Genomic DNA, 57533 nt, shown 5'->3' on the forward strand with positions numbered 1-57533 from the left:
GACATTAATACGATGTTATTATTTTAAGACAAAAATTTACTGCTATGGAAAAAGAAAATGCTAAAAAATTCGAAAATACAGCGTCAGAAATCAACACTGATAATGATACTGCAAAAGACTTGAAAAGTAATGATCACATCAAACCTGCCAATTTAAAAGGCGAAGATAATGATGATTACCAAAACGACGATACTGACAAATATCTGGCGCTAGAACAGCCCGGAGTCCAATACACAAAAGACAGTGATTTCAGTTTGGAATCTGATAAAGGCGGAAGAAGCAATTCAAATCAATGGTCAGAAGACGGCGGAAACAGCAAAAATTCTGATGCTTTCAACCAAGATGATTATCTTCTCGAAGACAATATTGATCTAGATGAAGACCAAAATCAATCGGTTTCTTCTGATGATGAGGATTTTGAAGAACTCAATGAAAATTATTAGTTTTACTAAATATGAAGCCCAGTTTTTACTTGGCTTTTTTATTTATAAAGATTTTCTTTTGAAAACTAACGCAGCAATCAATGAAAGAATAATTCCGATTGGTAGGATTTCCATATAAGTCATTCCGATAACCAAAAGCGGATTTTTGTACATTTCTTTATAACCGTCTAATTCGGCGGTTTTGGCTTGAATTTCTGCAGCCGTGTGGTTTCCTTCAGCAAATTGCTTCATCATTTCGGCCGTATATTTTTCCATAAAATCTGGGATGAAGAAATAATATTCTATCAGCCAAACGAAAACATAGATTGACGAAGAAATCGAGGCAATCAAGAATCCAATTTTAAAGGCTTTCGCGAAAGAAATGACTCCAGAATTATAATTGTCTCTAAAACTTTTTACGCCCACAAAAACGAACGAGAATGCGAGAAGCATCCCCAAATAAGTGAGCGCCATACTGGCTTCATAATTCGATTTTCCGTAGCTTAAAAAGGTGGAAGCAATCATCAATACTGCGACAATCGAACCACCAATAAGACCGTTTACCCAAATAGTTTTTTTCATTTTGAATGTTTTTTAGTTTGTTTTTGATAATGCAAAATTGGTTTTTCCAACCGATTTTTAAATCATACTTTAGAATGATTTTTCAGCAATTTCAATGGTTTGCAACTTAAGTATGAATTTTTAAGGAATGATTCGAAGGCGTTTTGCTTTTTCAACGGCTTGTGTTCTTCGGCTGACTTCTAGTTTTTCAAAAAGCTTTGAAGAATGTGTTTTTATCGTGGGAATTGAGACAAAAAGTGCGTCGGCAATTTCTTGGTTGCTCATTCCTTTTGACATCAAATCTAAGACTTCAAGTTCGCGTTTTGAAATGTTTAAATTTTCGATTGTTTTTTTATCTTGGATAAATTCGGTGGTGTCGATGACAATTTCCTTGACGATTTCTTTTTCGATGATGACGGTTTTTAGTTTTGTCAATTTTTTGGAAAGCCAAATTCCGAGTGCTGTGAAAATTAAGGCAATGATTGCAATATAAATTTCTAACGAGTGATTGACGATTACGAATCTAAATTCGAGCCACTTGACAAGCAGCAACAAAAAGGCAAGTACAAAGCCGTATAAAATTGTTGATTTGTATTTTTTTAATTCGGGAAACATGGGTTGGTTTTGATTCAAAGATAGAAAATGTTTTGAAACGGATAGTTGCGGTTAAGATTGCGCAATGGTTCAGGTGATTTTAAAAATGCCTAAAGTTTCTCAAATAGCCCCGATGGTGGCTTTGTTTGAGCTCTTTCACGGCTGGCCAAGACGTGAAAAGCGAGTGCCACCAGCGGGAAAATGGATTGCTGAAAAATCAATGTCGATTCGCTGCAAAATCTTGAATTAAAAAGTTGCTTATTTTTGGATGCAATTGTGTTATTTTTGCCGTTCAAATATTTTTATATGATCAAAATTGGAAGTTTATATGCCGGAGTTGGAGGGATTTGTCAAGGTTTTATCAATGCTGGCGCCAAAATCGCGTGGGCAAATGAGATTGACAAAAACGCATGCGTGACGTATCGCGCAAACTTTAAGCACCCAATTTTTGAGGAAGATATTTGGAAATTAAATCCTGAAAATTTAAATAAGGTAGATGTTTTGGCAGCGGGATTTCCGTGTCAGCCGTTTTCTGTTGCGGGTTATCGAAAAGGTTTTAATGACGACAGAGGGAATCATTTTTACCGAATTTTAGATTTTGTGGAAGCTTTGAATAAGCCGAAAGTTGTTTTCTTAGAGAATGTAAAAAATCTAAAAGGCCATGATAAAGGCAGGACTTTTACTTTTATCGAACAAGCGATGAAAGCCAATGGTTACTCATTTTCTGCGGAAGTTTTAAACTCAAAAGAATATGGAAATGTCCCGCAGAATCGCGAGCGAATTTATATTGTTTGTTTTAAAAATGAGGAAGACGGATCGAATAGATATGAAAAACATTTTGAATTTCCGGAAGCTTTGACGCTCAATAAAAAGGTAGAAAATATTGTGGATGAATCGGTTTCTGAAGCAAAATATTTTTATGGAGAAGACAAATATATGTTTGCCGAACTTCAAAAATCAATTACCAGAAAAGACACGGTTTATCAATGGCGACGCCAATATGTTCGCGAAAACAAGAGCGATGTTTGCCCAACTTTAACGGCAAATATGGGAACTGGCGGACATAATGTGCCGTTGGTTTTGACCAATAAAGGAATTCGAAAATTGACTCCCAAGGAATGTTTTATGTTTCAAGGTTTTCCTGAAGATTTTATCTTGCCAGAAACAATGAGCAATTCGCATTTATATAAACAAGCTGGGAATTCTGTGAGCGTTCCTGTGATTGAACGAATTGCGAAATCCATTTTTAAGGCAATTGAATTGGGCGATAAATCTTAGAGTTTCAAATCTTTTATATCGGCTAAATCTTTCGCGAAAATATAATAATTGTCAACAATCAATGGTGTTCCGACGATTGTTCCTTTGTTAATAAATTGTTTTTCGGCGATGACTTGCAAGAATTTTTCGTGAGAAAGAAAACCCGTGACTTCCACTTCAATATTGTTTGAATTTAAATATGTTTTTGAATCAGGATTTTTTACGCCGGCTACTCGAACTAAAAAAGTAAAATCATAAGCACGAGGTTTTAAATCTTCTGTTTCTAAAAATTCGCCTTTTTCATTGTACTTATCTTTTTCTAGAAGCAATAGATTTCCGAAGAATTTGGTTGATTTTACAGAACATCTAACGGTTTCATTACTTAAAGTGAAATCGCAATCTTCCCATTTTCCTTTTCCCCAAACGTCAAATTCTGGCCGTTTATCAGGATGCAAGCTTAAATTGGAAAGCTGATTATAAACGGCTAATTCTGCTAATTTTCCTTGAAAAGTATTGATAAAAATTTCTGAAGGCTTTCTGTTGTGGGATTTTCCACCGAAAGATTGAGATTTGTGGTGGCCGTTTCCATAAGCCATTTCCTGGGCGAAATCAAGACACTTTAGGATGCTCTCTGGTTTTAGTTTCGTGTCAGGAACAAACGTTTTTTTGTCTGATTTTAAATTGCTGAAACTGTTTTGGCTTAAATTAATTTTAATCATCTGTTTGGCTTTTAGAGAAGTAAATGTAAGATTAAAATTTTAATTAACATTCTTTGCGAGAATTTTTTGCATAAAAAAAACCGCCTTGTAAAGACGGTTTTAAAGTTGTGATGTAGTTTAGTTATGACAAATTATTCTCTAAAGCAGAAAGGATTTCGTTTTTTAAAAGACCGCTTCCGCCACCATAATGCTGGACGATTTTACATTCGGGATTTGTTTCTTGAAAGAATTTACGAAGTTTTTGTTCGCTTGCTTCCTCAATTCCGCAACCCAGAAGCACGAGATGAAAATGGATTGTTGAAAATATATTCATGGCAGTTTCATCAGTTTCGGCGCCGGCTCCAAACCAATCTTCATTGGCATTGATAAGCCTAACCACGGTTTCTAAAATTTCTTGATGCCTTCCGATGTAGAGAATGTTAATCATTTTTTTAAAGTTGCTGAGGTTCTGAGTTGCTAAGATTCTAAGGCAAAACTTAGCGCCTCAGAAACTTAGAACCTCAGTTTCTCAATTTATTGTTGGATAAACTGCAATTCGATATTTAATTTCACTTCTTCGCCAACCAAAACACCGCCTGTTTCAAGAGCTGAATTCCAGTTTAAACCCCAATCTTTTCGATTGATTTTTCCAGTTGCTGAAAGTCCGGTTTTTGTGTTTCCCCAAGGGTCTTTTGCCAATCCACCAAATTCAACGTCTAGTTTTACTGATTTTGTCACTCCGTGAAGCGTCAAATCTCCTGTTAATTTGTAGTCACTTTCGCTTTCTTTTTCGAAAGAAGTTGATTTGAAAGTCAATGTTGGAAATTGTTCTGCATCGAAGAAATCTCCGCTTCTCAAGTGGTTGTCACGGTCTGCGTTTCCAGTATTTATTGAAGCAATTTCTCCTGAAAAATCAAATTTTGCTGACGTGAAATCATCGCCTTCTGTTTCGATTGAAGCGTCAAATTTTTCGAAGTTTCCAGAAACATTTGTAAACATCATGTGTTTTACTTTAAATCCGATTTCTGAGTGTGCTGTGTCAATTGACCATTTTGTTGTAGACATAATTTATTTTAGTTATTAAGTTATTAAGGTGCAAAGTTGCTGAGTCTTTCTCGCTTTGCGGTAATTTTCTGATTATCTAATTTATAGAGACATTGGAACTTCCATCAAAAGAATTTCTGCGTCTTCAGACAAAGCTTGGATTCGGATGTTTTGCGTGTCCCAAATTCCCAAACCATCTCTTTCATTTACATCGATGTTTCCAATTTTGAAATCTCCTTTTAAAATAAAGGCGTAAATTCCGTTTCCTGATTTTTTCAAGTCGTATGAAGTTACGAAATCTTTATCGAATTTTCCCAAATGAAACCAAGCATCTTGGTGAATCCAAACTCCGGCATCATCAGGATTTGGAGAAATAATTTGCTGTAAATTATTATGACGTTCGGCTTCGTTTAAAGTGATTTGGTCGTATCTCGGCGTTACATTTTTCTTGTTTGGATACACCCAAATCTGAAGAAATTTGGTCAGCTTCTCTTTGTTTTTATTGTATTCGCTGTGGAAAATCCCGGTTCCGGCGCTCATCACTTGAATATCGCCTTTTGAAATTACCGCGGTATTTCCCATACTGTCTTGGTGTTCCAAATCGCCTTCTAACGGAATCGAAATGATTTCCATATTATCGTGCGGATGTTTCCCAAAACCCATTCCGCCATCAACTCTATCATCGTTTAAAACTCTCAAAACACCAAAATGCATTCGGTCTGGATTATGGTAATTCGCAAAACTAAATGTGTGATGTGAATCTAGCCAACCGTGATTTGCGTGACCACGAGTATTGGCTTTGTGCAAAATTGTATTTTCCATAATTAGTGAATTTGTGTTAGGTAAATGATTGTATCCGATGGGTTCCAATGGCGTGATTTCGTCGATGTCGTTATTCATCACGTCGCCGATGGTTGCTGAAGTGATAAACATTCCAGTTCCCATTAATCCTTTTTTTATAAAATCTTTGCGTTCCATTTTTGTTCTTATTTGATAGGACAAATTTCGGACAGAAAAAAAGGATGGGCATTGAACTAGGACAAGAAATGCAGATTTCAGTTTGAAGTGTTCAGATTTTAGTTAGCAGTCATAGCAAGGCACGAAGCAATCACATAATCTGAATGGATAATTGTTGAGGATAATCGTGATGTGATTGCCTCATCGTCGCAATGAAGTTGCGTTACTGCTTCGCCAACTTCGTACGAACTTTGCTCAAAAACTCCGCAGAAATTCCTAAATAAGAGGCAATGTAATGTTGGGCGACTCTTTGTGGAATCGTTGGATATAATTCTAAAAACTCCAAATATTTTTCAGTGGCAGTTTGGGAAATATTATGGAAAAGGCGGTTTTGAGTAACGGCCAGATTTCGTTGCATCAAGATTCGGTAAGCTCTTTCAAAACGTGGTGCCTTTTCAAAAAGTGCTTCCTTTGATTCAGGCGAAAAGGTGAAAAACTCGCAATCTTCTAAGGTTTCGATGAAAACTTGCGATGGTTTTTCTTCATAAATACTGAACGAAATATCGCTGACCCAAGCGTCTTCAATGGCAAATTGCAGAATTACTTCAAAACCATTGGTATCGATATAATATTTTCTGACGCAACCTTTGATGACAAAAGCTTCAAAATTGCACATTTCGCCTTCGTGAAGCATAATCGTTTTCTTCGGTACTTTTTTGTATTCCATTAAAGAGTTGAAAATATCGAGTTCCTCTTTAGAAAAAGAAACGTATCGGCTGATGCTTTTGTTGATTTGGTCGTACAATTTGTGAGGTTTTGGGTTTAGACAAATATAAGAAATGTGTTTTTAAATTAATTAAAATTAATAACTCGGAATAAGCATATAAGACAGATAAGGAATTATAGGCGAGACGTTACAACTTTCAATGAAACTTATATGAACTTAAATGCCTTACATGGTAAAAATAAATTACAATCCAATCTATGAAGCTTTCGACGATTTATAATAATTCGTGAAAATTCGAGTAATTCGTGGCAAGACAAATTTCATTTCGTATTTTTGAACTTCAAATTTTATACAATGAAAATCGTAATTTCTCCTGCAAAGTCACTTGATTTCGAAACTGAACTTCCTACCAAAAAACATACAGAATCTATATTTCTAAAAGAATCAAACACGGTTCACAATGTTTTGAAAAAACTAAAGCCTAAAAAACTATCAGATTTGATGTCGATTTCAGAGAAATTAGCCGATTTAAACTGGGAACGAAACCAAGAATGGAAATTGCCTTTCACGGATGAAAATGCGCGTCCGGCGATTTATGCTTTTAACGGAGATGTTTATACCGGACTAGATGCTTACACATTGCCAATTGCAAAAATCGACGAATTGCAAGGAAAACTTAGAATTTTATCAGGATTGTATGGTTTGCTGAAACCGCTTGATTTAATGCAACCCTATCGCTTGGAAATGGGCACAAAACTTCCGATTGGAAAGAATAAAAACCTTTATGAATTTTGGAAAACTAAAGTCACGAAGTCGTTAAATGCTGAATTGAAAAAAGACGAACTTTTCATCAATTTGGCAAGCAATGAATATTTTGAAGCCGTTGATGTAAAAGCGTTGAAAGTTCCGGTGATTACTCCAGAATTTAAGGATTACAAAGACGGAAAATTAAAAATCATCAGTTTTTTTGCCAAGAAGGCGAGGGGAATGATGGTGCGTTATATTATCGATACGAATGCTGAAACGATTGATGATTTGAAAGGCTTTGATTATGACGGATACAAATTTGACGCCAATTTATCGAAGGGAAATAGTTTGGTTTTTACGAGATAGTTTCCATCGCTGTCATTGCGAGGAACGAAGCAATCTCATCCAATTTATCGACTCAGATTATGTGATTGCTTCGTTCCTCGCAATGACTGAAGCCGTTTAAGATTCAATAAACTCGCTAAATTCTCTGCTGGCTTCTCTTGCTGATTTCCTTTGGTTTCGGGCTAACTCGGTTAAAGCTAAAATTCCTTTTTTGGCACATTTTTTTACTTTCACGATTTTATCTGAAAACTCTTGAAGCTTTTGTGCTTCTTCTTCTGAAAGTTTTGATGAAATGGAGGTTGCAAATTCCTGAAATTCTGCAACCGAAGGCTTGTTTGTTTCATAATGTTCTTGAAGCTCATCAAGCATTTCCTCTAAATCTTTCCCGATTTCAGTTAAAAATTCGATATTTTTTTGGCTGAATTCACGAATTGCCTTTTTTTCTTTTTTTCCGAAGAGTCCCATAATTTTGCGTTTTGATTGCAAGGGCTAATTTATTTTGAAAATTACCTTTTGAGATTACGGAAGGATTAAGATATGATTAAGATTGAAGGATTTAAAAATTGAAGGATTTAAAGATTCTGAAATAAAAAAAGTTCGACATTTCTGCCGAACTCTTTTTTTCTCAAACTTGTCATTCCGACGAAGGAGGAATCTCAACAACGGGATTATTCGCGAAGATTCCTCCTTCGTCGGAATGACAAAATTTATATTAATTTCCTTCTTTAACTGAAGCTTTTAGTTTCTTCATAAAACTTCCGAAGGCGGGCATTAATTCTTCAAACAATTCATTGTCTCGGTTTTTAATCATCACTTCGCTGAATAATTTTAGGCCAAGAGCAAATTCCACAGCTTGGTTTTCATTGTCAAACGGATTGTTTTCTCTGATTCTGTCAATGATTGAAAAAATTTCGTCGTGGTTTTCAAATTCGAAATCGATTGTTTCGTTTAGGCCTAAATCCTTTGGAGAATGCAAATGCTCTAAGGTAATTCTGTATTTGTTGTGTTTTTTTTCCATTGTGCTTAATTTTTGTTTGGACAATGTTTGTTTCGATTCAGACAATTCGTGACTCTATTTAGCCATTTTGTATTGTGAATCAGACGATACTTGTTTTGATTTTGATAATGCCTAATTCAGTTTAGCCAAAGCTTATTTCGATTGTGACAGGCAATGTTTCGAAATTATTTTTTAGTGCATCGCATCGGCCGGATTAATTTTGTTTTTTCCTCGTTTGATAAAGAAAATAATCGGAATACAGCACAAGAACATTATTCCCAAATACATAAAAATGTCCATGTAAGATAAAACGGTGGCTTGTTTCATGACCGAAATATCCAAAACTTGGTAGGCTTTTCCGAGAGCTTCGCTTGCGCTGAATCCTTTAGACATAAATCCTTGTTGCAATTGTTGTACTCTATTTTGAACTTCTAATTTGTCCATGCTTAAATTGGAAACCAAATTCACACGGTGCTCTTGAGAAAAACGCGTGATGAAAGTTGTGATGATGGCGATTCCAAAAGAACCCCCCAATTGACGCATCATTCCGGTAAAAGCGGCACCTTCGCCGATATTTTTTCCTTTTAAAGTTGACAGCGCCAAAGTGGTTATTGGAACGAATAATAATCCCAAACCAATTCCTCTTAAAATCAGTGGCCAAAACATGTGTTCTGTTCCTGTGTCTGGCGTGATGACGTTGTGCATCCAAAAAGTAAATATGAAAAAGGTAAAAAATCCTAGTCCGACTAAATAACCCTGCGGTACTCCTTTTTGCAATAAATTTCCAATAATTGGCATCATGAAAGCGGTTGTGATTGAACCCGGAATCAATAATAATCCGGCGTCAAGTGCTGTCCATCCTAAAACAGATTGCGTGTAAATTGGCAAGATTAGGGTAGAACCATACAATCCGAAACCTAAAATGAAACACATTACGGTTCCGATTCTAAGATTTCCGTCTTTTAAAACGCTTAGATTTACGATTGGATGTTTGTAAGTCAATTCCCTCCAAATAAATAATACCAACCCAAAAAGGCTGACGATTGAAAGTGTTACAATTAAGCCGTCATCAAACCAGTCGTCTTGCTGGCCGTGTTCTAAAACGAATTGCAATGAGCCGATGAACGCCGCAAGCAACAAAATTCCCCACCAATCGACTTGATTGGCTTTCAGTTTTTCTCCGTATTTTGGACTTTTTACATACGTAATTGTCAAAAATGTTGCGATAATTCCCAATGGAATATTGATGTAAAAAATATAAGGCCAAGAATAATTTTCGACCAAATAACCTCCCAAAGGCGGTCCTAATGTTGGTCCCACAATTACTCCCAATCCGTAAATGGCTTGTGCCATTCCACGTTTTGCAACCGGATAACTTTCGGTAATAATGGTTTGTGCGGTTACTAAAAGCGCGCCTCCACCCAATCCTTGGACAAAACGGAAAGCGACTAATTCCCAGATATTTGTGGCGTTTCCGCATAAAAAAGACGAAACGGTAAATATGACAATGGATACGGCAAAATAATTTCTTCTACCGAATTGTTGCGACAGCCAGCTCGTCATCGGAATCACGATTACGTTGGCAATAGCATAAGCGGTGATTACCCAAGCGACATCGGTTAATGTGGCGCCAAGACTTCCTCGCATGTCAGTCAAAGCGACGTTCACGATGGTGGTATCCACGATTTCCAGCAAGGCACAAAGTACCGCCGTAATCGTGATAATCACCCTTCTGAAGCCGTATTCAACTAAACTGTCTTCTCCTGAAGTTGCCTGCATTTAATTTTTGATTTTAGATTTATGATTTTGGAAGAAATAAAATGTGAATTATCAGAGACAAGTTTATCTCGACCAATTATGATGAATTATTTCAAATGCACGTCAACGTCAACGTTCATTCCCGGGCGAAGATTTTCCATCTTTTTAGCATCATTTTCTTTGTCCAAGCTAATTTTTACAGGAAGTCTTTGAATCGTTTTTACGAAGTTGCCCGTTGCATTGTCAGGAGGAAGCAATGAAAATCGAGCTCCGGTTGCAGGAGAAAATGACGTGATTGTTCCTTGAAATTCATAATCAGGATAAGCATCCACGTGGATTCCTACTTTTTGCCCGATGACCATTTTGCTCAATTGCGTTTCTTTAAAGTTAGCGATTACCCAAGCTTCAGCATTGTTGATAATGTAGAACAAAGATTGTCCCGGCGCTACCAATTGTCCTGGCTGGATGTTGATTTTTGAAACTTGTCCGTCAATCGAAGCGGTAACAACTGTGTAACCTAAATTCAATTTTGCAGCGTCTAAAACTGCTTGTGCTCTTTTAATATTTGCAGCGGCAACGTCAGTTTGTTTGCTAGAAACATTGGAACGAGAAGCGGCAATGCTTTTTTGGTAATTGCTTGCTTTTTGTTGCTGTTGCAAAATTTTCACTTCGTTATCAGCTTCTAATTTGGCAGCTTCGGCTTGTTCAAATTGTTGTTTGGTAATCGATTTATTTTTGTATAAATTTTGGTAACGAACAAAATCATTATTAGCTCTGTTCGCTCTGATTTTTGCGCTTTCAATATTTCCTCCGGCAGAAGAAAAATTTGCTTCAGAAACAGAAACATTTGCTTGTGCGCCACTGATATCGGCTCTTGAAACTTCAAGGCTTCCTTGTGCTGAAATTAAAGCAGCGTTTGCTTCTTCGACTTTCACTTGGTAATCTTTGTCTTCGATTGTGAAAAGCGTGTCGCCTTTTTTAACGAAATCATTGTCTTTCACAAAAACTTTGGTCACATAACCCGTTACTCGTGGAATAATCGGATTCATATTTTTTTCTACTTGCGCGTCATCTGTAGTTTCGTGCGCCAACGAGTGAACATATTTGTAAACTCCATAAATAATCCCAATGATTACAAGGGCTCCAAGAATGTACTTGAATTTATTATTTGTTGCTTTTTTTTCTGTATTTTCCATCGTGAAATGAATTAGTTTTTAGGTGTAAGATTGAATGAGTCAGTTAATTTTCCGGATGCGTTCAGCAATTGATAGTAGCTTTGCGTGATATCAGCTTTTGAAAAAGCCTCGTTTAATTTGGCTTGCAAGTCTTGAACATCGGCTTCCAATAAATCATTGGTGTCTGAAAGGCCGTTGTCATATTTGTCTTTTACGATTCTATAATTTTCGTCGGCTTGCGTCACGGCTTCCTGATAAACGCGGTATTGTTTCAATGACAAATTGTAGTTTTCTTGCGCTTCTTGAACTTCCACTTTAATTTGGTCTGTCAAGATATCCGCAGACTGTTTGGTTTCTGAAGCAATGCTTTTGGCTAATTTCACGTCTTTTCCGTTTTTAAAAATTGACGATAAATCGTAAGAAACGCCAACGCCAACATTCATCGCATTGTTTACTTCCAAAACATTTTTCAGGTTGAAAGCAACATAACCGCCACTTAAACTAACCGTTGGGTAATAATTTCCTTCAGCAACCTTGATATTCGATTCAGACGCTTTTTGAAGCCATCTTAACGACTCTAAATCGCTTCTGCTGGCAAGAGCATCATTTTGGCTAAAAGAAGCTTTCTCAGAAGAAGAATTTGTGAAAACAGCTTCTTCCGGAACAATTTGTGTTCCTTCTTGCAATTTCAGCAAATTGACCAATTGATAATTAATCGTCGCCACATTTTTCTTCGCATCTTCTAGCGAAAGTTCGATGTTTGAAGATTGCAATTGTGATTTAAGCAAATCATTTCTGGCGATTAATCCGTTTTCTTCCATTGCCGTAAAATCTTTCACACGCTGTTGCGACGCTTTCAGATTATCTTGAATTAACGAAACCGACTGTTGCGCTTTGTAAAGATTTACATAAAGAATCACGGTGTTCATCGCCAAATTTTCCTTGGTGCTTTTTGCATTGAAAACTTCAGCTTGGTATTTGCTTTCAGAAGCTTTTACCGAATTCTTCAATTTGAATCCAGAAAAAATCGGCACGGCCAAACTCGCTTGTCCCAACATCAATTGGTTCACTTTTGGTGATGAAGTTGGTTCAGCGCCTTCTTCTGGTTCTGATGCCGTTCCAAAGTTTGATTTTACGTGCGCATCAGCCAAGCGTTGGTATTGACCAGAAATTTTCAGGCTAGGGTAGCGGTTGTTTTTCACGGTCGCCAGTTCAAATCTTGAAGTTTCAATTTTTGTATCGGCCAAAGCTGCTTGATTGCTTTGTGTTGTGGCCAGCGAAATGGCCTCGGTTAATGTCAGTTGCTTTTTTTCTTGAGCGCGACTTTCGGCGAAGCCCAAAATCAAAAGCATTCCTAACAATAGAGAATTAGTTTTCATAAACTAAAAGGGCTTTAATTGTTTTCTTAATGTGAATTGTTAAATCTGTTTTTATGTAACGGTCAAAATCGTCTTCTGACTTGAAACCAAAAATTTCTTCGTAGTAAGGTCGGTTCATTTGAAAATGGAAAAAGGTTCCCATAATCGTTGGAGGTAAAAGTTCAATATTGATGTCTTTTGCAAAAACTCCTTTCTCTTGACCTTCGTTAATTATCTTTTTTAAGGAAAGCAAATTTTGCTTTTTCATGTCGGTAAAAACTTTGAAATCCATCAGTCTTTTATTAGACGAAAATTCGAAGTGGAGAATCTGATACATGCATCGATTTTGATAAATTCTTTTGATGTATAAATCGACCAGTTTTTCGACCTTATCCATTGGAGATAAATCCTCGCTAAAAAGGTTTTCTAATTGCATTCTCAAATCAGAAGTTCTGAAGATGATTAATGACTCTAACAATTTTTCTTTAGAACCAAAATAGTAGGAGACCATCGCGATATTGATATTCGCTTTTTTGGCAATTTCTCTGATGGAAGTTCCGTCGAATCCTTTCGCTGCAAAAAGCTCTTCAGCTACCTGAAGAATCTGTGTTTGCTTTTCATTAAATTCGGCCATCGTATTTTTTTATTTTAAAATCGAATGCAAAGTTAAACACTTGTTTAAATTAAACGATTGTTTAAAATTATTTTAACGAAATATTAACGAAAAACGTTGTAGAAAGTGGTGATAGAAAAAATCTATATTATGTAATCATAATTTTGATTTCCAATTTATTATGATTTATTAATTAAACTTAATTATTAATTTAAAGTATTACTTTAAGTTATATTTAAGATAGTTTTTTAGGAATTAAAATAATGCATTTTTCTACACCTTTTATGAAAATAAAGTGCTTTTGAAAGTTTAAATCTACGTATAAAAATTAAATACAAAAAGCAAAAACGAACTTATTTTTAGCTTAAAATTCAGCCCTATTATATCTTTAAATTCTCAAAAAAATATTTTTTTGGATCAAATTACATCAGTATGAAATGTAAAATTATTTAAATTTCTCATAGAAATTTTTGATTTTCAGATTAAAATTCGATGGTTTTAGCGAGCGAAAAATCTCTTGTAAATCACACCGTTTTGGTCTTAAAAACCAGTGCTTTTTTTGCAACTTATAGGAGCCAAATCTAGATTTTTGAGTGTGAAAAAGCCATTTAATTAGCATCTAAATTTGGTTTTTTAAGTCGTTTTTTACACGTGTTATTTGCTTCGTTTTGGGTAAATATATGAACCGATTTTGTGTTGAATTTTAAGCTTAAATCAATTAAAAAAAATCTTAAAAGAGAGCTTTATCTGTAGAAATTAGATCAAAAAAAAATCCCTGCTAAAATTAATTAGCAGGGAAATTTCGGGGAAATTAAGTATGTGGAAATTAGAATTTCAAGTCAATCGCAAGTTCGAAATTATCATCAATTGCTTTGTCACCAAGTCCGTCGAAGATACTTCCTGAACCATATTTGATGTCAAATTTAGTTCTGTCGACAGTCAAAGCTGCAGTTGCAGTATCTTTGTTAACTGTGATTTTAAACTTAACAGAGTTAGTGATTCCTTTGATAGTAAGATCAGCAGTTACAGCATAAACGTCGTTTGATTGCTTGCCAATTGTTTTAATAACTAACTTTGCAGTTGGATATTTAGCAGTACCAAAAAAGTCATCAGCTTTCAAGTGACCTTCTAGTTTTTCTTTTCCTTCACCAGCTTTTAAGTCAGTTACAGTGATTGAATTCATGTTAACAGTAAAGTTTCCACCAACTAATTCAGATTTTTTGAAGATCAAAGTTCCGTCTTGAAATTCAATATTTCCTGAATGTTGTCCTGTTACTTTTTTACCAACCCAGCTGATATTACTTTTTTGAACGTTTATTTTTTTCTCTTGAGCGTTTGCTGAGAAAGTTACTGCTACTAAAAGAGCGATTGCAATTGTTTTTAAATTTTTCATTTTTGTGTATTAATTAAGGTTATGATTATTATAAATTGATAAAGAATTCTTTGTCTGATTTTCTAACTTTTTTGTAGTGTTGCGTCGCATCTTCCTCGTGACGGTAGCCAACAGCGGCGATAACAGCAGTTGTTAATCCAAGTTCATTTAATCCAAGGATTTCGTCAAATTGCTGCGGGTTGAAACCTTCCATTGGCGTTGCGTCGATTTTTAAAGAAGCCGCAGTGTTGATCAATGTTGACAAAGCTAAATACGCTTGTTTTTTTGACCAATTGTTTCTTCCTTCTTCGTCTAATCCGGCAATGAAACCGTCGATCATATCGCTAAAACCTTTCAAACTCTCCACCGGAATTCCGCGAGTTTCGCTGATATTTTCCATGTAAGATTCAATTTGTTTCGAGCCAACGTTGTTCTCAACTGCAAAAACAAAAAGCTGTGAAGCTTCTGTAATTCCTGATTGGTTGTAACCCGCAGGTGCTAATTTTGCACGCAATTCTGGGTTTTCAACGATAATTACTTTAAATGGTTGTAATCCCATTGAGGAAACGCTCAATTTTGTCGCTTCCTTTAATATTGCTAAATCAGCTGAAGAAATTTTCTTTGTTGCGTCATATTTTTTGACCGCATATCTCCAGTTCAAGCTTTCTAATAAATTGCTCATTTGTGTTATAAAATTAAATTGATCTAAATTTTTCTAGTAAGTTATTCAGTTGTTCTAACTCTTCAACTGTAAGATTTTGGGCAAAAAGGGCTTCGTGTCGATCGACTTTTGGGTTCACTTCATCCAATAAATCAAGTCCTTTATCAGTTATTGCGATTTCCATTTTTCGGCGATTATCTGGGCAGATTTCTCTTGTAACCAACTCTTTTAGAAGAAGTTTGTCAACCAATCTGGTCGTATTACTGGTTTTTGCAATCATACGTTCTTGAATCACGCACATATTGGTTGCATTTCCGTTTTGACCTTTTAAAATTCGTAAAACATTGAATTGTTCTGGCGATAAATCGTAGCTTTTCAATACTTCATTGAATTTTTCTCCAATAAGATTTTGTGTATACAATATGTTGAGAATCGTTCTTTTACCGATTTTCATAGGAGAGGTCGTCTTTATGATGTCTTCTATTTTCATAATTGTAATTACAAAATTTGTATGTACAAATGTAGTGCTATTTTCAATTGTATATACAAATGTAGATTAAAATTTTGTTAATTTCAGTTTCAAAGCAATAGAAAGCTTAATTTTATTGGCTTTAAAAGAATTTATTTTTTATATTATGAAGAAAATAGCATCGCTTTTGGTTTTAATTTTAGTCGTTTCTTGTAAATCGGAAGATAAAAAAGAAGAAAATTCAGAGCCAAGACCATTAAAAACATATTCTGAAGGAAAAATTTCGGTGAATTCATATACATTTTCTGCGTTGGAACATTTCTTAAAAAAAGATAATGATACTACTTATGTTGTGAATTTTTGGGCAACTTGGTGCGTTCCCTGTGTGGAAGAATTGCCTAATTTTGAAAAACTAAATGCAACTTATAAAGACAAAAAGGTAAAAGTTTTGTTAGTGAGCATTGATTTTCCGAAGATGGCTGAAAGTAAATTATTGCCTTTTATCAAAGAAAAAAACTTGAAATCTGATGTTGTTCTTTTAAATGATCCTGATGCAAATTCTTGGATAAACAAAGTAGATTCCACTTGGTCAGGAGCGATTCCTGCAACGGTAATTTACAAAAAAGACAAGCATCAGTTTTATGAAAAAAGCTTTACTTACGAAGAACTAGAAACTGAAGTAAAGAAATTTTTGTAGAGGTTTCAAAGTTTTCCAGTTATAATCTAAGAAGTCTAATAATCTAAATATCTAATAATCAAATATGAAAACAACAATCAAAATTTTCGCTTTCGTTCTGCTTGCTGGATTGGCAAGCGCTTTTACGTATAACAAAACTATTGCTTCGGGTTACAAAGTTGGTGATATCGCCACAGATTTCAGTCTTAAAAACATTGACAATAAAAAAGTTGCCTTAAAAGATTTTAAGTATGCTAAAGGTTTTATCGTGGTTTTTACTTGCAATCATTGTCCGTATGCGCAGGCGTATGAAGACAGAATCGTGGCTTTGGATAAAAAATATAAAAAATTGGGTTATCCAGTGGTCGCGATAAATCCAAATAATCCTGAAAAACAAAAGGAAGACAGCTTTGAACTGATGAAAGTTAAGGCGAAAGAAAAAGGATTTACGTTCCCGTATTTACTTGACGAAGGACAAAAAGTGTATCCGCAATATGGCGCTACAAAAACGCCTCACGTTTATGTTTTGCAAAAATCTCCTAAAGGAAATGTAGTGAAATACATTGGTGCAATCGACGATAATTATGCCGAAGCAAGCGCGGTGAAACAAAAATATGTTGAAAATGCAGTAGATGCTTTGTTGAAAAACAAGGAAGTTTCGGTAAAAGAAACAAAAGCTATTGGATGTTCGATTAAAGCGTAATATTTTTACAAAAATTTAAAGATGAATTTATCAAAAGAACAATGGTGGTCGCAATTGCAGGAAGACGAAAATGCTGTAATTCTTGACGTTAGAACAGAAGACGAGTTTAACCGAGGCTACATTCCTGGTGCTAAAAATATTGATATTTATAAAGGCCAAGGATTTATTTATGAAGTGGAAGAACTGGACAAAACTAAAAATTATTATGTCTATTGCCAAGCCGGAATGCGAAGTGCGAAGGCGTGCAGCGTAATGAATGAGCTGGGTTTTGCAACAACTTTAAATTTGGTTGGCGGTATGTCTGAATGGGATGGGCCGGTGGAAGGTTAGTCAATTTCAAAATCATAAAAATGTAGATTTCAAGTGTCTAAATGTTTATATTTGGACCTTGATTTCTGCATTTTTTATTACAATTAATTTCAAAACAATGAAAAAAATATATTCGTTATTGCTGTTAGTTTTGGTTTTTGCTTCGTGTCAAGCCCAAGAAAAAAAGCCACAATTGGTTTCTTCGGAAGCTTTTGAATCAAAAATTGAATCGGGAAAAGTGCAGTTAATCGATGTTAGAACTCCAAAGGAATTTAAGCAAGGTCATTTGAAAAACGCCAAAAATATTCATTTGTACGACCAAGATTTTGGGACTCAAATCGATAAATTAGACAAAAAAGAAACGGTTTATGTGTATTGCAAAGCGGGCGGAAGAAGTGCCGAAGCTGTTGAAATCATGCAAAACCACGGATTTGAAAACATTGTAGAACTTGAAGGAGGCACAGATTCTTGGACAGAAAGCGGAAAAACGTTGGAACAATAATTATTTTGGCAGATAAATTGTAAAAATCGCTCCGGTTCCTGGAATTCCGTCTGCTTTTATGAAACCGTTGTGGTTCTCGATGATTTTTTTGCAAATGGCAAGACCAAGACCGGTTCCGGCATAATCCATTTCAGTTTCTAGACGTTTGAAAAGCTGGAAAATTTTCTCTGAAAATTCTTGCTTGAAACCAATTCCGTTATCAGAAACTATGATTTTGTGGTATTTTTTATCGCTTAAAACAATGTCCCTGAACTTTTCTTCGGCTTCAATTTTTCCGGTTGAAATCTTGATTAACGGCGCGACGTCTTCCTTACTATATTTGAGCGAATTTGAAATCAAGTTTACAAAAAGCTGGTGAATCTGAAACTGAATGATGTTTATTTTTGGCAAAGATTCCACTTTAACTTTGGCGTGTTTCTCCTCGATATTTACCGATAATTCTTGGATAACATCAGCTAAAACTTCCTTTAAATTGGTCTTTACAAAAACTTTATTGTCCTTAATTGTTCGGGAATAATTCACCAGATCCATCATCAGGTTCTGCATTCTGTTAGCCGAAATCCTGATTTTTCCGAAGTAATCTTTTCCTTTTTCAGAAATAGTTTCCCATTCTGTGTCTTGAATTCTTGAAATAAACATTTGGATTTTTCGAAGCGGTTCTTGCAAATCGTGACTTACAATTTGGTTAAAAGATTCAAGCTCGGCATTAATTGCAATTAATGATTTGTTCTTTTCTTCCAACGCCAATTTGCTAGTATATTCTTCTGTAATGTCGTTGCTTACCCCGATTTTAACCAATTCCCCTTTGGCATTATTTGTGAAATCTCCGGTAGAATTAATGTATCTAATTTCGCCATTTGGCCTGATAATTCGATAAATAAAAGAAGTGGGAGTGAGGTCTTTCATCGATTCCTCGTGTATTTTCATTATTTCATCAATGTCTTCGGGATGGATATATTTTACAAAATGATCTGGCTCGATATTGTCCGAAATCGGTTCTAATCCAAGTATTCTAAAAAAGTTATCCGAATAAAAATAGCGTCCGGTTTTTAAATTTATTTTCCAATGGCTAATTCCCGCTACTTTTTCGGCATTATCGGCAATTTGAGTTGCAAAATTTAACTCTTTATTCAGTTTCTTCGCTTTCTGATAATCAAGATTGACTTTTGAAAGTGAAAAAAGAAGTACAACCAAAACGATAATGGTTAATGAAAAAGCGGTAATTGTGGAAGTTTCAATATCATAACGATGATTGATATTGTGAATCTTTAGTTTGTTAACTTCTTTATTTATAAGGCTATAAATGATTTCCCGAAGTACTTTTGTCTTGGCAGAACCTTCGACAAGTTTATTGTTCAAGATTTTTGCATTCACGTCTTCTGTTTCGGCAAGTTTTAAAGTTTCATCAAAGTTAGCAAAGCGCTTTTGGATCAAATCTGTCAAAGTTTCGATAGCATCAACTTCATTTGAATTTTCAGAAATCTGTTCTTTTATCGAACTTAACGACTTAAAAATATTACGTTTTATTTCGAGATCATTTTCAAGAAATGTGCTGTCTTTTGTGATGATAAAACTGCGCAGACTGTTTTCTCGTTGAATGATTTCTGAAGAGATTTTTTCAAGTTCAAACTGTCTTTTATTAGATTCTGAAATTAAATCAACAGACGTGTTCAAACTGCTCATTTGCAAATGAAAAACGATGGCAACGCCAATTACCAGTACAAAAGAAACTCCCAAAGCCATTCTATAAACCAGAGTTGGAGTGAAAAATTCTTTTAATTTCATAAGTTCTCGAGCTTAATTAAATGCTGAAGAAAAAAGTATCTTTGTTCAATTTTGAAGTGTGAAATTGCCAATTTAAATTAACAACTTCTTGAAGCACTTTTTTCAGCTTTGAAAAATCATTTGGTTTCTTTATGTAGATGTTCGCACCGCCCACAAAAGTTTCTTCAATATCTTTTTCAGAAGATGAAGTCGAATAAATGGCGATAGAAATATCTTTAAATTTTGGGTTTGATCGAATGTCTTTCAAACACTCGTTACCAGTTTTGCAAGGCATATTTAGATCTAAGAAAAGAATGTCTGGCAAGTTAGTATCTGGATGTTCCAGATAATCCATCAAATCTTTTCCATTCTTAAAAATAGTAAGTTTGTTGCTGATTTTTAAATCGTTAATCGCGTCGTTGAAGAAGTTTCTGTCGTCTTCGTCATCGTCGGCAAGCATAATATGAATGGGTGTATGATCGTCTTTAATCATTGAGGGGGAATTTTAACGTCAAATATACAAAAAATCGCTATTCTTTGGCAATACCACGTCGTTTGTCAACGATTCTTTTAAACATTGAAGGCGTCAATCCGGTGGTTTTTTTGAACTGTCCAGATAAATGGGCAACACTACTGTAATTTAATTTATATGAAACTTCTGTCAGCGTTAAACCGTCTTCAATAATCAATTTTTTGGCACGCTCAATTTTCTGCATAATGATATAATTCTCGATGGAAGTATAAGTATGTTCTGAGAAAATATTTGAAATATAACCGTAGCTCAAGTTTAATTTATCTGATAAATACGAAGAAATTGTGGATGTTGGAAGTTTGTCTTTTTCATAAACCATTTCCACAATTGTATCTTTAATACGCTGAATCAATTGACTTTTTTGGTTGTCAAGCAATTCAATTCCATAACGATTTAAGGCATCGCGAAGTTCTGCATAGGTCTCATTTGAAATGGAATCTTTAAACTCAATTTCTCCTAAATCTAAAAGTTGGTATTTTATGTTGAATTTTTCAAGCTGTTCTTGAATGATTACTCGACAGGCTTGATTAATATCATATTTAATATAAAGTTTCATAAACAAATGCTAGGTTAGGAGGTATAAATTTATTAAAAAATGTTTAAGTATCGCAATTTTTTAAGGGTAATTATTCTTGAGCTATTATTTATAATTATTCTGTTTAATTAAGTTTTTTATTTTCAATAGTTTAAACAAAACAAAAAAATGGAGTACCTATTATTCAAAATAGTACTCCAAATTATTTCTGTTGACGTAATCAAATTTTTATTCTGGATTCATAGCAGTTTCTCCCGATTGTGTTTTGGTTTTGTCAGAGTTGATTAAATAAGAATTGCCAATTGATTCCTCATCAGCAATCTTAAATTCATAAGACAAATTTATGATCATTAATAAGGATTTAATTACAGCATTAACAGTTTAGTTTATATAATTCTCATTTTTGGTTTTTTGCCGTCAATTTTATAAACAAAATGATCCCGTGAAGCGTTCCTGCTAAGCCGTTTGCAAGCATCACCGGAATATCATTTCTGTAAATTCCGTAAATTACCCAAGTAATACTTCCCAAAAAAAGCATTGCAAAACTTATTGCCGAAAGGCTTTTTGTAGATCGTGTTTTAATTACTTTATACGCTTGTGGCAAATTGGCTCCGGTGGTTAAAACTGCTGCTAACAATCCCAAAATTTGAATATAATCCATAATTTGTAAATGGTTTAGGAATAAAAAAAACGGCTTACCGTAAAATCAATAAGCCGTTTTTTGAATTAAAATTAAAAAAATTACAAAGCGTTTTTCAACTTTGAAGAATCATAATATTGCTCTTTCACGTTCTTTGATTCGCCTTTTGGCAAATTGCTTAACGAATCGCTTTCTCTTTTTTTGTTTCCTTTGTGAAGCCATTTGTCTTCTAAATCGGCTGCTTTATCACAAACAGAATCCCAGTGGCCTGTTTTTTTCAAGATTAATCTGGTGATAGCTGCAGCTGCGACTCCAGCAGCAATTCCGATTACAATTTTTTTTGCGCTCATTTTATTGGTTTTTATTGGTTATTTCTTTGGATTATTTTGCGCGTTCGAATAATTCATTTTCGAATTTACCGCATCTGCGTTAGAATTTTGATTAGAATTTTGAACCTGAGGATTCGCGGATCTTGTCGAATTTTGATGCTCGTCTAAAGTATCTCTTTGGCGATTATCAGTTTTCACATGGTGATCATATTGATCTTGGCTTCCGGTTTCTACTTCTTGCCTGTTTTTGTTTTTATTATTCGTATTTTCCATAACATCAAGTTTTATAGTTAATAAATGATATACTTTTTTTCTTAAATAATATACGTTGAGCAGGTTGCTAATCATCTTAAAGTTACGAATTTAAAAACCGAGAATTATTAATTTTTCTATAAATTTTAATTATCCGCCCACAATTTCTCCACCATTTATGTGGATAATTTGTCCGGTGATATAAGTTGCGTCGTCGCTGGCCAAAAAAACATAGGCTGGAGCCACTTCACTCGGCTGTCCGGCACGTTTCATTGGAGTATCTTGCCCAAATTCTGTCAAATCTTTACCGCTGAAAGTAGCCGGAATTAATGGTGTCCAAATTGGTCCTGGAGCCACGCCATTTACCCGAATTCCTTTTTCAGCAAGCATATTTGAAGCCGATCTCGTGAACGAAACAATCGCTCCTTTTGTGCTAGAATAATCGAGTAGGTGAAGGCTTCCGCGGTAAGCGGTTACTGACGTAGTGTTAATTACGCAATCTCCTTTTTTCATATATTTCAAAGCGTGAGTAACTGCATAAAAAAGCGGATAAATATTGGTTTCAAAAGTGGTATGAACTTGTTCGCTTTCAATCTCCTCAATTTTTTTCTTCGGAAATTGCATCGCGGCGTTGTTGACCAAAATATTTAAGGAACCAAATTTATCAACTGTTTCTGCAATCATATTTTTGCAAAAAGCCTCACTTTTCAGATCTCCTTTTAAAATAATACATTCAGCTCCTTCTGATTCCACCATTTTTTTGGTTTCTTCGGCGTCTTTAGTTTCAGACAAGTAAGCGATTGAAACATTGGCGCCTTCTCTGGCAAAATGAACGGCGACACTTCGGCCAATACCGCTGTCTCCGCCAGTTATCAAAGCCGTTTTTCCTTTTAATTTATTACTTCCAAGATAATTTTTCCGAATAATTTCTGGTTCTGGATGCATTTTATATTCGTCGCCCGGCTGGGATTGTGTTTTGTTTGGAAAAGAAGTTGGTTTCTTCATCGTATAAATTTTGGTTGAAAAAAAAATCCCTGCTCAATAAATTTATAAAGCAGGGATTTCTGAAATAAATAATCCCTAAAATCATAATTGAGAAACCTCAACTATTTTTTTGAGATGCAAGAAATTTAAAATTCATCATCTATTGGATATCCGTCAATTACATTTTCGTTTATATCTGGGAAAGTACAAATTGAAGGGTTTCTAAATAATTCCTGGAGCCATTCTGGCATCGAAATTCTCATCAAGTCAATTTGATTTCCAGAGCCGAAATTGAAATTTGGGTTATCTGTGTTTTGATTGTTTTCCATTTTCTTGCGTCTTTAAAGATTATGAAGGCTTATCTATTTTTCTTTTCTTATGGTGTAACTGTTGTTGTGTCATTTGACATTCCAGCTGTGTCGGCCGGCATTCCAGTTGTTGGAGCAGGAGTTACCGGATCAACAACCACAGTTGTCGTGTCCATATCTCCGTCAGGATTGTTTGCATCCTTGTCTTTACAAGAAATCATCGAACTCATCATCACTACCGCCGCTCCGAAGAACAATTTGCTAACTAAATTTTTCATAACATATTCGTTTTAAAAGGTTTCTGTATTCAAAGTTCGCCTTTTTAACTCCAAAATGTCTTACAGAATTTATTGTAAAAGTTACATAATGCCCAAAAAACAATGAGGCCACTTTTGCGAAGAAGTGACCTCATTGAACCCTAATCTAAAAAAAAACCTATTTTTCGACCACAATAAAATCAGAGCGACGGTTTGCAAAATGTTCTTCTTCTGTACATTTCACGCCGTTTGAGCATTTATTCGTTAATCGCTTCTCACCATATCCAATGGCGCTTTCAATTCTTGACGTATCAATTCCTTTTGAAATTAAATACGTTTGCGTAGATTTTGCTCTCGCATCAGAAAGCGTCAAGTTGTATTCATCTTTTCCTCTTGAATCTGTGTGCGACTCAATTTTTATTTTCAATTTTGGAAAGTTATTCATAGCAAAAGCCACTTTATCAAGCTCAATTAAAGCTTGTGGTGTAATATCTGATTTGTCATAATCAAAGAAAATTGGATTGATATCGACCTTCTCATCATTTCCTTGTTTTACAACCAAATCTTCGTAAGTACTCAATTCAAAATTGATGTTTTTCAACTCGTCGCCGTTGACTTTATTGGTTTGAACTTCTTCTTCATCGTTGCTGTGATTTGCTTTTGAAGCCATCATTTTTACTTTAATATTGCAAGGAACCGTCAAGCGATACGTTCCATCAGCATTGGTTTTTGCTTCAGTAAGTTCGTCCCCAAAGGCGTTGAAAGCTTTGACAATCGCATCAGCAATTGGCGCTTTTGATTTTGAATTGGTAACTCTTCCCGAAATTAATTGGTCGCAAGGTGCTTTTGCTTTGGTGAAATAATAAATATCATCGCCACCTTTTCCGCCAGAACGATTGGAAGAAAAATAGCCGAATTCATCAGAAGAATCAATGATGTAAGCAAAATCATCTTTGTTACTATTTATTGGAGATCCCAGATTTCGAGGTTCAGAAAATTTCATATTTCCATAGAATTTACTTTCATAAATGTCTAAGCCACCCCAACCAAAATGCCCGTCGGAAGCAAAATACAACATGCCATTTGTGAACGAAGGAAACATATCATTGGCCGCAGTGTTGATTTCTGGACCAAGATTTTTTGGAGGACCAATCGTTCCGTCTTCGGCAACTTGGCTCACATATAAATCGGCGCCGCCAAAACCTCCAGGCATATCTGAAGCAAAAAACAGCCATTTTCCGTCTTCGCTGAGCGCCGGATGTCCAACAGAATACGTTGGGCTGTTAAAGAAAATATCTTCAGAATGAGTAAGTTTTAAATCTTCTACCGTTCCTCGAACGATTTTAAAATTGTTTGTTCCTTCTTCGTCATTAACCAATTTTTTCTTTTTCAGAATATTTGTCGTGTAATACACTTTTTTCAAATCTTTAGAAAAAGCCACCGTTGATTCGTGGTACTTCGACTGCGCATTCGGAAGAAAAATTTGGTCGTTGAAAAAAGATCCGTTGTCCACATTTCTTTCTGATACATAAAGCGTCAAAAAAGGTTCTTTGTTCCAATTGTATAGTTTCTGGTCAAATTTTGTTGTGTCTTTTGACGAAGAATACACAATTTTATTTCCGAAGAAAGCAGTTCCAAAATCAGCCTTGTCAGAATTCGACGGAAGATTAAAAGTGGTGTACTGCGATTTTGCTTTCGTCAGACTATCCATTTGGCGCTTTTGATTGGCATAATGCGCAATTTGTTTTTGATCGCCTTTTTTAGCCAAATATTCTTTGGTGGCTTTATCAGCGCGATCATAGTCTAAAATTGCCTTTGTAGATTCAATATATCTTAAAAAATGTTCTTCGTCAACACTGGTTCCTTGAACGTCATAAAGGCGTTGGTACCACTTTGATGCGTTTCTCATGTCATCAATAAAATAATAAGAATCGCCCGCATTTTTCAGCGCCTGCGTGGACGGAGATTTTTCTTTTTCAAGATATTCTGAGTAGGCTTTTGACGCTTCAACATACGAATATTCTTTAAAAAGCTTGTTAGCATGGTTCAATTTGCTTTGTGCAAAACCGGTGGCAATGCTGAAGCAAAAACAGAGTATAAATAATTTTTTCATAGATGCAGGTTTTAGAAAAATCGAGGGGATTTGATTTGGTTTGATTTTTTGTTTAGCTGAAAACGCAAGACAATTTCGTGCGAGCCGTCGTTGTATTTGTTCAAATCTGTGGTGGTATAATCATAAGAATAACCAATGAATAAGTCTCTGGAGATTTGAAATCCGGCCAAAGCACTCACCGAGTCATCCCAACGATAGCCCGCGCCAAGCGTAAATTTTTCTTGGATCAAGAAGTTGGCAGAAACATCCACAGAAATTGGCGCTCCGTTCACTCCTCTGGCCAAAAACGCTGGCTTGAACTTGAAATTATCAGAAAAATTAAAAACATAACCCGCCATCACATAATAATGAAGGCGCTCAATGTTCACCGATTGCTGTACATCGTCATAATAATCGCCTCTGATAAAACTTGGAACAGACGCTCCAACATACCATTTATCCGAGTAAAGGTAAGCTCCGGCTCCCACAGAAGGCGTGATTTTATTATTAATATTGGTGTTTAGCAAAACATCGGTTCCGTCATAATATCTTCCTTTTGACCAATCTACGTTCAAAACTCTTGCTCCGGCTTTTACACCAAGTGCCAGTTTCACGTCATAACTTAAAGGCAAGGTGTAAGAGAAATTTCCGTCTAAATAAATTTCATTGGAAGGTCCCAAATTATCATTTACGGCAGAAAAACCTAACCCAACACGCTCATTTGCCAACGGTGTATGAATGGCAAAAGCCTGCGTTGAAGGCGCTCCGTCAATCCCAACCCACTGCGAACGGTGGATTAGGACTGCTTCTAGAACTCCTGTTGAACCTGCATACGCAGAGTTTACGGTCATCGGATTGTACATATATTGCGTATATCCAGGATCTTGTTGTGCATTACTTTTAATCGAAATGAATAGAAAAAGGAATGCTATGCTTGTATTATATATCGTGATTTTCATACTCTTAAAGTTTTAAATTGAAATTTCCTCTTAACTATCGGATTAAGTAAATCCATCCCGTTTTCGTTCCAGAACCATCGCCCATATCAAGAATGTAATAGTAAGTTCCAGTTGGAAGCTTATTGTCTTGATTAATTGGAGAATTTACGTTTGCTGTTCCATCCCAAGTATTTTGGTAGGCACGAGTTCGGTACACTTCTACACCATATCTGTTGTGAACTTGAAGTGTGTTATTTGGATAATTTTCAATACAGTCAATTCTGAAAAAGTCATTATCACCATCATTATTCGGACTAAATTCGTTATAAACGACCAGACAGGTTGGTTCAACCCAAGCAGAAGCTATGTTGTTTTCACCATCTGAATCAGGCGGATTTGAAGTGGCAATTGTGGCCATATTCATATAATCTCCAGTCGCCAAAACTTTTACAACAATTTGCAATGTGGCAGTTTGTCCAGTTGTTAATGTTGGGATTGTCCAAGTTCCAAGAATTGGAGAATAATTTCCAACCGAAGCATTTGAACTCACATATTGATATCCAGAAGGTAAAGCTTCGTTCACGATAATATCTGTGAAATTGCTCTGTCCGGCATTGGTAACTGTGATGGTAAATGTCACGTTGTCATCAATATTCGGATTGAAATTATCAACTGTTTTGGTAATCGTGATATCTGAACAAACCGTCACATTGATGTCTCTTGTTGCAAAATTGTCGCTAGAACAACCTGTGGTATTTGTAAAAGTGACGCTGATGTTTCCAGTTGCAACAGTTGTCCAAGTTACCGTGGCAAAATTATCAGTCAATTGACCGCCAGCTGTAATATTTCCGCCAGTAACGTCCCAAACATAATCTGTCATTCCTGCAACGGTAGTGTAAGTTACCGCTTGAGAGAAACAAGCTTCTGTTCCACCGCCAGTGATTTCGGCCAAACCATCGGCAAGGAAAGTAACTGTGATTGCCAAACGCGTACCGCTTTCGCAAGTTCCGTCGGTTAAAGCAACATAATAAGTTCCTGCAGTTAATGGCGTTGTAGATGCAATTGGAGTGCCGCCAGTCGCAACATTATAGAAAACAACATTGGTTTCATTCACTTGCAAATCAGCAACCGTTGGGCCATCGGCTTGACAGAAATCTTGCGTATTATCTGCCGTTGTTGGCGTTGCAAGATTTGTAATTGTAACCGTAATCGCCAATCGTGAGGCGCTTTCACAAGTTCCGTCAAGGATTGAAGCATAATAAACTCCGTTTGTCAAAGGCGTTGTTGGTGGTAAAGCCGTTCCGCCTGTTGCAGTTGTATAGAAAACTACGTTAGCTTCATTGACTTGTAAGTTAGCAACCGTTGGATTTGAATTTTGACAGAAATCCTGAGTCGTATCTAAAGTCGTTGGTGCCGAAGGATTTGAAATTGTAACCGTAATTGCCAATCTCGCTTCGCTTTCGCAAACACCATTTTGAATTGCAACGTAATAAATTTCAGGAACCAAAGGCGTTGTTGAAGGAATAATCGTTCCGCCAGTTGGAGTGCTGTAAAACACAACTCCCGTTTCATTCACTTGAATATTCGCAACTGTTGGGTTGTTTCCTTGACAGAAATTTTGCGTCGTAGACGTGGTAGTCGGCGTTCCGACAACCGTGATTGTAACTGTAATTGCTAATCTCGTATCACTTTCACAACCAGTTCCGTCTAAAAACGCTACGTAATAAACTCCGTTTGTAAGTGCATCTGTCGAAGCAAGAGGCGTTCCTCCAGTCGGCACGTTATAGAAAACAACTGAAGTTTCGTTTACTTGTAAATCAGCAACTGTTGGATTTTCTGCCTGACAGAAATCTTGCGTTGTATCTAAAGTTGTCGGCGCCACAGGGTCGTTTACAATAACTGTAATTGCCAATCTGTTGATGCTTTCGCAAATTCCGTCTAAGAGCGCTACGTAATAAGTTCCTGAAACCAAAGTATCCGTTGGAAGCAATGCGGTTCCGCCCGTAATTTGGGTATAAATTGCGATTGTAGTTTCATTTACGTCCAAATCAGCCACAGTCGGATTTGAATTTTGACAGAAATCCTGAGTCGTATCTAAAGTCGTTGGTGCCGAAGGATTTGAAATTGTAACCGTAATCGCCAATCTAGCTTCGCTTTCGCAGACACCATTTTGAATTGCAACGTAATAAATTCCAGGAACCAAAGGCGTTGTCGAAGGAATTATCGTTCCGCCAGTTGGAGTGCTGTAAAACACAACTCCCGTTTCATTCACTTGAATATTCGCAACTGTTGGGTTGTTTCCTTGACAGAAATTTTGCGTCGTAGACGTGGTAGTCGGCGTTCCGACAACCGTGATTGTAACTGTAATTGCTAATCTCGTATCACTTTCACAACCAGTTCCGTCTAAAAACGCTACGTAATAAACTCCGTTTGTAAGTGCATCTGTCGAAGCAAGAGGCGTTCCTCCAGTCGGCACGTTATAGAAAACAACTGAAGTTTCGTTTACTTGCAAATCAGCAACTGTTGGATTTTCTGCCTGACAGAAATCTTGCGTTGTATCTAAAGTTGTCGGCGCCGCAGGATCATTTACAATAACTGTAATTTGAAGTCGGATGATGCTTTCGCAAATTCCGTCTAAAAGCGCTACGTAATAAGTTCCTGAAACCAAAGCATCCGTTGGAAGCAATGCGGTTCCGCCTGTAATTTGGGTATAAATTGCAATTGTAGTTTCATTTACGTCCAAATCAGCCACAGTCGGATTATCGATTTGACAGAAAGTTTGCGTCGTTTCAGTCGTCGTTGGTGCCGAAGGATTTGAAATTGTAACCGTAATTGCCAATCTCACTTCGCTTTCGCAAACTCCGTTAACCAAAGCGGCATAGTAAACTCCGGCTGTCAGTGGCGTTGTGGAAGCAATTAAGTTTCCTCCCACCAAAGCATCATAAAAAATGGCTCCGGTTTGATTCACTTGAATGTCAGCAACCGTTGGATTATCAATTTGACAGAAATTTTGAGTTGTATTATCTGTTGTAGGATTTCCAACCACGGTAATTGTAACTGTAATTGCTAATCTTTCGATGCTTTCGCAACCGTCAACATCAACAATTGCGGCGTAATAAATTCCGTTTGTAAGTGCGACCGTCGGCAACAAAGGCGTTCCTCCGGTTAACGTTGTATAGAAAATTACGCCAGTTTCATTTACCAATAAATCAGCAACGGTAGGATTTTCTGCTTGACAGAAATCTTGCGTAGTATCTGAAGTGGTTGGCGCCGCAGGATCGTTTATGATTACGGTAATTGCTAATCGGTTAACGCTTTGGCACAATCCGTCAAGTGCGGCAACATAATAAGTTCCAGAAACCAAAAGGTCTGTTGAAAGCAATGCTGTTCCGCCTGTAATTGAAGTGAAAACTGCAACAGAAGTTTCGTTGATTAACAAGTCAGCAACTGTTGGTGAATCAATTTGACAGAAAGTCTGCGTTTGATTTGGAGTCGTTGGCGTCAACGGATTTGTAATTGTAACCGTAATCGCCAATCTTGCTTCGCTTTCGCAAATTCCGTTTAATAATGATGCATAATAAACGCCCGCAGTTAAAGGCGCGGTTGAAGCAATTAAGTTTCCTCCAACCAATGCATCATAGAAAATTACACCAGTTTGGTTTACTTGAATGTTCGCAACCGTTGGATTGTCTGATTGACAGAAATTTTGGTCTGTTGAAGTCGTAGTCGGTGTTCCAACTACAGTAATTGTAACTGTGATGGCAAGACGAACCGAACTTTGACAACCAATTCCGTCGATTTGACTTATGTAATAAATTCCGTTGGTAAGCGGTGTTGTTGGTGCCAAAGCAGTTCCTCCAGTTGGCACATTAAAATAAACAACATTCGCTTCGTTTACTTCCAAATCAGCAACTGTTGGATTATTGGCAGCACAAAAAACTTGGCTGGTATTATCTGTAGTTGGTGTCAGCGGATTATTGATTATAACCGTAATTGCCAATCTGATTTCGCTTTCGCAAGAACCATCTTGAATCGCAGCATAATAAGTTCCGTTGATCAAAGGAGTTGTTAAAGGAATCAAGTTTCCTGCTAATAAAGCGTCGTAGAAAACCACATTTGCCTCATTAACTTGAATATTTGCAACTGTTGGATTATTAATCGCACAAAAAGTTTGAATAGATTGTAAAGTCGTTGGCGTTGCAGGATTTCCGATAATTACAGAAATTACCAAGCGATCATCGCTCTCGCAATCGCCGTCGATTTGCGCAGCATAATATAGTCCAGGAGTTAACGGCGTTGTTGTTGCCAATGGAACGCCACCTACTGGAAGAGTGTAAAATACCACATTTGGTTCATTTACTTGAAGATCCGCTACGGTCGGATTATTTGCTTGACAGAAAGTTTGAGTCATAGAATCAGTCGTTGGTGCTGGCGGATTACCAACGGTTACAGTAACAGCTTGAAGATTTCCTGCTGTATTTAAACAAGTAGTGTCGCTCGTGACAGCTACATAATAAGTATAAGGACTTGCAATTGGAAGCAATCCTGAAATTGACAAAGTGCCGTCTGCATTTACCGTATAAGTAACCCCCAAAACAGTGCTATTTGTAATCGGCTGTGTTGTATCATTTGTAAAATAATAAGAAAACACAGGATTTGCCAAAGTACTTGTTGGTGCCAAAACCGCAGTGCTGTTCAAACAAGCCGTTTCATCATCAATCAAAATATCTGTTGCAAGAGATGACGATTGAATTGTAAATGTCACTTGAACTCGGTCAGCAACTGCCGTTTGGCAAAATTCTGAAGAACTAACTCCAACAAAATAGGTATAAGTTCCCGGTGCTAAATTGGTTAAATTTAAAGTTGCGCCGGTTTGCCCCGGAACCAAAGTTTGTGTCGTTCCCGTTAAGCTATACCAATAAAATATAGGATTTGTAAGCGTTACCGTAGAATTTAAAACAGCCGTAAGCGAAACTGCACCCGTTGGAGCACAAAACGATGTGTCTGTACCGCCATTTATTTGCACGGAAGCAATTGCATTTTCGGCAGCTGTTTCGGTTACGGTTACGGTTACCGGACCGCGAGCCATCGCTTCGCAACCAAAACGAATTGGTTGTATATAATAGGTATAAACGCCTTCGGCCAAATCACTTGGGATAGTGAATGAGTTTCCGGTAGCAACAACGTTTCCGCCAGTCTCAGCGTCATACCAAACAAATGTTGTACAAGGAACAGATGCCGCTTGAAGCGTAATAGTTTCTCCTTGACAAGCCGTAATTGCATTATTTGGATCAGCATTCGCAACTTGAGTATTCGCAGTTCTTCTAACATCGTGAACTCGCAATTGATCTAAAACATTAGCAACACCTCCAAAACGAATTCTCAATCGGTCAAAAGATTGTGTTGGAACAAAAGTCAAAATTGCTTCTGCACCGCCGCCCAAAAGTTCCAAATTCAATAAACTCGAATTTGTAAAAACTGGCCCAGCATTAGCTTCGTTTAACAGCGGTTGGAAAGAAAGTCCCGCCAAAGCATTTAAGTTCAAAAGATTTGCAGGTTGTGAAATTCTTACTGTCAAAGTATCGCCAACAACCGAAGGTGTTCTGAAAATTACAGTTAATTCTGCAGCGGTTAAAACGCCGACTCCGGTAAACATTGTGGCAAAAGAGGTTTGTGAATTGTCAATTGCGTTTACCGCATTAGTTACGCCAACTGTTGTAGTTAAAGCGCCAACGCCCAAATCGATAGCTCCAAATAAAACATCTTCAGCATCAGGACCGCACGCAATTTGAGCTGCAGGAACTTCATAATAAGCTTCATAAACTTTTGCGCTTTGAGCCAAACTTACTAATGAAGCCACTTGAATTCTGACTCCGTCATAAGCTTGAGGTCCAGTGCCATTAGCAGGAACAAAAGTATATTCGAAATTATTTTGCCCTGGCAATAAATTCAATAAAGAACCTGAAACAGATTGTAAAGTACCAACATCTACTGGAACTCCCGAAGCATTTCGTTTTGTTCCAACTACAGAATAACCTCCAATTAAAGTCACGCCGCTGTATTCAGAACCTAACTTTAGCGTAACTGGCGTACCAGCAGGAATCGTTTCATTCCATTCTAAAATTTGAAAAGTGGTTCCAATGCCAAGCAAGCCAAGACCTGTGGTTATCGTAGAAAACGTTTGAAGATTTCCGTCAACGGCATTTCCTGGATTTGAAACATTTCCGGTGATTATTGATCCCCAACGCTGTGTGTCGGCAAAATTTCTTTCTGTCAAAGGAGGACAAGAAGCAGGATCAACAACAGTAACAGTCACGGTTCCAGAAATAGAACAAGTTCCAAGCGTGGCCACTGCGGTAAATGTAAAAGTTCCGGCAGTTGTGAATGGTCCTGCAACGTTTGAGCCTAAAGCGGTTCCGGTTGAATTAAACCAAACAATTGTTCCGGTTGAGGTTGCATTTAACGTAACAGAATTTCCAATTTGGGTAACCAAAGCTGTATTTGCAATGACCAAAGTTGGTTGCGGATTTACAGTCACCGCCACAGGAACCAAATCTGAAATACAAGTCGAATTCACATTTTGCTGTTGGATGAAGTAATTCCCGCTTGCAGTAATATTCGTAGCCTGCGCTGGAGTTATGGCAACGCTTGCAGAATTATAAAAAACGTAAGTAGCCGTTGGATCGAAATTTAAAATAGCATTTGCCAAATTAACAGAGCCGCAACCCACTAAATTTGGATTTACCGGAACCGAAAGCGTGCTTCCGAAGTTTACGGTTACTTGTTTTAAAGTATTCGCAGCATTTTCGCAAAGACCATTTACGGTCAACGAAATAAAATAGTTGTAAGGCGAATTTACAGCGGTAAGTCCGGTGATGGTTAAAGCGCCCGTTGTTGGGTTTTTAATGTAAGTTACGCCTGGATCTCCAGAAAATCCGCTTACAATCTCAACTGTCTTGTTTTGATCTTTATAATAACGAATCGTTGCTCCCGCAATTGTGGAAGTCGGATTTAGCGTAATCGCTCCTTGGCAAGCAGTCAAAGTTGAAGGAATCGTGATATTATCAGCAGTTGGAACTGTGATAACAGTAATTGGAATTGGAACTCTTCGAGATTCTTCTGAACATCCCACTTTTGCGGCAGCAACATATAGAATTGTGCTTGCTGTAATTGGTGCTGTTTGATAAGGCGCGCCAGAAGCCACAGTAATTAATGGAGTAGTGGCGGTTGCTGATGCGTAATATCTAATTTCGTTTCCGGGAGCTGTTGTCGCAGTGAGCGTTACCGTGCTTCCAGAACAAATAGTCGCGTTTTGAGAAGCTGGTGCTGTTAACACAGGAACTTTAGGAACACGAACAACATCATATAAATCAAGACTCTGCGTGAGTTGTACATTTAACAAGGAATTGTAACGAACTGTAATTCTATCCGCAGGTGCGATCGGGGCAAAAGGGATGGTGGCAATCTGATTTCCTTGCAGTAATGTCAACAAATCTAGATTTAGTAGCGTGCTAATGTTCCTAGTTTCAACAACTGTAGGGCCATTGTAAGCTACAACTTGAATGTTGTTCGCGACGCCTAAAGCTAATAATGAGGGATCGACTTTAAGCCGAATATTAAATTCTTCAGTAGATTGTGATAAACCTTCAAAATAAATGGTTTGTTGAATGGATCCAGCCACAGAAAGGATTCCAAGACTTAATCTTGAAAAGCTATTTGGGTCGGCATCCAAAACATTTTGGGGATTTGTAACTCCGGCGCCTCCAAGACCTAAAAGATCTAAATTAAGTCCGGAACCGCTGAAAGATGTAAACGCTCCATAACCACAAGGATCATTTCCGGAAACATAGAAAGATTCAAAAACTCTAAGAGCTCTTGTATTAAAAAGTCCAAGAACGCTTCCTAATCTGTTTCTTACACGAATCCTATTATAAGGAGCGGCGGGTGTGATGGCGATGTAAAAATCACCAGTTTCATCGGTAATAATTCGTAAACGTTCTGTCGCAAATTCGCCAATATCTTGACTATCACCTTGTAACAAAACATTATTGTTGTTTTTGGCTTGAACAGTAAACTCTTGATTTCCAATTAAAACGCCTCCTAAAACGTCTGACAATAGGCCTCCTAAACTTCCCCCAAGCAAGCTCGGAAGCAAATTGTCATCCGTTTGAATTTTTACATAAGAGGTTGTGTTGGCGGGCAATAATGTTGGATATTGAAGTTCAACATAGCCAGAATAAGCTCCAATACCAAGAGCCAAGCCAGAACTTGCGCTAACCGAGGCACTTGTTGTTAAGTTTCCATCTATCGCATTCGATGAAACATCTGTATTACTCTCTGCCGAAATTTCGCTAGCATAAACTCTCGATACTTGCGCCTCGAGATTTATATGGTAAAAAAGCAGAAGCAATAAAACCGAAACGTACTTATAACCGTACATTCTCGGAAAAGTAAAATTAAATTTCATAAGCAAGCATTTTAGTTATTAATTAGATTAAAGGGTAAAAGGTTTTTTGGATTTTAAATACAATTCCTACATATTTTAGTTAAAATGTTTATTGTGAATAATTTATGAGCTGTTTATATCGTGTATTTTAAAAAAATTATATATTTGTTATCGAAATTTGTTTTTATAACAAATAATGCCATATCAAAGCTTAACCCCAAAAACGAGCTTAACCTGACTCACAATTTGTGAATGCTTTACAGCGGTTTGTCTAAAAACAATCCGTAAGTGATGCTATGTGAATATTTTTTTTAAAATGACACTATTGAAATTGATGTGGTAAGTCAATCTCTGTCAAGGGTTTAAAAACTGATTCCATAAACCAGCTTTATATCTATTTGCTGATATTAAAGTTACATTACATTTTGCGAATATGCAAGAAAAAAATTCACAAAATGCGATTAAGATAATTGAAAGATTAAAAAAGTCGCTAAAAATCAAGACAGATATTGAGTTATCTGAGTTCTTGAGTATCCGTCCAAATACGATTTCCACTTGGAAAAAACGTAATTCAGTAGATTATGATTCAATAATCGCGATATGTGAGCTCTACGAAATAGACTTAAATAAAATTTTTTTAGATAAGACAGATACTGCTAGTTATTCTGCAACAACTGCTTTGGTTTGTCGCGAAATGCAGTTTCAGTATTCTAAGGAAGATGACGTTTCAGCATTGGTTGACATTCTTCCAAAATATAATTTTCCGTTTGTGACCGCCGAGAAATCAAGGGCGTTTCAGGTTACGAGTAATAACATGTTTCCGGTAATTGATGAAAATACATTCGTGATTTGTGAACAAATTGAAATTGATTCCATTGTTGATAATTCTATCGTCGTTTTAATTAGTGCTGAAAAAGGCTTGTTTATAAACAGAATTGTTAAAGACGAACAAAAAAAAGGACAATATTTTCTGAAGAGCGAAAACGACTTCTTCAGGGAAATAACAATCGACAAAAAGGAAATTAAAGAAATATGGAACGTCTGTGGTGTATTGTCTTATGATATTAATAACCAAAACAAGTTTAAGTTTATCAACGATAGCTTAAAAACTATTAATAAATTCATTGAACAAGAAAAGGCAAGATAATATTTAAAAAGAGCATTTCAGAATGCTCTTTTTTTATATCAAATTTGTTTGCGAGTTATTGGAATTCGATTCGGTTTTAGAAATAAATCCGAGAATGATAAAGAATTCCAAAAATGATGTGGATGTAGTATTCTGTGTGTAAAAACCGAAACAACCAAGAAAAAGAAAGTAAAAATATTCCAGCCAAAATATCAAAAGCGAAGTTTACTTTTAAAGGGATTAGTTTTGCAAAGCTCATTTCATAATTGGTAGTCAAATTGATCAAAATTAAAAAATGCGCAACCAAAAATTGGTATAACGGTTTCAATTCCAGCTTTGTAAAACTCAAAAATCCAAGGCGAAATAACGTTCAATATTTTAGTTGGAAACATTAAAATTATCGAAGATTGAACAAAAATGCGTTATTCTATTTTTAATATAATTTACATTTTAATTGTTTTTACTAAGCTAAAATCTGACGAAAAAAATAAGCTTATATGGAAATTATATAACATTTGATAAATCTTATATAAATACATTTGGCTTCGCTTTTCCCTTTAGTTTATGAAGATCGCCTTTCTGTTTTTTTTAATAACCTTGAGTTCAAAGTTGCCGTCGCAGAGTTTTGGCGGGTCTCAAGTTTTGGTTTATCCTACTCCTATAAATTCTTCAGAGATGCAATATTACAATTGGTACGAGCATCCCAAAGAACAAAACATTTACATCGTTAGTTTTGAGCAAAGTCTATTGGGGTTTAAAAGCGCATTTGATCAGCTCAACGCACTTTTAATAGAAAACAACATCGATTTTAACGGTCATTTATCTGATAAATCACATTTTCACGGTACTGTAATTGCAAATTATTCTTATGAGGAACTTCATAATTCGATAATTAACAAGCAATCAAAAATTTTTAGAACTTGGAATGCTGGAGAAGATTTTCTGACATTGCTTTTAAATCACGATGCGTATGTGATGATTTTAGGGAACAAAAATTCTAGAAAAAACGATTAACAACAACGGCATTCATTTGTCGGCAAACATTTGAAATTAGGTGCAAATTCCTTATATTTGTAATAATTGATAATGAAATAACATACAATTAAATATTTATAATTACCTATGAGTCCATCGAGTATGCAGATTTTCCTTGCGGATGATGATCAAGATGATCGTCTTTTATTTGAAGAAGTTCTTAATGAAATTAATATTTCAAAGGAGCTGACAATGTTTAAAAATGCTATCGAACTGATGGATTATTTGAACGCGGAAGATGCTGTTTTACCGCATATCATCTTTTTAGATTTAAATATGCCGTTTATTTCTGGAGCCGAAGCGCTGAAAGAAATTAGAAACAATCCAAAGTTTAGAGATATTTCTGTTGCCATTTATTCCACATCTTCACTTGAAAAAGATATTGAAGAGACGTTTATCAATGGCGCAAATATTTATATTACAAAACCAAACGATTATGGAACGCTCAAGAAAATTATCAAAAACGTTCTAAATATCAATTGGCATTACCACACTTCGGGACTCAATAGAGAAACTTTTTTCTATAACGTATAATAGCAAAAGCGCAAATGTAAAGTTTGCGCTTTTTTTAAGCCTTCCAATAATTTGAATCAATTACAATTGTTCATAAATAACTCTTAATTAGTGCAATTCTGTTACTAAAAAGTGAGAATCTATAAAACTTCCAATTCTCTTTTCTAATATCTTTGTATAACAAAATCGTAGTGATATGAAAGTCTTCTTAACATCCACAGTTTTTTTCGTTTGCACGCTTGCAATGGCTCAAGATGTGTCTTTCATCAATTCTATTTCTAACACAAATAGACAAAGCGCGCGCGTGGCTTCTGATAAAATTGCTTCGTTGACCACCTTAAACTATAGATTTTACAAGGCAATCGAGCAATCTTCTGATTCAACTTATACTATTATTTATGCTCCGGCAGAAGTGACCGATGTTGATTTAGAAGCAAAACAAGATTGGGACGAATGCCTTTTCGTAGGTTTCAAATTAGAAAACGAAGGCGATTCAAAAGAACTCAAATTCAGTTCCATCAGAGGAAAATATTTAGACATTTTTCCGGCTTGGAAGAAGTACTTCAAACAAAAAGCACATTTAGAATATACAATCACAGATCCAGAAAGCCGTGAAATTGCTGACAATCAGCGCGGTTATCATTTTGTACTTCAAGAAGGTGAAAACCAAAATATTCCGCGTTGGAGTATTTTGAATAAATCATAAAAATTTTTCTTCAAAAACTTTAGGTGCTATAATCTTTAGTTGAAATTGTGTAAAACGTTTCTTATCAGAGCTTGTTAATTTTACAAAGTAAGATTTTAAAAAAACAAGTCTATGAAAGCGATAGTAAACTCAGAATTTAATAAAGCACTTTTTTTCTTGGCGATAGCTGTCATCTGTACGTTTTTTGCGTCTTGCGAAAAGAAAGACAGTTGTCAAGAATGTGCTGAGCAAAAAGCCGAAGAAGAAGCTTCAATGAGCACAACAACTTCAGAAACGGTTACAACTGACACAACAACAGCCAATTATCAATCAGGAGCAACTGCATCAGCGTCAACATCAAAAACTTCTGGTTCAGGAAGAACAAAAAATACAACGTCAAAAGCGACGGAAGAAGAGGACGATGATTCAAACGTAAGTATCATCAACCCAAATGACAAAAGCAACAGCGACAGCAAAAGAACTTACGGAAGCAGTGGCACAGGCGGAGGAAGCGGAACCAGCGGAAGCGGTGGCGATGGAAACGGAAGCAGTGGCTGGAATTCTGCAGCGAAAAAAGACAAAAAATAAAAAGCATTACAACCAATAATAACAATCAACCAACCAACCGAAAAAAGGTATATTCTACATTCAGAATATACCTTTTTTTACTTCTAGTAAGTTTATTTTTTAGAAATTATTTTCCCGAAGGAAGATAAATTGTGAATATCGATCCTTTGCCAACTTCACTTTCTGCTTTTATAAAACCATTTTGAGCGGCTACAATTTTTCTGCAAATCGCCAGGCCAATTCCGGTACCGCTGTATTCTTCTCGATCGTGAAATCTCTTGAACGGTTCAAAAACTTTTTCTTTTACTTCTGGCGGAAAACCAACTCCATTATCTTCGACAGCAATTTTGTAATAATTTTGAGTCGCGTCGGCTCCTAAGCTTAAAATGCTCTTGCCCAGAATTGCAGAAGAAGTTATTGTGATTACAGGCGTCGTGTCTTTTTTAGAATATTTTATTGCATTGCTTATCAAATTGGTAAAGACTTGGCCAAATAAAGTTGGAATAACGCCCAAGGTTGGCAATTCTCCCACTTGAATTAATGCATTCGATTCTTCAATCGTTTCTTTTAAATCGTTTTCTATCTTTTTGATCAGTTCATTTAAATCGGTTTTGACTAAAATCAATTCACGACCATTAATTTGAGAATAGCTCAAAAGATCGTTTACCAATTGTTCCATTCGATTTGTGGAAACGATAATTCGTTCAAGATTATGCCTCGAACTTTCAGAAAGTTTTTCTGCTTCTCGATCTTGAATCATTTTCCCAAACATGTGAATTTTACGCAAAGGCTCTTTTAAATCATGGCTTGCAACAGAAGCAAACGAATTTAATTCTTCATTTTTGTTTTTTAATTCCCGATTAATGCTGACGATTTCGCGGGTTTGAACTTCAACTTCATTAGAAAGTTTATTGGCAAAATTCTTTTGGTCATCAATATCGCTACAGCTTCCGGCATAACCCAAGAAAGTTCCATCAGCGGTATATCTCGGAACGCCTCTTGAAGAAATCCATCGGTATTTTCCATCAGCATTTAACAGGCGGTATTCCATTGAAAATTTTTTTCTAACATCAAACGCTTTCTCGTAGGTTTTAAAAGCATCCAATCGATCATCTTGGTGCAAACCATTAGCCCAATTATCGCCAATTTCTTCTTCAAACGAAGTGCCTCTGTAATCAATCCAGCCTTTATTTACAAAATAAACACATTTGTTAACTCCCGAAAGCCATAACATTACGGGTGCATTATCGGCCAACACGCTGAAACGAGCTTCGCTTTCACGAATCAAAGCGATGCTTTTGTGCTCAGTAATATCTTCAAAAGCCAATAAAATAAGCGGTTCAGAATACTTGTCATTTATAATTTGGCAGGCATTCAATAAAAATGTCGTGGCGCCACGATTAAAAAGTGTAACCGTGATTTCAAAATCTTCAATCTTTTGCTTCAAGGGCAGTACGTTTTCAAGTTGGGCTTTAAAATCATTTACGTTCCAAACTCCATTTGCAATTTCATAAATAGTACGATTTTCCGTTTCTTGTTCCGTTGTTTTAAAATGCTTGTAAAATGCGGCATTTGCACTTTTTACACGCATATTTTTATCTAAAATAATCAGCGGTTCCCGAATGGTTTCCACAATTGCATCTGAATATAATCGGGCAGAAGTCAGCTGGTCTTGGCGGTCCATTAACTCGTCGTTCACGCTTATTAATTCCTCGTTGTTGGATTGCAATTCTTCTGCAGAAGTTTCCAGCTCTTCATTAAGCGTTTGCAATTCTTCGCTGTTGCTTAAAAGTTCTTCATTGGCGCTTTGCAGTTTTTCATTGGACGCTTCCTGATCTTCGGTTACACGTCTAATATCTTCTCTAATTTGTTGTATTTCAGCTTCTAACTGTTTTATTCTGAATTGTTCAGAAGTTTTTCTTTGCTTGACATTTACTTCTTCTTTTTTCTCCACTTTGTGAAATAAAATCAGCGAATGCGATTCATTGCAGTCATTCAACGGAATAACTTCAATAGTAACTTGGTAATCAAAATCTTTTAAAGGAATACCTTCTCTAATAATCGTTTCATCTTCGTTTTTAGACTTTAATAACGCATTTCGCATTTCAAAAGCCAAGCCTTCGCGCGCCATTTTCAGCACGTTGAAATTTGGTTTTCCGGGCGAAGAAACTAAAAACGGACTCGTATCTCCGTGGAAATGAACAATTTCTTTATGGTTGTTAATGATTACCGCTGGCGGTGTATATTTTGAAAAAAGAATATTATGGGCAATTTTTTGGAAATCAGCTTCCAACGGAATTTTATTTTTTTCTACAGCATTTTGTTCTGGCGAAGCAACTTCAATCGGCTCAAAATTAGACGGAATAAAGCGTCCCGGAACCATTTTTCGAGTATAGAACTTTTGGTTCTTGATGATTGGTTCAAATAAATTTGAATGACTGCTCGCCGTTTCTGATTTTCCTAAAAATAAAACCCCGTTTTCACGCAAAGCATAATGAAATGTGGTCATTGCCTTCTTTTGAAGAAACGGATTTAAGTAAATCAATACGTTTCGGCAGGTAATCAAATCCATCTTTGCAAAAGGCGGATCTTTCAAAAAATTGTGCACGGCAAAAACGCACATGTCGCGAATAACTTTGCTGATATGATAGCTTCCGTCAGTTTTTACAAAGTAATTTTGAAGCCTTGTTTCAGAAACATTTTGAATGTCTTGTTTGGTATAATTTGCAGCCCTTGCTTTGGTAATTACGTTTTCAGAAATATCCGAAGCAAAAATCTGCACTTTTAAATGCGGTGCGTTTTCCATCAAATATTCGTGAATGCAGATGGCCAGCGAATACGCTTCTTCGCCAGTCGAGCATCCAGCCGTCCAAACGCGAATACTTTCGTTCGAACTTCTATTTTTGATGATTTGAGGCAAAACTTGGCTCGTGAAAATTTCGAAAATTCGAGTATCTCTAAAGAAATAACTCACAGGAATCAAAATATCATTGAACAGCGCGTCCTGCTCAGATTTTTCTAGCCTTAGATAATTCAAATATTGTTCGGGCTCTTCTCTTTTGGTCAAAATCATACGTCGGGAAATTCGCCTTCGCAACGTAGCTTCTTTATAATTTGAGAAATCGTTTCCGGTTCTGAGCCTTAAAATTCTAAGAATGCTTTTAAATAAATCTTCCTCTTCTTTTGGAACAATTGGATTTTCGGCGTGAGCATGATTGGTTTCATAGGCTTTATCGATGCGCAATAAATGTTCTGGAATTTCACTTGCCTCCAAAATAAAATCTGCCGCGCCAGCTTTAATTGCGCTTTGCGGCATGCCGTCAAAACCCGCCGAATCAGGATTTTGAACATATGTAATACCGCCTTCTTCCTTTATCCGCTTAAGTCCTTGCGTGCCGTCATAACCTGTTCCCGAAAAAACCACGCCAATTGCAAAACTCTTATGAACTTCTCCCAAAGAATTAAAAAAAATGTCGATTGGCATATTTTTTTTGCTTGACAAATCCCTTGCAGTCAGGTTTAAAACACCATCGTGAGTCGTCAGCATTTTATTTTCTGGAATAATGTAAACGGTATCAGGTGCAAGATTTATGTCATCTGTGATTTCATAAACTGGCAAGTGGGTGCTTTTTGAAAGTAATTTTGGAAGCAAGCTTTCATGAGACGGGGCCAAGTGTTGTACTAAAACATAAGCCATTCCAGAGTCCTCAGGAATTGCCTGCAAAAACTCTTTAAAAGCGTCAAGTCCGCCTGCAGACGCACCAATTCCCACTATTGGAAAGTTTTGCGGAGATTTTGGAGGTTGGGATTCCGAGGTATTTTTAGGCATAGATACTCTTTTGATTGATTATTTCAAAGGTAAGAAAGTCTTTAATTAAAGTTAAATAAATAGTGAGATATTGCGATATAATTTCGAATAATATAGCATTGTAGAAAAAGAATTTCCAGTGCTACTTTTTGCTTTATTTTAAAATTGTCGTATAATAAAATAAGCTTAATTGTAAAAATAGCAGTATATTTACCCCGAAATAATTTCGGCAATTCCCCCTTTTAAGTGCTGAAAATCAATCAACCATATCATGCACTTACACCAAATGAAAATAGCTTTGGTCGATGACGACCATGAAGACAGAACTCTTTTTGAAGAAGCTTTTGACCTGGTTGAAAGTGAAAATTCTTTAAGTTTGTTTTCAAGCGCCGACGAGTTTTTTGCATGTATCCAAAATAAAGAAACGCAAGTTCCTGACTTGATTTTCTTAGATTTAAACATGCCAAAAATCAACGGAATCGAAATGCTGAAGATGATCCGTGACAACGAACGCTTAAAAAATGTTTCGGTCGCCATTTATTCCACTTCGTCTTCGCAAGATAATATTGAAACCACGTTAAGTTTAGGCGCCAATATTTATATCACAAAACCAGTATCTTTTCAGGCTTTAAAAGCAATAATTTCGAAAGTCATGAAAATCAATTGGAATTTTCACAACTCAAAAATGAACCGTTCCACTTTTGTTTTAACTGTTTGATTTTTAAGCTTTAGATTTTTGCAAACATTCTTCAATCGTTTGTTTTAATTTTTCAAAAGTATTTGGTTTTTGAATGTACAATGTTGCACCTGAAGAATAAGCATTTTCAATATCTTTTGGATTTGAAGAATTTGAGTAAAGTGCAATCGGAGTGCTTTTGAAACTATCATTTCCCCTAATTTTTTCAATAAGTTCAATACCGCTAAAATTATGAATATGCAGGTCTATAAAAGTGATTGCTGGATAAAAATTTTCTTTAACGATAAATTCTAGGAACGACGATGCGTTGTGAAAACACAGCAATTCATTATCGATTTTCAACTCTTGTAGCGCTTCTTGAAATAAATTACATTCATCAATATCGTCGTCAACAAGAACAATCGGAGATAGGTTTTGGTATTCCATTCTAAATTTTTTGGGTACTAAACTAAAGTTACGACAAATTTCAAATACTTCATTCTTCTAATTTTTTTTAACTAATATTTGACGTAATCAATTTGAGTTTCAAGTATTCGTTAAGTTATTGTCTTGCATTGCATTTACCATTTTTAATTACTATATTTAAGTATCAAAAAGTAAATTTAAAATGCCATTCGACACTGACGAACAATTTTATTCTGATCTAGATTTGCAAACAATGCCGCTCAGCAATTTGATGGCAGATCCAATACTTTTTGAGGAAATTCCGCAAAGCTGGCACGTAATTATAACTGATATTGTGGGTTCCACGCAAGCAGTTTTTGGCGGAAGACACGAAGAAGTGAATTTAATCGCCACAGGAAGCATTGTCACCGTTCTGAACATCGCTTTTTCAATGGATGTCACCATTCCTTTTTTCTTTGGAGGCGATGGCGCTACTTTTATTGTGCCTTCTTCGGTAGCTGAAAAAGTCATGGACGCGCTCGCGATTTACAGAGAAAATACGCAGGATAATTTTAATCTAGAATTGAGAACTGGAATAGTTTTGGTCGAAGAAATTTACAACGCCGGACACAAGATTTCAATTGCAAAATTAAAGCGTTCCAAATCATTTTCAATTCCAATAGTTTTGGGTAACGGACTTTCTTTTGCGGAAGCCATAATCAAGGGCGACGACTATATTTTTTCGAATAAAAAATCACTTGAAAAAGAGTTAGATCTAAGCGGAATGCAATGTCGATGGGATAAAATTGGCCCTCCAAAAGACAAGGAAGAAATTGTAACAATGCTTGTAATTGCAAAAAATGGCAACGAACAAGCAGTGGTTTTTCAGCAGATTTTGGCAAAAATAGACGAACTATATGGAACTCCCGAAAAACGCCAACCCATTTCAATTGCAAAGCTGAAATTAAAAAGCACATTCAACAAATTAGGAACTGAAATGCGAGCGCGGTTAGGCAAAATCAAATTGTTTGAGTTGATAAAAACATGGCTTCTTACTTTGTATGGCTATATTTATTTTAATACTAAAAAAGGCAAAAAATACCTGAAAAGTTTGGTTGAAATGTCAGACACTTTGGTCATCGATGGCAAAATAAATACGGTAATGTCGGGTACAATTTTACAAAGAAAAGAACTCGAAAAACTGTTAGATAAAATGGAAGCCAACGGCGAAATTCTTTACGGAATTCACACCAGTGGCGCATCAATAATGTCTTGTTATGTCAGGGATATTGAGGACGGACACATTCATTTTGTTGATGGTTCGGAAGGTGGTTATACCAAAGCTGCGAAAATGCTGAAAGCGAAATTTGCGCCGTGAATTACTTCGTGTTTTTGCTGATAAAATCAATTATTTCATCATATCGATCGCTTCCTGAAAAGAAATATTGCAATATCATGGGAACGTGTTTTTTATCCACAAAAATGGGTTTGACATCAGGTTGCAACGGACTCAACGCTTTTAAAAATCGGTCGTTTGCAACTTTGATAGAATTGTAAGTTTTGTTCCCGATATAGATCATCAACGGTGGCGTTTTTTCATCCAAAAAATAAATAGGCGAAGCGTCTTGCCATTTTTTTGGATCGTCCGACCAAGTGGCGAGATAATCGTTTTCATTGGTTGGAGGATCAGATTCCAGATAGTTTTTCATATCTAAACCAGCGGCGTCATTTAAAATTATTCCGGAAATTGATTTTGGGTCAATTCCATATTTTGGATTCATAATGGCCAAAGCAATCAAATGTCCGCCAGCAGAATGCCCGGTTAAGAAAATTTGATTGGGATCGCCACCAAATTTTTCGGCATTTTCTTTGGTCCAATTAATAGCTTCTGCAATCTGCTTGGTCATTCCGTCATAATCAGTTTCCGGACTCAAAGTATAATCTGGAATGACGGTCAAAACTCCTTTTTTTGCAAAATTTCTTCCGAAAAAACCATACGTATTTTTGTTTCCTGTATTCCAATTTCCTCCGTGAACAAAAATCAAAACCGGTAATTTTTCCTGAGATTTTCGAGGTTTAAAAATATTCAATTTAACCGATTTCAGCTCTGTTTCCGGCAACGTTTCGGCATACGAAATGTCTTTTATTTTCTTCGTTGCGCAACTTGCAAATGCGAACAATAATGATAAGATAATGAATTTAAAAATGCGCATTGTTGCAATTGTTTAAAGGTTTAAGTATTGTATTTAGGCTTGTATTAAAGTTAGATTATTCTGCTCAAAAGTAAATTGTTTTTAACCTTTCATACAGAGAAATGTCCGAATAGTACAAGTCAAAGTGAATTCTGTCTATAGTTTAAAAATGAATTCGCCATAAATTTGTACTATAATATTGGTAGAAATCTTAGTTAGAAATATCATGAAAAAAGGAAGGAAATTATATAGCATTGCAACGGGAACTTGTCCCAAATGTCAGAACGAAAAAATGTATGTGAATCCAAATCCATATAATTTGGCAGCTGTTTTTGAAATGCACGAACATTGCGGTCAATGTGGCTTTAAGTACAAAATTGAACCAAGTTTTTTCTTTGGCGCAATGTATGTCAGTTATGGCGTGGGAATCGCGTTTGGTGTGGCAGCATTCATCATCAGTCATTTTGTTTTTCAAGCAAATTTAAAAATTTCTTTCGGAGCGATAATTGGATCATTAATTGTTTTTATGCCAATTATTATGCGACTTTCCCGAAATATCTGGATCAACTTTTTCGTGGATTACGACAAAAACTATCATAATATAAAGGTGAAATCTTAATTTTTGTTTCGGCGTAAAACGATTTATGTTAAAACTTTTATTGAAATTGTATAAAACGTAATGGTTTAAATTGTTGGAAATTAGTGATGTGCTTATTAATTTTAAACAATTACCTATGAAAAAGCAATTTCACCAATTGACCAAAGTGGCGATTTCTGTTGCCCTAACACTGTTTTTTATCAGTTGCGATAAAAAAGAAAAATCAGATACTCCCGAAGAAAAAATGAACGACAGCATCGTCGCGGAGCACGCGGATACCAAATTAAAACCAGCTGGTCCGGCGCCAGAATGGGGAACTTCAATCAAGCCAGAAATGCAGGTTGTCATTGAAAAATTGGCTACGCTTGGCGGTAAACCAATCGAAACTCTAGACGCAAAAGAAGCTAGAAAACAACCAACTCCGACGGATGCTGTAAAAGCGGTTATGGCCGATAATAATATGACGATGCCGGTTCCATTGTGCGATACAATTGGGAAACAAATCCCGATTACTGGAGGAACAACACACGTTAGAATTTATACACCAAAAGAAGGCGCTTCGCCAAAACCAGTAATCGTATATTATCACGGAGGCGGTTATGTAATTGCTGATATTGAAGTATATAGCGCAAGCGCGCAAGCATTGTGTGAACAAACCGGAGCGATCGTGGTTTCTGTGGAATATCCAAAAGGGCCAGAAAAGAAATTTCCTGCAGCGCATAACGCGGCGTTCGACGCATATAGTTGGGTAGTAAAAAATGCGGCGTCGTTTCAAGGAGATCCAAAAAGAATTGCCGTGGCCGGAGAAAGTGCTGGCGGCAACTTGGCGGCCAATGTTTGTTTGATGGCACGCGATAAAAAAATAATGGTTCCGTTGTATGCGGTTTTGGTTTATCCGGTGGCAAATAACGATATGAATAGCGAAAGTTATGTGAAATATGCGGCAGCGAAACCGTTGAACAAGCCGATGATGTCTTGGTTCGTGAAAAATTATTTGGCTTCAGAAGCGCAAGCAGCCGATCCAAGAATTAGTTTGGTAAAAGCAAATCTTGCAGGAATGCCAAAAACATTAATTATTGGTGCAGAAATTGATCCGTTGCAAAGCGAAGGAAAATTGCTTAGCGACAAATTAAAAGAAGCAAAGGTCGATACAGAATACAAATTATATAATGGCGTGACACACGAATTCTTCGGAATGGCGGCGGTCGTTCCGGAAGCGAAAGACGCGCAAGCTTTGGCATCAAAAAATCTCAAAACTGCTCTAGGATTATAAAACAAAAAACCGCTGAAAGGCGGTTTTTTTTATGCCAATTTAAAACGCATATTGCTTATGGATCATATATGGTTGAAGTATAGATAAAGTATGGAATTGCATCTTAAAATTTAATAACTCAAACTATTTTCACTTCTAGATATTGCGTAAATTTGCAACTTCTACATATCAGACCTTTAACCCAAGATACCAAATTTTAATCCCAAAAAGATGAAACGCTCCGGTTCAGCAGATTTACCGCTTCATTATGGCCACGTTCCAATGTGGCTGGCAGAACGTATGTCAAAATTAGGCGTTGCCATTGTGGAAACTATTGCAATGGAATTCGGAACTTCTGAAGTGATCAGCAAATTAGCAAATCCGTTTTGGTTCCAAAGTTTTGGTGCCGTAATGGGAATGGATTGGCACTCGTCTGGAATCACAACTTCGGTTTTAGGAGCACTAAAAAAATCGGTGAATCCGCATTCAAAAGAACTCGGAATTTATATCTGCGGAGGCAAAGGAAAACATTCGATGCAAACTCCAAGAGAACTTTTGTGGGTGGGCGAACGAACGGGTTTAGACGGAAACATGCTTTCTAATTGCAGTAAACTTACCGCAAAAGTGGACAACACGGCCATTCAAGACGGTTTTCAATTGTACCAGCATAATTTTATTGTTGACAGTCAAGGGCAATGGTGCGTGATTCAGCAAGGAATGAATCCGATGAGCAAAACGGCGCGTCGATACCATTGGCAATCTGAAAATTTGAAGTCGTTTGTCAATGAACCGCACACTTTTATTTATGGTGAAAACCAAGGAAATATACTGAATCTGACAGCAAGTACGGCTTTAAAAACTAGAGAATCAATCTTGGAATTAACGACCGAATCGCCACAGAAAATCATTCGAGAAGTACAGCATTTGGTAATGCCAAACCACCACGATGTTCAAATGAAAGATGTCAATATGAAAAGGCTGGGAGCAATGCTTTGGGCAACGCACGAAAATAAACCCGAAGATTTTGAGGAATTATTAATGTTGAAAGGAATGGGGCCAAGAGCGATGCAATCATTGGCTTTGGTCAGCGAAGTTATTTATGGAACGCCAAGTCGATTTGAAGATCCCGCCCGTTTTTCTTTTGCACACGGAGGAAAAGACGGACATCCGTTTCCTGTTCCTGTAAAAATTTATGACGAGACGATTTCCACTTTGGAAAAAGCAATTCAAAGGGCAAAAATTGGCAATTCAGATAAGTTGCAAGCGATACAAAAGCTCTCTGAAATCTCAATAAAAGCCGAAGAAAGTTTTACACCAAACGAAAATTTTGACGCTTTGGTTCAAAGAGAGCGAGAGGAATCTTACAAATATGGTGGAAGGACTGTTTTTGGAGAAGCAAAACCCTTCAAGAAACCCAGTATTGACGGGAATCAGCTATCATTATTTTAAATATTAACAATTGGTACGGAAAAACCGTAAAGTCAAAAAAGTGTTTTTTTTTATTTTTGGATAATCAACAATCAATCACTTTTATTATGAACGAAAAGCAAGCAGAAGAGATGATCGGTCTCTTAAAGCAAATTTGGTACAAGTTAGACAGCATTGAAGAAAATCTGGAAGACATGAACACCAAGCACGAACATAATGCCATCCCCGAAAGTATGAAAAAGATCATGAACGATATCAATAGAGAAATGAATTCTGGGAAGAAATTATAACGTTTCAAAATTTTAAAAATTTCCTTAGTGGTAAAAAGGCTCTAAGTTTCTATGATTGCAAAATCGGAAGTTACTTGGAGCCTTTTTTATGCAATTTAATTTGAGAAAAAAGAAGCCGACAAAATTCTAAAATTGCTTGATTTTTAACTATTGTTTAGGGCGAAATTATAAGATTTATTTCTAATTTTATACCCACTAAATGATAGAATGATGTCTGAAAGAATCCGTGAAAAGCTTTCTATACTTGCCGACGCCGCTAAATATGACGTTTCTTGCTCGTCAAGCGGAAGTAATAGAAAAAATACTACTAAAGGTTTGGGAGATGCAAGTGCTTCCGGAATTTGCCATACTTATACTGAAGACGGACGATGCGTTTCGCTTTTGAAAATTCTTCTAACAAATCACTGCATTTTTGACTGCGCTTTTTGTGTTTCCCGCAAAAGTAATGATGTCAAGCGCGCCGCATTTACCGTGGAAGAAGTGGTGGAATTGACAATGAGTTTTTACCGAAGAAATTATATTGAAGGATTATTTTTAAGCTCCGGAATTTTCAAAAACGCCGATTACACAATGGAGCGTTTGGTTCGAATTGCCAAGAAATTAAGGCTCGAAAACAATTTCAACGGATACATTCATTTAAAAACTATTCCTGGAGCAAGCGAGGAATTGCTGACCGAGGCCGGACTTTATGCTGATCGAATGAGCATCAATCTTGAAATGCCAACAGAAGCGGGTTTGAAACTTTTAGCTCCAGATAAATCGCACGAGGAAGTAAAAAAACCATTGGCATTTATCCAACAAGGAATTATTCAGGTCAAAGACGAAAAACGCATTATAAAAAGCACCCCAAAATTTGTTCCGGCTGGTCAAAGTACCCAAATGGTTATCGGCGCCACGCCAGAAACCGATATGGAAATTATGTACAGCGCCAATGAATATTATAAAAATTATGACTTAAAACGAGTGTATTATTCGGGTTATATTCCAATTAGTTATGACGATCGAATGCCATCAATTGGAAGCCAACCGCCACTTTTGCGAGAAAATCGATTGTACCAAACCGATTGGCTGATGCGATTTTATGGCTTCGACGTACACGAAATTTTGAATGTAAAAAATCCGCATTTAGATGTGGATATTGATCCAAAATTAAGTTGGGCATTGCGAAATATGGAGCATTTTCCGATAGATATTAATACCGCAGACTATAAAATGATTCTTCGAGTTCCTGGAATTGGAGTAGGTTCGGCTAAGAAAATTTTCCAAGCCAGAAAATTCGGAAGATTGCGTTCTGATCAATTGAAAAAAATGGGAATTGCGTTTAACAGAGCCAAACATTTTATCAGATGTGCCGATAGTATTTTTCAGTTGAACGATCCAAATCCGGTTCATATAAAAGGTTTGATTTTATCAGAAACCAACAGCAAGTATTTAAAAGTTCCGCAAAATCAACTATCGCTTTTTTAATGACGACTTATATTTTTGATGGAACTTTAGAAGGGCTTTTGACTTCAATTTTTGAATTCTACGAAAGAAAACCCAGAAAAATTCAATTGGTAAGTAAAGCTAAATTTCAACCAATGTTTTTGGAAGAAACACTAGAAATTATTTCTGATGAAGAAAAAGCAAAACGTGTTTGGACTGGCTTAAAAAAGAAAATTAGTCCCGACTGGCAATTGCGTTTTTACAAAACTTTTTTGTCAGAAACCGAAGAAAGTTTTCAGCATCTTTTTGATTTCGCGTGTTATGTTTTTGACAATCCGGCGGGAGTGGAGCACAATTACGGCCACGAATCGGTGATGGCGATTTCCAAAATGGATAAAAGTGTGAATCGAGAACGCCATCGAATGAAAGCTTTTATCCGTTTTCAAGAAACGAGTGACGGTATTTTTTATGCGCCAATTGAACCAGATTACAACGTTTTGCCATTGATTTCTAGCTTTTTCAAAAATCGTTACGCCGATCAAAAATGGATCATTTATGATTTAAAAAGGCAGTACGGATTATATCATGATTTGATTAAAGTGGAGGAAATTAAACTAGATTATCAGCCGATTGTAAAGTCAAGTCCGATGAGCCTTCCGGGCGAAGTATTGCAAGATAAAGAAGAATTGTATGCCTTGCTTTGGAACGATTACTTTAAATCAACGAATATTCCGGCTAGAAAAAATATGAAACTGCACATTCAACACGTTCCAAAACGCTATTGGAAATATCTTACGGAGAAAAAACAGTAAAAATTAATAGTTTATAGGAAAAAAAATGCCCGCTTTACGGAAAACCGTAACGCGGGCATTTTGTTGATTTCTACTTTTGACGGAAATAAATCCACATTAAATATGAAACGATTTCCGCAGCTATTTTATGCCTTTTTTTTCCCTTTTTTAATCATCGGTTGCAAGAATGATTCTCAAGATATCATCGTTTATGACGTCAAACCTTTTCATAAAAAAGTAGATGAAATTGAGCCGGTTAAAGACCCAAAATCTTCAAAAACATACCACACAGATTCAACTTACAAATATGAATATCGAACAGGCAAATCGGGTAGTTATCAATACCATTATGATGTTGTTGGAGAAAATTCGAAAGGAGAAAAAGTTTCGGGCGAAGTCGATATGGAAGGTAAATATGGCGTTGGAATACTAAATAAAACCACAGAAATTGAAGCAGAATGGATTGATAAAAATCAAATCAAAGCTACAGATTCAAAAGGAAATAGTTATGAACTAATTGTCGAATAAAAATAGAGAAGAATGATACTCAACAAAGAATTTTTAAAAGAAAATAGAAATTTTATCAACGAAACGAAGGCGCCTTTTTTGGTTTTAGATCTAAAGCATTTTCAATATTATAACGATGTTGAACGCTTTGGTTTTGCAGTCGAAGTTTTAAATGTAGTGAATTCTGTTTCTTGGGTTAATAAAATTTGTCAAGATTTAAATTCGTCTTATTGCATTGATACCGCCGTTTTTTACGAAATTATGGACTGTCTTTTTGCTGAAAAATGTCTAGACCATTCAAGACTTGCTTCTTATTTTAAAGTGCAACAGGATTTGGAAAATATCTCGATAATATTCCAGAAAGTTACTGAAACGGATAGAAATTTTGAGCTTCCAATTGAGGTTGATTTTATTATTTTAGGCGTTGATCTTGAAAAATACCACGAATTAAATGACGATACAAAATCAGACTTGCATGATGATTATGCCGTTTTGTTTTCAAAAGTAAGAAGCAATGTGATTGAAGTGAGTGAATTTATTTTACAAGCAAAAGAATTGTTGTCAGTTATCGAAACGACCGAGCCGGAACTTGTCTAATATAACAGAAAATGGCCTGCTAAACTACTTTGCAGGCCATCTCTCAAATAAACAAATTAACTAAACTTAAATTCAAACTACTACCAATTATCAGTTCTAAATGGTGGCGTTGCCAAGCCATCTGTGTTATAAAGCATCACTTTTCCCGGCGCATCCGCCCACAAATACCGAACTTCTTTTGGAGTCGAAACTTCAGGACTGCTTACTTTTATTGTATTTAAATCAGCCTGCAAAAATGCTGTCGCTGGATAAAATTTCTTATCGCTTCCGGCAACCATAAAACCGCTGATGTTTGATTTTGTTTCTTCTGTAGCAAATTTTCCGCCTTTAAAAGTGACGGCAATCGAGTTTCCATCGACCTTATAATTTTCAAAAACAGGTGCCGATGACAGAATTTCTTTTTCTCCGTAAGCAATACTTTCTGCGATCAAAGCCATTCTTTTTCCAACGACTTGTTTGTGAATCGGATGAATATTATCATTTTCTCCCACATCGATAAGCACCGCCATTCCTGTATTTTTCAATTCCAAAGCCTTTGCTTGCGACTCGCGAAGCGTGATCCAGCGGTTATTTTGATTGTCATAATTTGGCAATTGCGCAAAAATAAACGGAACCTCAGATTTCCAGCTTTTTCTCCAATCGGTGACCATTTCCTTGAACATTGTTGCGTATTCTTTTGCATTTTTAGAATTTGCTTCAGCTTGGTACCAAATAATTCCCTTCACTTTTATACCAAAGAAAGGAGCGACCATCCCGTTGTAAAGCGACGTTGCGTATTTGGTCGGGTGTTGTCTTTCTGGAACTTCCTCGATGTCTTTTGTTCCAGCTTCATATTTCCATTCTCCCGCAAGCGAAAGTTTTTGCGAAGCTGTTTTTAAGTGTAACGAATTGGCATCTCCGCGGAAACCTCCAATATCGCCCGTATTTTTCACTCGAATCGTAATGATATTTTTTCCGGCTACCAAAACACTTTTTGGAACTTTATAAAATCGGTCTAAATCTTTTTGTGTACTTTCTCCAACTTTAATTCCATTGATGTAGGTAATATCTTCATTATCAACCCTTCCGATGCTTAAAACGATATCGTCCGAAGTTAAATCTTTAGAAGTTAATTCAAAACTTCGGGTTACCCAAATCACGCCATCATTTGGAGTTACTTTCGCTTTACTCCAATAAACAGGAAGCGTAATTGGTTTCCAAGACGAAGTATTGTATGTTTTTTCATGCCATTTTTCAGTCGTTCCAATATCAAGACGATCTGCTTTTTCTTCCCAAGCTTTAAATTCTTTTTTGTAAGTTTTCATCACATCAGAGAAATCCATTGTTTTCATTTCGTCAATGACTTTGCGGGCAGAAGCGTGTTTCCCCATCAAATCTTCGCTCATCCAAGCCTCAATATTTGTGCCTCCCCAAGAAGAATTGATTAAACCGATCGGCACATTATATTTTTGGAACAATTCCCTTCCAAAGAAGTAAGCAACGGCAGAAAAACCTTCGCCACTTTTTGGAGAACACGTTTCCCATTGGCCTTTTTCGATGTCTTTTTGTGGTGTTCCGGCCATTGTTCTTGAAACTTGAAGTAGCTTTATTTTTTCATAATTCGCGTTTGCCAATTCCTCTTTTCCGTTCAAGGCGTCTTCCAGTTTCCAGCCCATATTTGACTGTCCAGAGCAAAACCAAACGTCTCCTATATATATGTCTTTGAAAGTAATGGTGTTTTCTTCAGAAACTTTCATTTCAAACGGACCTCCAGCTTTTTCAGCAGGAAAATCCACAGACCATTCGCCGTTAGAGTTTACTTTTGCTTCTAAATTTTTATTGTTGAACGAAACCTTGACTGTTTTTCCGGCTTCGGCCCAACCATAAACCGTGATTGTCGCGTCTCGTTGCAAAACCATGTGGTCTGAAAAAAACTTTGGGAGCGATACTTTTGCAAAAGCACCACTAAAAAGGAATAAAAATAAAAGGGAAAATATACGTTTCATAACAGAATGATAATAAATAAGTGGGGCTAAAGTATATAATTAAAATTGGTTGACCAAAAAATAAATTGCGATTTTTTTAATTTTAACTAATAATAATTGTTTTGTCTATAATTATTAAGGTAAATAGTTGAAGAATGTTTATTGGTTACAAGAATGTGTTTTTAAAGAAAAAGCGATTTATAACAAAAAAGGAGCCGTATCAGATTGATAGACTCCTGTTTATCGGTACGTTATACATCCATTGTGCAAAGTTGCATCGCTTTTGGGAAGTGGAAAAATGGTTTTACCTTTTGAATGCAGTAATAATGTACCTTTATATAACAAAAATACATATAAATATCAGTTCTAGTGTGAACGTCTCGTTAATAATTTAGACAAAAAGTCAATTTTAGAGCTTTAATTCTTCCAAATTAGTTTCGAAAACGTTTGAGTTAAATTGTTAAAAGCTAACATTTTTCAAATTGCAATGGCTTTTTTTAACTTTTTTGTTGAATTATATTTACCATAATGAACTAAAAAATTAATTATACAAAAAAAATACGCGGTTATTTGCTAATATAAAAAAATGCGTATATTTGGTCAACCAATTTATTATTAGAAAATGCAAGAGTTTGGTTTAAATAATTTCAAATCTTCAGAGGAAGAAGAGATCATCCAAAAGTTAAAGGAATTGATCACTTCAAAAAAACTGAAACCCGGAGACCGCCTTCCTTCAGAACGAAAATTATCGGAAGAATTTGGCGTGAGTAGAGGAAACGTGAGAGAAGTAATCCAGAAATTAGAATTTTATGGATTGCTGAAAACCTTGCCACAAAGTGGAACTTTTGTTGCCAATCTTGGCGTTCCGGCATTAAGTGGTATGATTACAGATATTTTGCAATTGAAAAAGCCAGATTTTAAATCGTTGGTCGAAAGCAGAATTATGTTAGAAATGCAAGTTGTGGCTTTGGCATCAGAAAGAAGAACCAAAGAGCAACTGAAAAATATTGAAGAAGCATTGATTGCTTATAAAAATAAAGTGGAAAGCAACGAAAGTGCTGTTGAAGAAGATTTGATGTTCCATTTGAAAATTTCAGAAGCCAGCGGAAATCCGGTTTTGAATACATTAATGCTGATCATCACTCCAGAAATTATTACAAATTTTGAAAAATACCACGTTTGTAAAAATTCAATGACAGGAGAAAATATCATCGAACACCAACAAATTTATGAAGCTATAAAAGAAAAAAATCCTGAAAAGGCCAAACGTGAATTGCAATTTCATTTTAAGACGTTATATGAATATTGCAACAAAACAGAAACTTTAATGAACATCAACGAAAGCGTTTTTTAAAAGTTTCTTACGGAAAAATAATAGACGGTTATGACCATTGTGTAAAGTTGCATCGCTTGGGGAAGTGGATTTTGCTGCGCATTTAAGTCAAGATTAAACATCTGATTTTCAGATCTTATTTATGAAAAAGCATTATCGGCCAAAAGCCGGTCAGGATGCTCTATATCTTAATGTTACTGATTGTAAGCTATACATCTTTATGAAATTAAAAAACTTTTTTTTACTCTCGGCTTTGATGCTGACCTCTTTTGTCTTCGCGCAAGAGAAATATACTTTGACAGGAACAGTCACTGCAGATTCTGATAAATTATCATTGCCTGGCGCGACGGTCACTGTTTTAGGTACAAAAAACACTACAATCACTGATATTGACGGTAAATTTTCTATCTCAGTAAACGAAAATAGCTCTATCCAAGTTTCTTATGTGGGAATGCAAACCAGAGTAATTTTGGTTAACGGACAAGAAGAAATTTCTGTTTCGCTTGTTGATGATAGCAAAAATCTTGACGAAGTTGTGGTCGTTGGATACGGAACTCAGAAAAAATCTTCTATCACAGGATCAGTTTCCAAATTAGAAAATACAAATCTTGACGAAAACACAGTTTCCAGAGTTGACAAGGCTTTGCAAGGAAGAATTGCCGGTTTGCAAATCCAGAATACAACTTCTGAAGTTGGTGAAGCGCCTCAAATCAGAATCCGTGGAATGGGTTCGATTTCAGCAAGTAGCGATCCGTTGGTTGTAGTTGATGGTTTTCCAATTTCAAATGGTTTGGAATTTATAAATCCAAGTACAATTGAATCTGTAGAGGTTTTAAAAGATGCAAGTTCCACAGCAATTTATGGTTCTCGCGGTGCAAACGGAGTTATTTTGGTTACCACAAAATCTGGTTCTGAAACCAAAACTTTATATGAATTCAAATCATTTTATGGTGTAAAATCGGTTTATGAAGAAATCGATATGTATGATACGTATGAATATACAGATATGTTACGTAGAGAGCGCCAATTGCATGAAAATTATACAGCTGGTTTAAACGGAACCACGCCAGGAATTATTGCTTATACTTCTCGCGAAAAAGGAATGCGCCAAGTGGCAAATAATTCTGGAGGAGGAACAGATTGGCAAGACGAAGGAATCAGAAACTTTGCAACAATCAAAAATTACCAAATGAATGTTTCAGGCGGTGGAAAAAAAGCAACTTATTATGTTTCAGGGCAATACATTGAAGATGAAGGTTTGATGAAAGATAACTTTTTGAAACGTGTAAATTTCCAAAGCCGTGTAAAAGCAAAATTAA

Annotated in this window: 59 protein-coding genes (2 of these 59 only partly in view); 26 read left to right on the forward strand and 33 right to left on the reverse strand. The window is 36.2% G+C overall.

The window, feature by feature from the left end; all coding sequences use genetic code 11:
* Nucleotides 1-27, forward strand: the 3' end of a protein-coding gene (locus ACFPVY_RS06175) for a hypothetical protein (protein WP_379791098.1). It extends 165 nt beyond the left edge of the window; 27 of the gene's 192 nt are visible here — the last part of the coding sequence; its start codon lies off the left edge, out of view; its stop codon occupies nucleotides 25-27.
* A 17-nt stretch (nucleotides 28-44) separates the two neighbouring features.
* Nucleotides 45-443 (forward strand): hypothetical protein, encoded by a 399-nt coding sequence (locus tag ACFPVY_RS06180; protein ID WP_379791099.1) that lies wholly within the window; start codon nucleotides 45-47, stop codon nucleotides 441-443.
* Between the two features lie 42 nt (nucleotides 444-485).
* On the opposite strand, the gene ACFPVY_RS06185 is transcribed toward ACFPVY_RS06180, so the two are convergent.
* Nucleotides 486-1004, reverse strand: a complete 519-nt coding sequence (locus ACFPVY_RS06185) for a DUF4199 domain-containing protein (protein ID WP_379791100.1) — start codon at nucleotides 1002-1004, stop codon at nucleotides 486-488.
* A 120-nt stretch (nucleotides 1005-1124) separates the two neighbouring features.
* A complete protein-coding gene (locus ACFPVY_RS06190; protein ID WP_379791101.1) occupies nucleotides 1125-1598 on the reverse strand; it encodes a response regulator transcription factor in 474 nt (157 codons plus the stop codon).
* Between the two features lie 85 nt (nucleotides 1599-1683).
* Between ACFPVY_RS06190 and ACFPVY_RS06195 the strand changes: the two genes are divergently transcribed.
* Entirely contained in the window at nucleotides 1684-1827 is a 144-nt protein-coding gene (locus tag ACFPVY_RS06195) for a hypothetical protein (protein WP_379791102.1), read from the forward strand.
* Nucleotides 1828-1883: 56 nt separating this feature from the next.
* Entirely contained in the window at nucleotides 1884-2855 is a 972-nt protein-coding gene (gene dcm, locus ACFPVY_RS06200) for a DNA (cytosine-5-)-methyltransferase (protein WP_379791103.1), read from the forward strand.
* On the opposite strand, the gene ACFPVY_RS06205 is transcribed toward dcm, so the two are convergent.
* The 5 genes from ACFPVY_RS06205 to ACFPVY_RS06225 form a co-directional block, all read right to left on the reverse strand.
* Nucleotides 2852-3553, reverse strand: coding sequence for a hypothetical protein (locus tag ACFPVY_RS06205; protein ID WP_379791104.1), 702 nt, complete (start codon nucleotides 3551-3553; stop codon nucleotides 2852-2854). The genes dcm and ACFPVY_RS06205 overlap by 4 nt on opposite strands.
* Before the next feature lie 121 nt (nucleotides 3554-3674).
* Nucleotides 3675-3980 (reverse strand): hypothetical protein, encoded by a 306-nt coding sequence (locus tag ACFPVY_RS06210; RefSeq protein ID WP_379791105.1) that lies wholly within the window; start codon nucleotides 3978-3980, stop codon nucleotides 3675-3677.
* 86 nt (nucleotides 3981-4066) lie between these two features.
* Nucleotides 4067-4597, reverse strand: coding sequence for a YceI family protein (locus tag ACFPVY_RS06215; RefSeq protein WP_379791106.1), 531 nt, complete (start codon nucleotides 4595-4597; stop codon nucleotides 4067-4069).
* 81 nt (nucleotides 4598-4678) lie between these two features.
* Nucleotides 4679-5398: a pirin family protein gene (locus ACFPVY_RS06220; protein WP_379791315.1), complete on the reverse strand. Its 720-nt coding sequence runs from the start codon at nucleotides 5396-5398 to the stop codon at nucleotides 4679-4681.
* A gap of 358 nt (nucleotides 5399-5756) precedes the next feature.
* Nucleotides 5757-6338, reverse strand: coding sequence for a Crp/Fnr family transcriptional regulator (locus tag ACFPVY_RS06225; RefSeq protein WP_379791107.1), 582 nt, complete (start codon nucleotides 6336-6338; stop codon nucleotides 5757-5759).
* Between the two features lie 276 nt (nucleotides 6339-6614).
* On the opposite strand from ACFPVY_RS06225, the gene yaaA reads away from it, so the two are divergent.
* Complete coding sequence (yaaA, locus tag ACFPVY_RS06230) at nucleotides 6615-7373, forward strand: peroxide stress protein YaaA (RefSeq protein WP_379791108.1); 759 nt, start codon at nucleotides 6615-6617, stop codon at nucleotides 7371-7373.
* A 96-nt stretch (nucleotides 7374-7469) separates the two neighbouring features.
* On the opposite strand, the gene ACFPVY_RS06235 is transcribed toward yaaA, so the two are convergent.
* The 9 genes from ACFPVY_RS06235 to ACFPVY_RS06275 form a co-directional block, all read right to left on the reverse strand.
* Nucleotides 7470-7817: a hypothetical protein gene (locus tag ACFPVY_RS06235; RefSeq protein ID WP_379791109.1), complete on the reverse strand. Its 348-nt coding sequence runs from the start codon at nucleotides 7815-7817 to the stop codon at nucleotides 7470-7472.
* 247 nt (nucleotides 7818-8064) lie between these two features.
* Entirely contained in the window at nucleotides 8065-8370 is a 306-nt protein-coding gene (locus tag ACFPVY_RS06240; RefSeq protein ID WP_379791110.1) for a DUF3861 domain-containing protein, read from the reverse strand.
* 171 nt (nucleotides 8371-8541) lie between these two features.
* Nucleotides 8542-10128, reverse strand: a complete 1587-nt coding sequence (locus ACFPVY_RS06245; protein ID WP_379791111.1) for a DHA2 family efflux MFS transporter permease subunit — start codon at nucleotides 10126-10128, stop codon at nucleotides 8542-8544.
* A gap of 86 nt (nucleotides 10129-10214) precedes the next feature.
* A complete protein-coding gene (locus tag ACFPVY_RS06250; protein WP_379791112.1) occupies nucleotides 10215-11303 on the reverse strand; it encodes an HlyD family secretion protein in 1089 nt (362 codons plus the stop codon).
* 11 nt (nucleotides 11304-11314) lie between these two features.
* A complete protein-coding gene (locus ACFPVY_RS06255) occupies nucleotides 11315-12661 on the reverse strand; it encodes a TolC family protein (RefSeq protein WP_379791113.1) in 1347 nt (448 codons plus the stop codon).
* Nucleotides 12651-13274, reverse strand: coding sequence for a TetR/AcrR family transcriptional regulator (locus ACFPVY_RS06260; RefSeq protein WP_379791114.1), 624 nt, complete (start codon nucleotides 13272-13274; stop codon nucleotides 12651-12653). The genes ACFPVY_RS06255 and ACFPVY_RS06260 overlap by 11 nt, the downstream gene beginning before the upstream one ends.
* Before the next feature lie 805 nt (nucleotides 13275-14079).
* A complete protein-coding gene (locus ACFPVY_RS06265) occupies nucleotides 14080-14646 on the reverse strand; it encodes a YceI family protein (RefSeq protein ID WP_379791115.1) in 567 nt (188 codons plus the stop codon).
* A 28-nt stretch (nucleotides 14647-14674) separates the two neighbouring features.
* Nucleotides 14675-15307, reverse strand: coding sequence for an NAD(P)H-dependent oxidoreductase (locus ACFPVY_RS06270; RefSeq protein WP_379791116.1), 633 nt, complete (start codon nucleotides 15305-15307; stop codon nucleotides 14675-14677).
* A 13-nt stretch (nucleotides 15308-15320) separates the two neighbouring features.
* Nucleotides 15321-15776 carry a MarR family winged helix-turn-helix transcriptional regulator gene (locus ACFPVY_RS06275; RefSeq protein ID WP_379791117.1) on the reverse strand — a complete coding sequence of 152 codons (456 nt, stop codon included), beginning with the start codon at nucleotides 15774-15776 and terminating at the stop codon, nucleotides 15321-15323.
* A 145-nt stretch (nucleotides 15777-15921) separates the two neighbouring features.
* Between ACFPVY_RS06275 and ACFPVY_RS06280 the strand changes: the two genes are divergently transcribed.
* From ACFPVY_RS06280 to ACFPVY_RS06295, 4 genes are all read left to right on the forward strand, one after another.
* Nucleotides 15922-16452 carry a TlpA disulfide reductase family protein gene (locus ACFPVY_RS06280; RefSeq protein WP_379791118.1) on the forward strand — a complete coding sequence of 177 codons (531 nt, stop codon included), beginning with the start codon at nucleotides 15922-15924 and terminating at the stop codon, nucleotides 16450-16452.
* A 64-nt stretch (nucleotides 16453-16516) separates the two neighbouring features.
* Entirely contained in the window at nucleotides 16517-17134 is a 618-nt protein-coding gene (locus ACFPVY_RS06285) for a thioredoxin family protein (protein WP_379791119.1), read from the forward strand.
* Between the two features lie 21 nt (nucleotides 17135-17155).
* Nucleotides 17156-17464, forward strand: coding sequence for a rhodanese-like domain-containing protein (locus ACFPVY_RS06290; RefSeq protein ID WP_379791120.1), 309 nt, complete (start codon nucleotides 17156-17158; stop codon nucleotides 17462-17464).
* A 97-nt stretch (nucleotides 17465-17561) separates the two neighbouring features.
* Entirely contained in the window at nucleotides 17562-17945 is a 384-nt protein-coding gene (locus tag ACFPVY_RS06295; RefSeq protein WP_379791121.1) for a rhodanese-like domain-containing protein, read from the forward strand.
* Here ACFPVY_RS06295 and ACFPVY_RS06300 read toward each other — a convergent pair whose 3' ends face one another.
* From ACFPVY_RS06300 to ACFPVY_RS06360, 13 genes are all read right to left on the reverse strand, one after another.
* Complete coding sequence (locus tag ACFPVY_RS06300) at nucleotides 17946-19730, reverse strand: sensor histidine kinase (protein ID WP_379791122.1); 1785 nt, start codon at nucleotides 19728-19730, stop codon at nucleotides 17946-17948.
* A 16-nt stretch (nucleotides 19731-19746) separates the two neighbouring features.
* Nucleotides 19747-20202 (reverse strand): response regulator, encoded by a 456-nt coding sequence (locus ACFPVY_RS06305; RefSeq protein WP_379791123.1) that lies wholly within the window; start codon nucleotides 20200-20202, stop codon nucleotides 19747-19749.
* A 37-nt stretch (nucleotides 20203-20239) separates the two neighbouring features.
* Complete coding sequence (locus ACFPVY_RS06310) at nucleotides 20240-20797, reverse strand: helix-turn-helix domain-containing protein (protein WP_379791124.1); 558 nt, start codon at nucleotides 20795-20797, stop codon at nucleotides 20240-20242.
* A gap of 207 nt (nucleotides 20798-21004) precedes the next feature.
* Complete coding sequence (locus tag ACFPVY_RS06315; protein WP_379791125.1) at nucleotides 21005-21127, reverse strand: hypothetical protein; 123 nt, start codon at nucleotides 21125-21127, stop codon at nucleotides 21005-21007.
* Between the two features lie 46 nt (nucleotides 21128-21173).
* The gene (locus ACFPVY_RS06320; RefSeq protein WP_379791126.1) at nucleotides 21174-21437 is read right to left on the reverse strand and encodes a SemiSWEET family sugar transporter; all 264 of its coding nucleotides are present in this window, start codon (nucleotides 21435-21437) and stop codon (nucleotides 21174-21176) included.
* A gap of 80 nt (nucleotides 21438-21517) precedes the next feature.
* Complete coding sequence (locus ACFPVY_RS06325) at nucleotides 21518-21766, reverse strand: hypothetical protein (RefSeq protein ID WP_379791127.1); 249 nt, start codon at nucleotides 21764-21766, stop codon at nucleotides 21518-21520.
* A gap of 18 nt (nucleotides 21767-21784) precedes the next feature.
* Complete coding sequence (locus tag ACFPVY_RS06330; protein ID WP_379791128.1) at nucleotides 21785-22018, reverse strand: hypothetical protein; 234 nt, start codon at nucleotides 22016-22018, stop codon at nucleotides 21785-21787.
* Between the two features lie 129 nt (nucleotides 22019-22147).
* Nucleotides 22148-23002 (reverse strand): SDR family oxidoreductase, encoded by an 855-nt coding sequence (locus ACFPVY_RS06335; RefSeq protein ID WP_379791129.1) that lies wholly within the window; start codon nucleotides 23000-23002, stop codon nucleotides 22148-22150.
* A 125-nt stretch (nucleotides 23003-23127) separates the two neighbouring features.
* Nucleotides 23128-23310, reverse strand: coding sequence for a hypothetical protein (locus ACFPVY_RS06340; RefSeq protein ID WP_379791130.1), 183 nt, complete (start codon nucleotides 23308-23310; stop codon nucleotides 23128-23130).
* Nucleotides 23311-23357: 47 nt separating this feature from the next.
* A complete protein-coding gene (locus ACFPVY_RS06345; protein WP_379791131.1) occupies nucleotides 23358-23567 on the reverse strand; it encodes a hypothetical protein in 210 nt (69 codons plus the stop codon).
* A gap of 157 nt (nucleotides 23568-23724) precedes the next feature.
* A complete protein-coding gene (locus tag ACFPVY_RS06350; RefSeq protein WP_379791132.1) occupies nucleotides 23725-25659 on the reverse strand; it encodes an OmpA family protein in 1935 nt (644 codons plus the stop codon).
* 11 nt (nucleotides 25660-25670) lie between these two features.
* Nucleotides 25671-26597, reverse strand: a complete 927-nt coding sequence (locus ACFPVY_RS06355) for a PorP/SprF family type IX secretion system membrane protein (protein WP_379791133.1) — start codon at nucleotides 26595-26597, stop codon at nucleotides 25671-25673.
* 34 nt (nucleotides 26598-26631) lie between these two features.
* Entirely contained in the window at nucleotides 26632-35043 is an 8412-nt protein-coding gene (locus ACFPVY_RS06360; RefSeq protein WP_379791134.1) for an Ig-like domain-containing protein, read from the reverse strand.
* 412 nt (nucleotides 35044-35455) lie between these two features.
* Here ACFPVY_RS06360 and ACFPVY_RS06365 point away from each other — a divergent pair, with 412 nt between their 5' ends.
* The 5 genes from ACFPVY_RS06365 (at nucleotide 35456) to ACFPVY_RS06385 (ending at nucleotide 38969) form a co-directional block, all read left to right on the forward strand.
* Nucleotides 35456-36169 (forward strand): LexA family transcriptional regulator, encoded by a 714-nt coding sequence (locus ACFPVY_RS06365; protein ID WP_379791135.1) that lies wholly within the window; start codon nucleotides 35456-35458, stop codon nucleotides 36167-36169.
* A gap of 576 nt (nucleotides 36170-36745) precedes the next feature.
* Nucleotides 36746-37162 (forward strand): hypothetical protein, encoded by a 417-nt coding sequence (locus tag ACFPVY_RS06370; RefSeq protein WP_379791136.1) that lies wholly within the window; start codon nucleotides 36746-36748, stop codon nucleotides 37160-37162.
* A 108-nt stretch (nucleotides 37163-37270) separates the two neighbouring features.
* On the forward strand, nucleotides 37271-37717 hold the full coding sequence (locus ACFPVY_RS06375) for a response regulator (protein WP_379791137.1): 447 nt from the start codon (nucleotides 37271-37273) through the stop codon (nucleotides 37715-37717).
* A gap of 175 nt (nucleotides 37718-37892) precedes the next feature.
* Complete coding sequence (locus ACFPVY_RS06380; RefSeq protein ID WP_379791138.1) at nucleotides 37893-38402, forward strand: hypothetical protein; 510 nt, start codon at nucleotides 37893-37895, stop codon at nucleotides 38400-38402.
* 111 nt (nucleotides 38403-38513) lie between these two features.
* Nucleotides 38514-38969: a hypothetical protein gene (locus ACFPVY_RS06385; RefSeq protein ID WP_379791139.1), complete on the forward strand. Its 456-nt coding sequence runs from the start codon at nucleotides 38514-38516 to the stop codon at nucleotides 38967-38969.
* A 106-nt stretch (nucleotides 38970-39075) separates the two neighbouring features.
* Here the strand turns inward: ACFPVY_RS06385 and ACFPVY_RS06390 are convergent, their stop codons facing one another.
* On the reverse strand, nucleotides 39076-42777 hold the full coding sequence (locus ACFPVY_RS06390; RefSeq protein WP_379791140.1) for a CheR family methyltransferase: 3702 nt from the start codon (nucleotides 42775-42777) through the stop codon (nucleotides 39076-39078).
* 250 nt (nucleotides 42778-43027) lie between these two features.
* Here ACFPVY_RS06390 and ACFPVY_RS06395 point away from each other — a divergent pair, with 250 nt between their 5' ends.
* A complete protein-coding gene (locus ACFPVY_RS06395; protein WP_379791141.1) occupies nucleotides 43028-43474 on the forward strand; it encodes a response regulator in 447 nt (148 codons plus the stop codon).
* A 3-nt stretch (nucleotides 43475-43477) separates the two neighbouring features.
* Here the strand turns inward: ACFPVY_RS06395 and ACFPVY_RS06400 are convergent, their stop codons facing one another.
* Complete coding sequence (locus tag ACFPVY_RS06400) at nucleotides 43478-43879, reverse strand: response regulator (RefSeq protein WP_379791142.1); 402 nt, start codon at nucleotides 43877-43879, stop codon at nucleotides 43478-43480.
* A gap of 181 nt (nucleotides 43880-44060) precedes the next feature.
* On the opposite strand from ACFPVY_RS06400, the gene ACFPVY_RS06405 reads away from it, so the two are divergent.
* The gene (locus ACFPVY_RS06405; protein WP_379791143.1) at nucleotides 44061-45215 is read left to right on the forward strand and encodes a DUF3095 domain-containing protein; all 1155 of its coding nucleotides are present in this window, start codon (nucleotides 44061-44063) and stop codon (nucleotides 45213-45215) included.
* A 1-nt stretch (nucleotide 45216) separates the two neighbouring features.
* Here ACFPVY_RS06405 and ACFPVY_RS06410 read toward each other — a convergent pair whose 3' ends face one another.
* Complete coding sequence (locus ACFPVY_RS06410; protein WP_379791144.1) at nucleotides 45217-46050, reverse strand: alpha/beta hydrolase; 834 nt, start codon at nucleotides 46048-46050, stop codon at nucleotides 45217-45219.
* Between the two features lie 202 nt (nucleotides 46051-46252).
* On the opposite strand from ACFPVY_RS06410, the gene ACFPVY_RS06415 reads away from it, so the two are divergent.
* The 8 genes from ACFPVY_RS06415 (at nucleotide 46253) to ACFPVY_RS06450 (ending at nucleotide 52917) form a co-directional block, all read left to right on the forward strand.
* Nucleotides 46253-46648, forward strand: coding sequence for a DUF983 domain-containing protein (locus ACFPVY_RS06415; protein ID WP_379791316.1), 396 nt, complete (start codon nucleotides 46253-46255; stop codon nucleotides 46646-46648).
* Between the two features lie 115 nt (nucleotides 46649-46763).
* A complete protein-coding gene (locus ACFPVY_RS06420; RefSeq protein ID WP_379791145.1) occupies nucleotides 46764-47900 on the forward strand; it encodes an alpha/beta hydrolase in 1137 nt (378 codons plus the stop codon).
* 210 nt (nucleotides 47901-48110) lie between these two features.
* Entirely contained in the window at nucleotides 48111-49328 is a 1218-nt protein-coding gene (locus tag ACFPVY_RS06425; RefSeq protein ID WP_379791146.1) for a DUF763 domain-containing protein, read from the forward strand.
* An 86-nt stretch (nucleotides 49329-49414) separates the two neighbouring features.
* Nucleotides 49415-49597: a hypothetical protein gene (locus tag ACFPVY_RS06430; RefSeq protein ID WP_379791147.1), complete on the forward strand. Its 183-nt coding sequence runs from the start codon at nucleotides 49415-49417 to the stop codon at nucleotides 49595-49597.
* Between the two features lie 207 nt (nucleotides 49598-49804).
* Entirely contained in the window at nucleotides 49805-51064 is a 1260-nt protein-coding gene (locus ACFPVY_RS06435) for a putative DNA modification/repair radical SAM protein (protein ID WP_379791148.1), read from the forward strand.
* Nucleotides 51064-51834 (forward strand): TIGR03915 family putative DNA repair protein, encoded by a 771-nt coding sequence (locus ACFPVY_RS06440; RefSeq protein WP_379791149.1) that lies wholly within the window; start codon nucleotides 51064-51066, stop codon nucleotides 51832-51834. The genes ACFPVY_RS06435 and ACFPVY_RS06440 overlap by 1 nt, the downstream gene beginning before the upstream one ends.
* A 102-nt stretch (nucleotides 51835-51936) precedes the next feature.
* Nucleotides 51937-52341 carry a hypothetical protein gene (locus ACFPVY_RS06445; protein WP_379791150.1) on the forward strand — a complete coding sequence of 135 codons (405 nt, stop codon included), beginning with the start codon at nucleotides 51937-51939 and terminating at the stop codon, nucleotides 52339-52341.
* Between the two features lie 12 nt (nucleotides 52342-52353).
* A complete protein-coding gene (locus ACFPVY_RS06450; RefSeq protein ID WP_379791151.1) occupies nucleotides 52354-52917 on the forward strand; it encodes a hypothetical protein in 564 nt (187 codons plus the stop codon).
* Between the two features lie 80 nt (nucleotides 52918-52997).
* On the opposite strand, the gene ACFPVY_RS06455 is transcribed toward ACFPVY_RS06450, so the two are convergent.
* The gene (locus tag ACFPVY_RS06455; protein WP_379791152.1) at nucleotides 52998-54902 is read right to left on the reverse strand and encodes a sialate O-acetylesterase; all 1905 of its coding nucleotides are present in this window, start codon (nucleotides 54900-54902) and stop codon (nucleotides 52998-53000) included.
* A gap of 601 nt (nucleotides 54903-55503) precedes the next feature.
* Here ACFPVY_RS06455 and ACFPVY_RS06460 point away from each other — a divergent pair.
* Together ACFPVY_RS06460 and ACFPVY_RS06465 are read left to right on the forward strand one after the other, a co-directional pair.
* Nucleotides 55504-56235, forward strand: a complete 732-nt coding sequence (locus tag ACFPVY_RS06460) for a FadR/GntR family transcriptional regulator (protein ID WP_379791153.1) — start codon at nucleotides 55504-55506, stop codon at nucleotides 56233-56235.
* A gap of 199 nt (nucleotides 56236-56434) precedes the next feature.
* On the forward strand, nucleotides 56435-57533 hold the start of the coding sequence (locus tag ACFPVY_RS06465) for a SusC/RagA family TonB-linked outer membrane protein (protein ID WP_379791154.1). It continues 2042 nt past the right edge of the window; 1099 of the gene's 3141 nt are visible here — the first part of the coding sequence; the start codon lies at nucleotides 56435-56437; the stop codon falls past the right edge of the window.

This window comes from Flavobacterium qiangtangense (assembly GCF_042658345.1).
Classification (GTDB): Bacteria; Bacteroidota; Bacteroidia; order Flavobacteriales; family Flavobacteriaceae; genus Flavobacterium; species Flavobacterium qiangtangense.

Bases quoted from the DNA above. Each gene is read 5' to 3' on its own strand.
- ACFPVY_RS06345 (WP_379791131.1), bottom strand. From the start codon at position 23,567: ATGAAAAATTTAGTTAGCAAATTGTTCTTCGGAGCGGCGGTAGTGATG.
- ACFPVY_RS06400 (WP_379791142.1), bottom strand. From the start codon at position 43,879: ATGGAATACCAAAACCTATCTCCGATTGTTCTTGTTGACGACGATATT.
- ACFPVY_RS06460 (WP_379791153.1), top strand. From the start codon at position 55,504: ATGCAAGAGTTTGGTTTAAATAATTTCAAATCTTCAGAGGAAGAAGAG.
- ACFPVY_RS06275 (WP_379791117.1), bottom strand. From the start codon at position 15,776: ATGAAAATAGAAGACATCATAAAGACGACCTCTCCTATGAAAATCGGT.
- ACFPVY_RS06210 (WP_379791105.1), bottom strand. From the start codon at position 3,980: ATGATTAACATTCTCTACATCGGAAGGCATCAAGAAATTTTAGAAACC.
- yaaA (WP_379791108.1), top strand. From the start codon at position 6,615: ATGAAAATCGTAATTTCTCCTGCAAAGTCACTTGATTTCGAAACTGAA.
- ACFPVY_RS06445 (WP_379791150.1), top strand. From the start codon at position 51,937: ATGAAACGATTTCCGCAGCTATTTTATGCCTTTTTTTTCCCTTTTTTA.
- ACFPVY_RS06180 (WP_379791099.1), top strand. From the start codon at position 45: ATGGAAAAAGAAAATGCTAAAAAATTCGAAAATACAGCGTCAGAAATC.
- ACFPVY_RS06255 (WP_379791113.1), bottom strand. From the start codon at position 12,661: ATGAAAACTAATTCTCTATTGTTAGGAATGCTTTTGATTTTGGGCTTC.
- ACFPVY_RS06215 (WP_379791106.1), bottom strand. From the start codon at position 4,597: ATGTCTACAACAAAATGGTCAATTGACACAGCACACTCAGAAATCGGA.
- ACFPVY_RS06240 (WP_379791110.1), bottom strand. From the start codon at position 8,370: ATGGAAAAAAAACACAACAAATACAGAATTACCTTAGAGCATTTGCAT.
- ACFPVY_RS06365 (WP_379791135.1), top strand. From the start codon at position 35,456: ATGCAAGAAAAAAATTCACAAAATGCGATTAAGATAATTGAAAGATTA.
- ACFPVY_RS06285 (WP_379791119.1), top strand. From the start codon at position 16,517: ATGAAAACAACAATCAAAATTTTCGCTTTCGTTCTGCTTGCTGGATTG.
- ACFPVY_RS06440 (WP_379791149.1), top strand. From the start codon at position 51,064: ATGACGACTTATATTTTTGATGGAACTTTAGAAGGGCTTTTGACTTCA.
- ACFPVY_RS06280 (WP_379791118.1), top strand. From the start codon at position 15,922: ATGAAGAAAATAGCATCGCTTTTGGTTTTAATTTTAGTCGTTTCTTGT.
- ACFPVY_RS06315 (WP_379791125.1), bottom strand. From the start codon at position 21,127: ATGATCATAAATTTGTCTTATGAATTTAAGATTGCTGATGAGGAATCA.
- ACFPVY_RS06425 (WP_379791146.1), top strand. From the start codon at position 48,111: ATGAAACGCTCCGGTTCAGCAGATTTACCGCTTCATTATGGCCACGTT.
- ACFPVY_RS06310 (WP_379791124.1), bottom strand. From the start codon at position 20,797: ATGAAACTTTATATTAAATATGATATTAATCAAGCCTGTCGAGTAATC.
- ACFPVY_RS06260 (WP_379791114.1), bottom strand. From the start codon at position 13,274: ATGGCCGAATTTAATGAAAAGCAAACACAGATTCTTCAGGTAGCTGAA.
- ACFPVY_RS06185 (WP_379791100.1), bottom strand. From the start codon at position 1,004: ATGAAAAAAACTATTTGGGTAAACGGTCTTATTGGTGGTTCGATTGTC.
- ACFPVY_RS06430 (WP_379791147.1), top strand. From the start codon at position 49,415: ATGAACGAAAAGCAAGCAGAAGAGATGATCGGTCTCTTAAAGCAAATT.
- ACFPVY_RS06450 (WP_379791151.1), top strand. From the start codon at position 52,354: ATGATACTCAACAAAGAATTTTTAAAAGAAAATAGAAATTTTATCAAC.
- ACFPVY_RS06195 (WP_379791102.1), top strand. From the start codon at position 1,684: ATGCCTAAAGTTTCTCAAATAGCCCCGATGGTGGCTTTGTTTGAGCTC.
- ACFPVY_RS06375 (WP_379791137.1), top strand. From the start codon at position 37,271: ATGAGTCCATCGAGTATGCAGATTTTCCTTGCGGATGATGATCAAGAT.
- ACFPVY_RS06265 (WP_379791115.1), bottom strand. From the start codon at position 14,646: ATGAAAAATTTAAAAACAATTGCAATCGCTCTTTTAGTAGCAGTAACT.
- dcm (WP_379791103.1), top strand. From the start codon at position 1,884: ATGATCAAAATTGGAAGTTTATATGCCGGAGTTGGAGGGATTTGTCAA.
- ACFPVY_RS06395 (WP_379791141.1), top strand. From the start codon at position 43,028: ATGCACTTACACCAAATGAAAATAGCTTTGGTCGATGACGACCATGAA.
- ACFPVY_RS06340 (WP_379791130.1), bottom strand. From the start codon at position 23,310: ATGGAAAACAATCAAAACACAGATAACCCAAATTTCAATTTCGGCTCT.
- ACFPVY_RS06290 (WP_379791120.1), top strand. From the start codon at position 17,156: ATGAATTTATCAAAAGAACAATGGTGGTCGCAATTGCAGGAAGACGAA.
- ACFPVY_RS06405 (WP_379791143.1), top strand. From the start codon at position 44,061: ATGCCATTCGACACTGACGAACAATTTTATTCTGATCTAGATTTGCAA.
- ACFPVY_RS06190 (WP_379791101.1), bottom strand. From the start codon at position 1,598: ATGTTTCCCGAATTAAAAAAATACAAATCAACAATTTTATACGGCTTT.
- ACFPVY_RS06355 (WP_379791133.1), bottom strand. From the start codon at position 26,597: ATGAAAATCACGATATATAATACAAGCATAGCATTCCTTTTTCTATTC.
- ACFPVY_RS06320 (WP_379791126.1), bottom strand. From the start codon at position 21,437: ATGGATTATATTCAAATTTTGGGATTGTTAGCAGCAGTTTTAACCACC.
- ACFPVY_RS06360 (WP_379791134.1), bottom strand. From the start codon at position 35,043: ATGAAATTTAATTTTACTTTTCCGAGAATGTACGGTTATAAGTACGTT.
- ACFPVY_RS06300 (WP_379791122.1), bottom strand. From the start codon at position 19,730: ATGAAATTAAAAGAATTTTTCACTCCAACTCTGGTTTATAGAATGGCT.
- ACFPVY_RS06270 (WP_379791116.1), bottom strand. From the start codon at position 15,307: ATGAGCAATTTATTAGAAAGCTTGAACTGGAGATATGCGGTCAAAAAA.
- ACFPVY_RS06330 (WP_379791128.1), bottom strand. From the start codon at position 22,018: ATGGAAAATACGAATAATAAAAACAAAAACAGGCAAGAAGTAGAAACC.
- ACFPVY_RS06435 (WP_379791148.1), top strand. From the start codon at position 49,805: ATGATGTCTGAAAGAATCCGTGAAAAGCTTTCTATACTTGCCGACGCC.
- ACFPVY_RS06325 (WP_379791127.1), bottom strand. From the start codon at position 21,766: ATGAGCGCAAAAAAAATTGTAATCGGAATTGCTGCTGGAGTCGCAGCT.
- ACFPVY_RS06220 (WP_379791315.1), bottom strand. From the start codon at position 5,398: ATGGAAAATACAATTTTGCACAAAGCCAATACTCGTGGTCACGCAAAT.
- ACFPVY_RS06390 (WP_379791140.1), bottom strand. From the start codon at position 42,777: ATGCCTAAAAATACCTCGGAATCCCAACCTCCAAAATCTCCGCAAAAC.
- ACFPVY_RS06385 (WP_379791139.1), top strand. From the start codon at position 38,514: ATGAAAGCGATAGTAAACTCAGAATTTAATAAAGCACTTTTTTTCTTG.
- ACFPVY_RS06205 (WP_379791104.1), bottom strand. From the start codon at position 3,553: ATGATTAAAATTAATTTAAGCCAAAACAGTTTCAGCAATTTAAAATCA.
- ACFPVY_RS06455 (WP_379791152.1), bottom strand. From the start codon at position 54,902: ATGAAACGTATATTTTCCCTTTTATTTTTATTCCTTTTTAGTGGTGCT.
- ACFPVY_RS06250 (WP_379791112.1), bottom strand. From the start codon at position 11,303: ATGGAAAATACAGAAAAAAAAGCAACAAATAATAAATTCAAGTACATT.
- ACFPVY_RS06295 (WP_379791121.1), top strand. From the start codon at position 17,562: ATGAAAAAAATATATTCGTTATTGCTGTTAGTTTTGGTTTTTGCTTCG.
- ACFPVY_RS06350 (WP_379791132.1), bottom strand. From the start codon at position 25,659: ATGAAAAAATTATTTATACTCTGTTTTTGCTTCAGCATTGCCACCGGT.
- ACFPVY_RS06305 (WP_379791123.1), bottom strand. From the start codon at position 20,202: ATGATTAAAGACGATCATACACCCATTCATATTATGCTTGCCGACGAT.
- ACFPVY_RS06380 (WP_379791138.1), top strand. From the start codon at position 37,893: ATGAAAGTCTTCTTAACATCCACAGTTTTTTTCGTTTGCACGCTTGCA.
- ACFPVY_RS06235 (WP_379791109.1), bottom strand. From the start codon at position 7,817: ATGGGACTCTTCGGAAAAAAAGAAAAAAAGGCAATTCGTGAATTCAGC.
- ACFPVY_RS06420 (WP_379791145.1), top strand. From the start codon at position 46,764: ATGAAAAAGCAATTTCACCAATTGACCAAAGTGGCGATTTCTGTTGCC.
- ACFPVY_RS06245 (WP_379791111.1), bottom strand. From the start codon at position 10,128: ATGCAGGCAACTTCAGGAGAAGACAGTTTAGTTGAATACGGCTTCAGA.
- ACFPVY_RS06410 (WP_379791144.1), bottom strand. From the start codon at position 46,050: ATGCGCATTTTTAAATTCATTATCTTATCATTATTGTTCGCATTTGCA.
- ACFPVY_RS06335 (WP_379791129.1), bottom strand. From the start codon at position 23,002: ATGAAGAAACCAACTTCTTTTCCAAACAAAACACAATCCCAGCCGGGC.